Here is a 47,673-nt window from a genome sequence, read left to right as displayed (position 1 = left end):
AAAGAAGAGCTGGAGTATTACCAAAATAAAATCCAAGGATTATATCAAGATATATTTGGATTCATGGGTTGGGAGGTCTTGCCACCTTTTGTAGCTCATGGCGTGCAGCAAAAGACAGATAATGAACGGAGCCTACTACTCAAAAGTTACAAAGAGCACTTGGTCAAAAATGTAGTAGCTGATAGTTTAATGTCATCAAATGCCTAATAAAAAGTTCAACGAACGTGTGCTTCGCACACTCGGACAAAACCCACAGGGCTTCGCCCTAACAGCGCGGCTTTTGCCCGTTAACTAAAGCGTTATGCATAGAAAGGACTCGGCTTGGTAAATATTGAAAGTACAGCAACGATTATCTCAACGCTTATTGTTTTAATTTTGTTTATGTTTTTTGGTATCAATTTGGGTATGGTTGTTTTAGAAAGGAAAATATCTACTGCCAGCGGGCAGACGTTTGTATCAGGTTTGGCCAAAATGTTAAACAAAACAGAGAACCCTCACAGCTACAAGCAAGCCAGGATTTACTTGGTCGGTAGTGTTGTTTCACTGTTAGCATTTATGGCTCTTTTAGAGTTTGGCTATGCATAACAATCAAATGTTGGGGACACAAACACGCGGGCTGCTTCGCAGTATAGCCCACGTGTTTGTGCCACCAAATTAGGGCGTTATGGCCTACAGGAAACATATGAGTGACCCGACGATCAAAACGAAATTGGACCGGCCTGTAATTTTCAGGACCTGTTGCAAAGATGTGTACGAAGCAACTATTTCTTCAGGGTCTGTCTGGTTGCGGTCTAGTCGGTACTACAGACAAATCGAAGATATCGCTAGGCAAGATCGTTCAGAAGGGGTCAATGGAACTTCTGCGCTTTTTCCTCTTCGCTTTGCTCCTGAATCGGCGCAGGCAATTACAATGGAAGGGCCGGGTTCAGTAGGGCAAGAAATTGTCCTCCATTATCTTATGTCAATGCATGGAACAAGCATCACTGAAGCAACACGTAAGGAGTTCGGTGGTTATACGCTTGGTATTCGTTGTATCGCAGACCTCGCGGCAGATATCGTTTATCAAGTTTCTAAGCAAGTTACAGTTAAAGGGTATAGATATGGACAGGTAGCGTATCAACGGACGGCCTTAACAATGTCCTACGATCCTCACGGTTCCGCGATAGAGCTGAGCGGGTCTCCATCGGTCCACGTCAAATCGATTAATACTGACGTCCTGAGAAAGGACCCCGTTGAGCCATTCATAGACCAAGATGAATGGAGAATTGCGATATTTACGAATAAATACCTAAACGATGCCCCGGATGAACCACTAAAGATAAATGTGGACCCTAATCACTTCTACGACTACATCAAGCCATAACAAGTGCAGGCAAGGGACGCTCCTTACGTCGCGCCCCTGCTGCAAGTGTTAGCTTCAAAAGGAACAATCTTTGTACAGTTCAACATTTAGAGCTTTAATTAATGAAGCTCAATTTACCAGCGATATCTTAGGTGCTGGAGCAACTCAAATTAGACAAGGGAATTATGCAAAGAAAGGATTGTATTTCCAAGCATTTACAAGTCTATCTACTGGGTTGGAGCGGATTGGGAAGCTTTGTCTTATGCTCGATTATTATTTGGATAATAATTCAAAATTTCCAGACTTTAAGTTCTTAAAAAATAACATTGGTCATGATTTAGAATTGTTATATCAAAAAAGCCAAGAGGTAATAAAAAAGAGAAACCTGAATTTGAATTGGATGAATAAATTTGATGACCCAATTCGTTTAAATATTATTTCAATATTGTCCACTTTTGCGAAAGGCGATAGATATTCTAATATTAATATTTTAGTCAATGCTAAACAGCAAGGCGACCCTATCGCAGCATGGTTTGAGAAGGTAGATTTACCGCTTTTCGATGAGAGAGTGTCATCTAAAAAGAAAGACCGCATCAGTCACAATGCTCGAGTTTTTGAGGCACTAACCGCTAGATTTACATCCGTCAACCATACATCTGAGACCGGAACGCATATTGATTCTGTTCTGGAAGCTAGTTTTAGAAGTGGGTTAGAAGAAGCGGTATTACCTTACAGGCAACTTTATATATTGCAAATTATTCGTTATTGGGTCGTGATTTTGTGGGAGTTACAAATGCTTGCTATGGTAAACGGTGGGAATGAGGATATTCCTCATTTCTCAGAAATTTTCGCTACTTTTTATAATGAAGATCGCTACTTCAAAAGCAGAAAAACGTGGGATAATTTTTGAAGCTAACAAGAGACTATGGCGTCAATAGTTATTTTATAGCCTTTGGCGCTTCCCACATCACACCCTCTCGCAACATCGAGTTTAAGATAACGACCATCTTTCTGATACAGGCGATTATAGCCACTTTTTTAGGCTTACCCGCCGCAATTAATCGTTGATACGTTTCCTTAAATACGGGGTTACTTTGTATTGCTGACATCATGGCCATGTATAAAACTGTGCGGACCTGATGCCTCCCCCCTTGGATTTTTCGTAGGCCTTTGTAGCGGTCACTTTCTCGATTCATGGGTGCCACACCGACTAACGCTGAAGCTTGTTTGTTGGTCATGTATCCCAATTCAGGCAGGTTACTGATGATGGAAGCTGAGGCTATTTTTCCAATGCCTTTCATACTCTGTAAGATATCGTTTTTCGCTTGATAGTCTGGACACGACTCAATGAGTTTAACGATTTTACTTTCTATTTTGTCAATCTGATTTTTGAAGGCCGTCAATATAGGTTTGATGGTCATAGCGAGTTCTTTCGGCAGAATTTGAAGACGGTTCTTTTCCATCGTTTGCATGACCAGCAATTGATTTCTTCTTGCAACTAAATCACTCATAACCTGCATCGTTTCTGGCTTTAGCTGGGAGAAATTGGGTTGAATGGCTTCACCATAATGCGCAATTAATTGTGCATCAAGCTTATCAGTTTTAGCGCGTTGACCGAGTGCTCCAGCAAAGCGTTTTACGTGGATAGGATTCGCGAGAACAAAAGGTAAATTAGCGTTAGCACATGCCATAATAAAAGGCATTTCAAGGCGACCAGTGGCCTCTATAACGATACGGTCGGGTGAATATTTCTTGATTGTTTTAACGGCTTCTTTAATGCCTTTTTCATCATTATTGACGGTGAAATATATGTCGAGTAGGCGGATATAAATATCCAGCTGAAACTTACCCGTATCGACACCGACGTTAACGTTTTGCTTTGTTTTTGTATTCATAATAAGCTAACTCTTGCTTGCATAATGCGGGTTGAGACCCAGTAGACTATTCGAGTGTTTTGCTTGGAGTCCTTTGTGGTGTTCTTTCTTGTTATCGGTCTCTCAACTGAGGAGCCATCGCTTAATCGAACTACCACAAAAGAAAGCTTTAGTTGCTGCTAAAGCCTGGGTCTCACTTTACCTCACACTGATTAAAATCAGGATGATTTACATGAGTTATTATCCATACAAGTTGCTTAAACGGACAAATAACAGTTGGTTTTTGCTCCTGCGTGGCTTATTTTGACCAGCTATTTTGTTGCCTCTGAATGAGGCGTTAGAATTTCGAGATGGATGAAGATCAATTAAAAGGCTACCTGAATGAGCTAGTCCGCAATCACGACCTGCATAGCGAGGGAGATTTTGCCGACTTTCTAAAACTCAATTTAAGTGTGGTAAAGAAAATTACGTGTTCCTCAAACAACGTTTTTTGGCTTTATTTTGATAGGCATATGTTTGATGGCTGGTACTGTATCAGGCACCCGAGGGCTCCCATTTATTACGTCTACTTCCAAGAGCGTGGCATGATGCCCTTGCGGGATACGGAGTTTAAAACTAAAGACCACGAAGAGGCCGTAGCAAGGGTATTGACATGTTGTAGTGGTCTAATGAACCCGGACACCAATTTAGGTGGTAAAGTTACCACCTTAGAAGAGGTGTTTAATGAAAAAACAACGTCGTTCGTTTTCAACAGAGTTCAAACTGGAAGCTGCAAACCTGGTCATCGAGGAAGGTTACTCAATACCTGAAGCCTCAAGGGCCCTGGATGTTGGTGAAACTGCCATTCGTCGGTGGATAAAGCAATTGCAGGGAGAGCATCAGGGCAATACGCCTAAGTCCAAAGCGTTAACCCCTGAACAGCAAAGGATCCAGGAGCTGGAAGCTCGCATCAAGCGACTTGAAACTGAAAAGCGCATACTAAAAAAGGCTACTGCTCTCTTGATGTCGGACGAACTCGAACGTACGCATTAATAGACCAATTGGGAGAGCAGGAAGCCATTGAGACGGTCTGTGACGTATTTGATGTAGCATCCAGCAGTTATTATGAGCAACGACAACGCCGTAGCACAATTGACGTAGAGCGAACAATATTACGTATTAAGGTGAATGAGCTGTTTAGCGACAGTCGTAGCTCAGCGGGCAGTCGTAGCATCATGACCATGTTGCAGGAAGATGGCTATACTGTTGGTCGTTTCAAAGTACGTCGGTTAATGAAAGAGCTGGGCTTGGTATCTAAACAACCAGGCTCCCATGCCTATAAAACGGCAACGGTTGAACGGCCAGATATTCCCAATGTACTGAAGCGGGAATTTGAAGTGGCGACACCGAACACCGTGTGGTGTGGCGATATCACTTATATCTGGGCCGGGAGCCGCTGGCACTATCTGGCTGTAGTATTAGATCTCCACAAACGACGGGTAGTGGGTTGGGCATTATCTGCAAAGCCTGATGCTGAGTTGACAATAAAGGCATTGGCAATGGCCTATGAACAGCGAGGCAGGCCACAAAATATCATGTTCCATAGTGACCAGGGTAGCCAGTATGGCAGCCGTAACTTTAGACAAAGGTTATGGCGTTATCGTATGGTTCAGAGCATGAGTCGGCGAGGAAATTGCTGGGATAACGCACCGATGGAAAGGCTCTTCCGTAGTCTAAAAACAGAATGGGTTCCTTCTACGGGTTATGTCTCCAAACAAGAAGCGGCAAAGGATATCAGCTACTACCTGATGAAGTATTATAACTGGCAACGGCCGCACAGTTTTAATGATGGGTTGGCCCCTGCCAAAGCAGAAAATCAACCTAAAATACTGTCCGGAATTAGTTGACCACTACATGTCGTGGAGTTCTTAAATTCTAACAATGCCCTTAAGCTTGTTCCGGGCCTTCGGCCCTCGACCGGCCGCCCGTCTCAGGGCGCTCATGGTTGGCGTTGGAATGACCGCTCCTTGTCTCTAGCAGACTAATTCAGTAAGGCTAGCAGATATCCGCCTTTCGGTAATTATTGCCGTTCCATATTACATATCTGAACGGTTGCTTTAAGTACGAAGTGATCGCTCAACCGCGAGTGTCTGGTGATCTGCAATTGACACAAAGAGGATACGAAAAATTAATCTCATATATTCTTAGCGATTAAATTTGCTTTTAATAGGCCACCTTTGGTAAATAATTTCGCAGAAAACTTTGGATTTCGTCGAGCTTTGTAAGCGTCTAAAATATTCTTTAATCCATCTGCTTCAAGTAGCGAAATATTTACTTCTGTATCCATTTCAGCGCTCTCAACAAAATCTTCTGAGAAAGTTGGAGCAACTATCAATACTTGTGCTACGCGCTTCCCGGCTTGCTCACAACGGTTGACGTAAGCTTTCACTTGACGTGATGTAGTGGAGTACTTAGCGAAGTCACCATTTTTGCACGTCTTCGCCTCACCCACAATTACGTCGTCCTCGCTCAGTGATATTAGAACATCAGCTTTGTCTTTAGATGTATTTATGGCTCTTCGTAAATCCTCGTCGACTGACAAGCCTAGCTGTTCGAAAATTGCTTTCGTCACTTCTTCAAACTTGATACCAAGATCGGATTCCGAAATCTCAATGTTGTCAATTTTTAGAGTGGCAAGATCACGTCTAGCTAATGCGCCATAATTATCTATGAGCTTGTCGGTGGCATCAGCAAAGCTCGAAAGAATATTTAAACGAAGATTCCCACGTTTTCTAATACCCATACTTTCAATTACGGCTTTTATTTCATCGTTTGTTAGCATATAGAGAATGTCATAGGGTGTGATACTCAACGCTCTGAGCTTCTCTACATCTAGTTCTTCTTGCTCTTCAAGTTCGAACTCTTTTTTTAGTAACGTATTTAGAGATGGAAAATGACTTTGTAGAGCAGAAAAAAGCTCCTTGAAACCAGTGGCACTGAGAGCATTAAACTCCCGTTCAGTACAAGAATTAAGAGAGTGCAGTATTATTGCAATACGCTCGTCAAGCGTAGTGCCGAGTTTATCAAGATCGAGGTCCAAATCTTGAATCAGGCCTTTCAAGCGCTCTTTTCTCTCATTCACATTGGTATCGACGGCAAATAAATCTGATTGTAAAACGTGTGCTGCTGGAAGACCCAGTTTCATAACGTTCTCAATTCTTTCTTTACGTTCAACCCCTCGTATTTTTTTACGATGAAGTTTGAGAATGTTAGACAACTCGGCATCGCTCAGCGTCCGCAAGATCCTTAATAGATGTTTATCTGCTAAATCCTTGCCTTGTATACGGTTCAGTAGGCTGACAATTTCATCTGGCACATAAATGGTTTGTAACTTTCTACTAATGAAGACTAAGCCAATTTCTCTTAATTCATTCAAAGCGTCCTGAACACCATTTTTAGGAATTTCGTCTATTAGATGCTCTACACCGGCTTGGTCATCTGCGGTGACGTCTAGTTGTTTCGCGAGTACGTTTAAGATCCCGCGTTCATCATCCGTGATCTTAGCTTCTCGATTAATACGCTCATCGTTTGAATAGGCCTCTTTGAGGCAAGCGAAGTAAATTCCAAGCCGCTTTCCGTTGGTGAAGCTATCTCCATCATCAACAACCTCTATTTCTGACTTAAGTTCGTTTGCTCTAGAGTGAATCAAATCCCACTCTTTCGTATACAAACTTTCAATCCAAGTCACACGAGCAATGCAATTACCGTCGCGACTTAGAATATTGGTAAGTAGCGTAGCTTGAGCACCTAGCATTGCGAGTTGCTCTCTAACTGATTTTTCAAAGTAAGGAAGGATGATTTTAAAAAGTTGTGTGATGTCGGTGCTAGAAGCGTTTTTGATTTGTCCGTCCAGCTTGTCTAATTGAGCAGCAATCTTCTTATCGTGCTTAACCGCATCATTGCAAATGCGGTCGATGGCATTAATAAACTTGGATTTCTCTACCTGGTTAACGATAGAAAGTACGCTTGCCAATTTCATATAGCATCCTTGTCTTTTAGAATTTCCTTGTACTTTAGTAGAAACAATACACTGATGAAGTCGTAAAAGAAACTGAAAGGTAACTAATTTAGAAGGGACCTTTCAGCAAGATAATTTTACTATCACTAAAGCGACATTTACGATTGGTAACGAGTTAACGCAGGCAGATTTGCCCACTTCCCCAAAAGCCTCAACGCGCTTTGATGAATGACTTCGTAAAATTTCAGCTGGTTAGTGTATTAAGTTTACTCTCAGTAAGAAAACCTTATAAACCTACGTTATAAATAATCTCCTACCCTGGGACTCAAAAGTCTCTCTATTAAGAATATCGAAATTTTTCTCAACTTAAGTGAAAAAAGCGCCTAAAAATCTCAATTTAAATGACAAAGGGTAATTTTTCCCATTCGATAATGTATTGATTATAATAGCGACGGGTTGCCTGAGATTCTCAACTTAAGTGGCAATTTCCTGAAGGGGCATGAAGGCTGCGTTCAGGTTTTGTGCTTAAGCTTTGCGTCTACTCCTGCACTTATCGACTAAGACCGTGTCTTTTGGATTTGCATGGCTCTCATCATACGGTCGCAACGTGTGCCCTTTAAATAAAAACAGAGCATCAGGCTGCTCTGTTTTCATTCAACTAAAAGACTTTGTCAGCCACCACGACGACGATATCTTTTTTATCTAAATCGACAGTTCTATTATTTGAGCATCACTGGCTGCAACATTAATTTGCAACTCTATTTGCCCGTTTGCACCAGATACTTCTATTTGTTTTCCGGTTAATAAAGAATGAGCCTGTAGCGGCGAGGCTGACGCAAGTCCGGCAATATGTGCTGGAAAATTCAGCGTTACCTGTTGCGCCGATTGGGAAAAATTACTGACCACTAACAAAGCCGTATTTGCGTGAGTACGAACAAAGCTATAAATCTGGCGTGAGCTCGATGTCATCACTTTTTGATAACCAAGCAAGCTAATCATTTCACCCTGTATCGCTGGATGGTGCGCAGCCAAATTTAACACTTTACTGTAAAAGCGGCGTAGCTCCTGTTCTTGCTCACTGAGCTGGCCCCCATCAAACTTACCTTCGTTCATCCAGCGTTGATGTGCTGGTACACCGGCATAGTCGAAAATGCTGGTGCGGGACGGATCGCCAAACCCCATATCTTCGCTACCGTCTTCGCCTACCTCCTGGCCAAAATACAGCATGTAAGGCGCATCACTTTTTAGCGCAGAAACCGCAAGCGCGGGCCTGCCCATCTGCGCGTCCCCGGCAAATGGCTTACTGGCGATGCGCTGTTCATCATGATTTTCTAAAAAATGCAGCATCGATGATTCGATATCGGTAACCTGGGCGGCCACTTCATCCAATGCTGATGTCGGACGCTGCCCTTTCATGACCATTTTTAGCGTATCGTAAAAGCCTACCTTGTCGTACAGATAATCCATCAGGCCGCGCCCTAGATAGTCGCGGTACTGCTGCGGTTGATACACTTCGGCCAATAAGAAAGCGTCGGGGTTATGACGTTTTATCGCCGAATTAAGAAAAGACCAAAATTCCACCGGTACCATTTCTGCCATATCGAAACGGAATCCGTCCACGCCTTTGTCCAGCCAAAACAATGCAATTTCACGCATACGATACCAGGCATCAGGCAAGTCCTTTTCCTGCCAAAACGCATAATGGGCGGTATGGGGCTTATTGGAATAGGTATCGGGTAAAACCGGAAAATCAAAACTGCCGTCGGGTTTGACGCCATAGTTTAGCTTAACCGTTTCATACCAGTCATTGACATCAGGTTTGGCAGAACGAGCCCCATTGCCAGTCCATTTTGCTGGTACTTCATTAAACTTGCCATCGGCTAAAGGATGCGGGGCTTCACCCGTGGGGTGAAAAGTTTCTGGATGGTCGGGTACTAAGAATGCAGCTCCCGGAACATAGTAAAAATGGTTATCGCGTTTATAACTTCGAGTTTTATCGTCATTAACACCGAGTGACGGAACGCCCTGTGGGGGGTTAAGTGATTCATATTGGCGTGCCACATGGTTAGGCACAATATCAATAATCACTTTCATTTTGTGCGCATGGGTGCGCTTAATCAAGGCTTCAAATTCAGCCATACGATTGGCCGGATTTTGAGCCAGGTCAGGGTCAACATTGTAGTAATCTTTTACCGCATAGGGCGAGCCAGCCCGACCCTTTATCACGTCGGGATCGTCCAGACTTATGCCAAAGGCGGTATAATCAGATGCGGTAGCATGATGGGGAATACCCGTATACCAGATATGCGAAACACCCAGCTGCTGTATTTCTTCTAAAGCGGTATCAGAAAAGTCCGAAAACTTGCCTACGCCGTTTTGTTCTTTCGAGCCCCACGGCGCATTGGTCGTATTAGTATTGCCGAACAAACGAGTAAAAACCTGATAAACCACTGGCTTTTGCTGAGTTTGTTCTTGGGAATAAGCTTCAGGAGTGGGCATATCAGATGGCATGGTCTCACGCTTGTCGGCAGTATTACAGGCACTCAGTATAAGAGTACAGACTGCGGTGAGCGAGAAACGAATGCCTGAATAAGAATGGGGACGCATACGTTAACTTTCCTGACAGAGTAATTTTCAGTGACTACCCAAAAGCATACCTGTTAAAAGAAAGTTAACCTAGCTGTTGCATACGTATTCAGCGTGCCTAGGCAGCACACTGCTCTTCGTTTATTTTTGTTAAAATAGACGGTTGATGACGGAATATCGCACCAAAATTCGGCACTTCCTGCAGCTCTGCCATAATCTTGCGTTGAAACCGTTGTAAAGCCGGAGAAACCTGCTGCATAAATTCAACCGGTGACAACTGATACGCGGCGCGTTGGCCGTGGTAGTCAATTTCATTACCCAGTTGCTCAAAATTAATGCCTAACATGCGCAAGCTACGCGCCAAACGAGGCTCCATCATCACGTACACATTTTCAATGTCGCGCAATACACAAATGCTTGCCGCGAAAAAATATAAAGCCAGTGATAAGTATGGAAAGTTACGACCGGGTTTATCTTTTTTAAAGCCATTGTTTAATGATTTACCAGTGACTGGCGACACATTACTGTCTGATTGACGACGGCGGAAGCGCTTTGGTATAGCAAGACGTGAGATTTCACAAATTGAATGCCGGGCGTATCGTTGCGGGCTGTTCTCATCCATACGAATAGCACTGGGGCAGTTTTGTTCTACGGGCAGTAATTGCCCAGGGTGCTGCGGCATAACCAACCGAATGGTACCTGCACAGTCACCGGTTGCTTTGTGTTTGATATAACAACTTAGTGCAAATTCATCAAACTCATCACATTCCATTTTATTGGGACGCGTATCTTCAAATCCCATTTCTTCACAATATACCTGATGACGTGTTTTGAAACAGGTACGTTGTTCGTACTCTTCGTTTGCTACAACCAGCGTGAAGTGTTCGAAGAAATGATCCGCAGCTGCGTCAATGATTTTATTCATTTTACGACGTATTACAGGCCGAATCATCTGCTTGATTCCGGGTACTTTGTGTACTCTATTAAATGCATTTAGCAAGCGACGTTTCACTATAACTCCCGTTGATGAACTTGTAGTATTGATTGCATCCTCTGCGTGGTTATTTCCTAAATCTCGGCCTGCCGGGAAAAGCGCAGGTCAAAGCAAGCTTCGTTGAGAAAAATGTCAGCTTTGTAGCCGGTGTCATTTTTGCTCAACAATTTCGGATACTGCATTTGGAAATAAAACGAAAAAATGAGGATTAATTATTCTTTGGTGAAAGAGTATCAACTATTGTGCCAGCGTGGCTTTTGATACCTTTCTCTCATTTTGATATGCAATTTAATAACTACGCGTCGAAATCGATTAGCCAAACTGTCCCTGTTCATATTTTATACCACACTTTATGCCATTTGTTGTAGTAAAAACAACAACATCCCAACTTAATTAGTTTTACCTTAAATAAATTTCATAAATGATCTTTTGAAGGCGGCGTAGCGCCATTTGAATGTGTTGCCCTTCTAAAAAATAGACTAAAGATGCACAAAATAATTAATTGAATAGCGGCATCAAGCGAATCAAATTTTGTTGGTGACGTGAATATGAACAGCCGGGGACAATCAGTGTCTCTATTTCGCTTCACTGAAAATTTCAACGTCGGATAATTTATCGTCAATAGGCGCTAATTAGAAAATAACCTTCTGTATTTTTTATATTTTTTAAATGTGTAGCAGATCGGGAACAGTGTCTAAAGTTTGCACGCTTTTTTTCAGTTTATTTTATGCGGGTACGATTGTTGCGGTCTCGCGATGCGATAATGAGATCATCGCCCGCATCGTATGCAGATTTTGCCAGACGGTCGTAGAGCACTACATTGACCGTCGCGGCCAGATTCATACAGCCTTTGGTAGGAATGTATACCACCTCATCGCACCATTGAAGATCGTGTTGAGACAACGAACCATCTTCAGGTCCAAACACATAAAACGCATTGGCAGGATGCTGATAGGCCGGTAAAGGCTGTGCCCCTTCGACCAGCTCCACAGCAACCGTTGTGGCGCCAGCAGGAATGACCTGAGCCAGTGAATCTACCCCAATTGTAGGAATAAGTTTATGCATGGCTTTGGTATCAGCGTTGAATTCTTTGGCGCGTCGGTAACGCTCGCCCGTGTAAAATACACTACTCGCTCCATAGCAGCCTGCTGCCCTTAATACAGAGGCTACATTCACCGCCGATTTAGGGTTACTTAATCCAATACTGTAGACAGTATTCACTGTAGAATCGGGCAAAGAAGACATGAACATTTATGGGTAGATTAAGGCGCGCCAGAGTATGCCAGACTCGCCTGTTTATGTCATGTTTATATCACTTAAAATGGTGATTCGGCCAGTCCGACAATTAAGTCGGCTAATTGGTGCGTACAAATAAGTGACGAGGCCTTTTCTATATCTGGCGCAAAATAACGGTCTTTATCGTAAAACCTGACATTGCTACGCAGCAGGCCTTGCACTTTTTGAAGCGGCTCACTGGTTTTAAGTGGGCGTCGAAAATCAATACCCTGACTTGCTGCCAGCCATTCGATAGCCAGAATGCCAGCGACATTTTCAAAAATGTCAGACAGCCGCCGTCCGGCAAAGGTTGCCATCGATACATGATCTTCCTGGTTGGCCGAGGTGGGTAAGGAGTCTATAGACGCCGGATGCGCTAACGTTTTATTTTCACTGGCCAGAGCTGCCGCGGTGACCTGAGCAATCATAAAGCCGCTATTCACCCCGCCATTGTCAACGAGAAAAGACGGAAGTCCACTTAAACCGCTATCGATGAGTAATGCCATACGCCGCTCTGACAGCGCGCCAATTTCGCACAATGCAATGGCCAGGTTGTCGGCGGTCATGGCCACGGTTTCTGCATGAAAATTACCCCCGGACAAAATAACTTCGTCGTCAGCAAATACCAGGGGGTTATCTGAGACCCCATTGGCTTCGGTTTGCAGTGTTTGCGCGGCAAACCGGAGTTGCTGTAATACCGCCCCCATAACTTGTGGCTGGCAGCGTAATGAATACGGATCCTGTACCTTTTGACAACCCTGATGAGAGTTACCTATTTCCGAAACTTCTAATAACCTGGTAAATAAAGACGCCGCATCGCATTGCGCCTGGTGTCCTCGCACAGCATGAATACGAGGATCAAAAGGTACCCGCGACCCTTTTGCCGCATCCACACTTAGCGCGCCTATCGCTACCGCGCTTAAATAAGCGTTCTCGGTTAAAAACAGTCCCTGTAAGGCAAACGCTGTAGATGCCTGGGTACCATTTAGCAATGCCAGCCCTTCTTTGGGTGCCAGCGTCATCGGGGTCAGCCCTGCAACCTGCAAGCCCTCGTTAGCAGGCCTGCGACGCCCGTTAAGCAGCACCTCACCTTCGCCCAGCAATACTACGCTCATGTGCGCCAAAGGCGCCAGGTCACCCGATGCACCTACTGAGCCTTTTTCGGGAATGGCCGGCCACACCTGCGCATTATACAAGGTGATCAGGGCTTCGATTACACACAGTCGTATACCTGAGTAGCCACGAGCAAGCGAGTTGATTTTTAATAACATAAGCAGGCGCACACATGGCTCGCTCATCAGCTTGCCAATACCTGCAGCGTGCGACAACACAATGCTTTTTTGCAACAACGCGAGTTCGTTTTTTTCTATCCGGGTATTGGCCAGCAACCCAAACCCGGTGTTAATGCCGTAGACCGTTTTTCCTTCTTCAACAACTTTTTGTACCAACGCACACGACCGTTCAATCTCTTTATGGGCTGACTTTGCAAGTGTTATAGGCCGGTGAAAACGCAAACACTGTCTACAGTCATCGAGGGTCAGTTGACCAGGGTGTAAAACAAATGGTGAGGTCATTGTTCAGTCTCCTGCATCGGCAAATCCAGGCCGTGCTCAGCAGCACATTGTTGGGCAATCTGGTAACCCGCATCGGCATGACGCATAACCCCGGTTGCCGGGTCATTATGCAATACCCGGGTAATCCGCTCATCGGCTTCATCACTGCCGTCGCAGACAATCACCATACCGGCATGCTGACTAAACCCCATGCCCACCCCGCCACCATGGTGCAGGCTTACCCACGTAGCCCCACCCGCGGTGTTCAACATGGCGTTGAGCAGTGGCCAGTCTGACACGGCGTCAGACCCATCCAACATGGCTTCAGTTTCACGGTTAGGCGACGCTACCGAGCCCGAGTCCAGATGGTCACGGCCAATAACCACCGGTGCACTGAGCACTTTTTCGCGTACCATCTGATTAAACGCCAGCCCCAGTTTTTGTCGTTGTCCCAACCCTACCCAGCAAATACGAGCCGGTAATCCCTGAAACTGAATACGTTCGCGAGCCATGTCTAACCATTGATGCAGGTGTTCATCATTGGGTATCAGTTCCTTTACCCTAGCATCGGTCCGGTAAATATCTTGCGGATCGCCCGATAACGCAACCCACCTGAAGGGGCCAATTCCCCGGCAAAATAACGGACGTATATAAGCAGGGACAAAGCCGGGAAAGTCGAAGGCGTTATCGACGCCAGTCTCCATGGCCATCTGCCGAATATTATTGCCATAGTCCAGAGTTGCTGCGCCGTTGCTTTGCATTTTCAGCATGGCCCTTACCTGATGCGCCATAGACTTCTTGGCGGCCTGTACCACTTTTTCAGGTTCAGATTTACGCAATGCCTTTGTATGCTCTAGGCTCCAACCTTGCGGAACATATCCGTTAAGCGGATCATGGGCGCTGGTCTGGTCCGTCACCACATCCGGGGTAACCTTCGCATCAAGAATCTGCTGATAGACATCAGCAGCATTGCCTAACAGTCCAATCGAGACCGGCTGATTAGTGCTCAACGCTTCGTTCAGCATCTCTTGCGCCTGTGCCCAGCTATAGGCTTTTTTATCCAGATACCCACTGGCCAAACGAAAATCAATACGGGTTTCGTCTACCTCAACGGCAACCATTGAAAACCCCGCCATGGTGGCTGCGAGAGGCTGCGCGCCGCCCATCCCGCCAAGTCCGCCGGTTAAAATCCAGCGCCCCTGACTGTTGCCGTTAAAATGTGTGCGAGCCACACTGACAAAGGTTTCATAAGTTCCCTGCACGATGCCCTGCGAACCAATATAACTCCATGAACCCGCGGTCATTTGTCCATACATCATCAGCCCTTTACGATCTAACTCGTTAAAATGCTCCCAGGTGGCCCACCGCGGTACCAGATTAGAGTTGGCGATTAATACTCTTGGAGCATGGGCGTGAGTAGGAAAAACGCCCACCGGCTTGCCCGACTGAATCAACAAGGTTTGTGTGTCTTCAAGACGTTGTAATACTTCAACAATTTTATCAAAAGACGCCCAGTCACGTGCAGCTCGACCAATACCACCATAAACCACCAGCTCGTCGGGGTGTTCGGCTACCTCCGGGTCCAGATTATTCATAAGCATGCGCAGTATTGCTTCGCATTGCCAGCTTTTGGCCGTGAGCGTGGTGCCTGTAGCGGCTTTGATAGACCGCTTTGGTTGATAACGGCTCATATGGCCTCCTGTGCGTCGTTAAAGTTAAGATGACTGCCCAGCCGATACCGGGTGCCTGGGTGGGTTAAGGTGGCAATACTGACAATGCCCTGGCGGCAAAAGGTGCGCCGGTGAATGGTTAAACAAGCCTCATTAGGCTGAATATCAAGTAACTTAGCGGCATCACTGTCGGCTAAATGCGCTTCGACACTGTGGTCCGCTTCGGTAAGCGGCGCCACCTTTGACAAGTACGCATTCACCGAATGCAATTGTAAATCTTGCTGTAAAAAATCCGGAGCCAGAAGCGGGTTAACCCATCGAGATTCCAGTTGTACCGGCTGATGATTTTGCCAATGGATTAACTGGCAATAATACAATGATTGCGGCTCGTTCATGCCCAGAAAACCGGCAATGGCACTGGAGCCGCGGCGTTCTTCATGCGCCAGAACCTGAAGATCATATTGCTGATGGCGAGCTTCAATTTCTTCTTTTATACCGGTGATCGTAAGCAGTGAGCTCATGGGTCGCTGGTCGCTGACAAACGTTCCTGCGCCTTGGGCGCGCGCCAGAATCCCGGCATCCACCAGATCGGTGATAGCCCGGCGCGCCGTCATGCGGCTAACCTGATGAACCGCGGCCAACTGGTTTTCAGAGGCAATCTTATCGCCTGGCCGCAGCTGCTCTGTTTCTATCTGGTGCAGCAAAGCCTGCTTTATCTCTACAAACCGTGGTTGCATCCGTAGCTCATATGTTAATTTTATGTTACTTTAACGAATGAAACTTGTATATACAAGTAGCATCTATGCACCCAGAGTATACTTCACAGGAGCGAACGGTATGGTGGTCACCCTTATCGACAATGTTAACATTATGAGCATGGATCCCTCACAGACCGACAATGGGGTCCTACGTCAGACCCAGCTATGGATTCAGGATGACAAAATTCTTGCTGTAGGCTCTGCGGGCGCTTACTCACCGGTCCCAGATCATCGCATTGACGCCGGTGGCAAATGGGCTTTGCCGGGTTTTATCGATTGCCATACGCATCTGGTGTACGGCGGCAGCCGCGCCGATGAGTTTCGTCAGCGTTTGTCAGGAACCCGTTATCAGGACATCGCCCGGGCCGGCGGTGGTATTCAAAAGACCGTCCGCGATACCCGCACTGCCGCCCCACAAAACCTGTTGCAACATAGCCTGCGCCGCACGCGCCGGCTGGTAGAAGAAGGTGTGACTACCATAGAAGTAAAATCGGGCTATGGGCTTGATGAGCAAACCGAGCTGACCATGCTTAACGTGGCCGAACAGCTGGGGGTGTATTTGCCTGTTACTGTAATGCGTACCTATTTAGGCGCTCATACCCTGCCGCACCAATACAAAGATAACGCTGACGGCTATATTGATTTTGTATGCAATACCATGATTCCAAAAATTGCTACCGGTGAGCATGCTTCGGCGGTAGATGTATTTTGTGAAACCATGGGCTTTACTGCAGCTCAGACCGAGCGTGTATTTCAGGCGGCACGCAGTGCCGGACTTGCGATTAAACTGCATGCCGAGCAATTGTCTGACAGCAAGGGAGCGGTACTGGCGGCGCGTTATCAAGCCTGCAGCGTAGATCATATTGAGTACCTTGACCCTAACGACGTTCCGGCTTTAGCCGAGGCGGGCTGTGTGGCGGTATTATTACCCGGTGCGTTTTATTATCTCAAAGAAACCCAATGCCCCCCTGTTTCAGCATTACGCCAACACAATGTGCCCATGGCCGTCGCCAGTGACCATAATCCGGGCACCTCGCCCATATGTTCGTTACTCACCTGCGCCACTATGGCGTGTATTGAATTTGGCTTAACTTGTGAAGAGGCATTACTCGGTATTACTGCTTACGCGGCTCAGGCCCTTAAGCTGCCTGACAAAGGCCGGCTACTGGCAGGGCTGGATGCGGATATTTGTTTGTGGGATATAGAGGAACCCGCCGATCTTATTTATGAAATGAATGGTTTCAGACCTTATTGCCGGTGGGTAGGAGGACGCTATGTCGATTGACAGTGCGTGGCATGGCCGCATTGATGCCGATAATGTCGGCCGGTCATTGCGTTGGCACCAGGTTGTGAATAATGCCCAAATGCTCACTCATCTGCGTTCTGCCCCTGATACTCTACCGGCCCTTGCCCTACTTGGGTATCCCTGCGATCTGGGTGTGGCGCTAAATCAGGGACGTATCGGCGCGGCGGCGGGCCCTGATGCACTGCGCAGTATGCTGGCCAACCTTCCCTGGCATATCCAAGGGCAACTTATTGATGCTGGTAATACGCCGGTCGATTCATCGCTGGCCCTGACCCAAAAGCACTACCGACAAACTCTTGCCGATTTGCTTAGCAAATATACCGCAGCACTGACTTTTGGAGGGGGCCACGATATTGCCTTAGGCAGTTATCTGGCCCTTAACGACACTCTATCTTCAGATAACGTCATTGGCATCATTAATATTGATGCTCATTTGGATTTACGCAGCCCGGATAACGGCGGCTCGTCAGGTACCCCCTTTCGCCAGATAGCGCAGTGGTGTGATACACAAAGCCGCGATTTTCATTATGTATGTATCGGCGCTTCACGGGCATCTAATACAGCGGCTTTGTATGATTATGCTGCGCAAAAAAATGTCCATATTCTGCATGATACCGATTTTACCTTACACAGTGCACAAGCTTTGCTCAGCCCCTTTTTGCAATACATTGATACGCTCTATGTCACCATTTGTATGGATGCTTTTCCGGCGGCTGTCGCGCCGGGTGTGAGCGCGCCAGCAGCCCTGGGGGTCGACCCGCTGCCGGTAATTAAACTGATTAACTGGCTGGGGCATGCCGCCGAGCAGGCCTCGGTAACATGGAAGCTGGCGGATATCGCCGAGCTCAATCCCGCTTATGATGAGCAGTCAAAAACAGCTCGTTTGGCTAGTCGTATCGGCTTTGAACTTGCCAGTGCCTTGTTTATTAATCCACCTGCAAAACGTTAATATATTGTTGATTTAATGTAGCGCTTTTGGTTAAATTGTAAGCGCTATCATTTAAGCAGTGGGTAGACAGCACGTTTAAAACGCTTATCAAAAGCGACAACCGTTATTTGTAGCGACTTATGAAAGTGAATGTTCATGCCAATGTAAGCGCTATCATAAAAAGGAATACACATGTACAAAATTAAATATCTGCTGGCCTCAAGCCTGCTTCTGGCTGGAACACATTCTATGGCCGCTCCCATTGTAAACGGCGACTTTTCCCAGTGTGACTTTGAGGGCTGGTCTACCGAAACAATAGGTGGTGGTACCATAGACGAACAGTTTTCTATCCTCGAAACCTCACAGGGCTGCAGTGCCATCCTTGCTATCGATAACTCACCGAGCTTTATTAACGTGTTGTACCAGCAGGTCGACTTTTCTGCCTCCACTCGTACGCCGTTTGTGTTCTCTTACGACTTTACTGTCGACAGTGCCCTTACCGGTCAGCCCCCCGGCAGCGCCGATTATTTTGCCATAGGTCTGGGTGACGGAAGCGGAAATTTGTTTAACACCCAGGGCGATGTCGGTAGCTTTTTTGGTACGCCGGATATTAATGGAATGCAGCGCTACCAGGGCAGTATTGAACTGGCCGACATCTTTACTAATGAAAGTGGTCTGAGCCTTGAACTTCAGCTATTCAGTAATTTTGATGCTGCACCAGCCTTTATAACCGTGAATACGTTATCTATTGCGCAAGCGAGTGTTCCGGCCCCTGCGACAGCTGCGTTGCTATCGTTGGGTTTACTGGTCGGTGGTTTTTCTCGGCGTCGTCATACCGGAGGTAACGCATGAAATCCTCTACTGGCATACTTTTAGTCTTAAGCAGTCTTGCGTGTACCGTTCCTGCGGCGGCCACTCCCGAAAGCTGGAATTCAGTGGCGGATAAGATCACCACGTCTAAAAGCCGGGCTGTATACGACCGTAAAAATAAACAGCTGGTCGTACGGGTAACCATTAAAAACACCGGTAACACCGCTATAGAGGGTCCTTTGATGTTGGGCGTCAGCCGTACATCTCATACTGTTGTAAATGGGAATAGCGACAGTACTGATGCGATGACTTATATTGATATCAGCAATAGCCAGATAGCCCCTCAGTCCAGTATTTCTGTGCCGGTTCGTTTTGCCTTGCAACGGCAGCGACTGCAGTTTGAAGCGACCTTGCTACAAGCGTCAGGTAGCGACTGGCAGCTTGTGTGGCAGGATGAGTTTGACCAGGACAATATTGATTCGAGCAAATGGAGTTTTGAACAAAATTGCTGGGGCGGCGGCAATAACGAACAGCAGTGCTACACGAATCGCCCGCAAAATGCACATATTGACGATGGCATTCTAGTCATCACCGCGCGGCGCGAGGATTTTACTGGGGCGGACAATCCTAATTCTGATACCTCCAGCACAACCACTCTGCCCTACACCTCGGCGCGACTGCGCACACTCAATAAAGGGGACTGGACCTACGGCCGCTTTGAAATAAGAGCAAAAATGCCTGAAGGTCAGGGGACCTGGCCCGCAATCTGGATGTTGCCAACCGATAATAAATACGGTACGTGGGCGGCGTCAGGCGAAATTGACATCATGGAAGCGGTGAATCTAAACGCACCTTCTGATGATCCCCAGGCTAATGGTACGCCTGAAAACCGGGTTTATGGTACTTTGCATTACGGACGCACCTGGCCTGGCAATGTACACTCTGGTGCAGATTACCGGCTACCTGACGGGCACAATCCGGCGGAAGGCTTTCACGAATACGCCATTGAGTGGGAAGAAGGCGAAATTCGCTGGTATGTGGACGATGTGCACTTTGCCACCCAGACCAGTGAGGGCTGGTACAGTCAGTATCAGGATGAAAGTGGTCAGTGGCAGAACGCGCCCGGCGCCGCCCCTTTTGATGAACGTTTTCATATGATTCTGAACTTAGCGGTAGGCGGCTCCTGGGCTGCCAATACCAATGCGAAGGGCATTGATGAACAGGCATTCCCTCAAACTATGGAAGTGGACTATGTACGGGTTTACGAATGCAGTATTAACCCGACTACCGGCCAGGGGTGCGCTACCATTAATGCCGATGCCGAACAGGTTCCTGGCCACAGTGCGCCTGATATTACTCCCCAGTCGCAGATTCCGGGTCCGGCATTTTCACTATATTCTGACGGACCTGACAATGAGCTGACCATTGAAAGCTATAATCCAGAAGGTACCCTGAGCATCAACCAACCCGAGTACGAATCAAACACCCGGTTACGTATTTCGCAAAGTGGCTCTGTTGGTAATTTGTTTCTGGCCGCGCCCCAACCCCTGGACTTTTTAGCGTACAGTCGACTTGGCTCGCTGGTATTTGATATCAGGGTCATCGATAATCCGACAGACGCCACTTTGCTGGTAAAGCTTGATAGTGGCTGGCCGGCCGTCAGCGATACCGAAGTCACTTTACCCGCTCAGGGTGAATGGCAAACGGTGCAGCTGGATATCAACACCCTGTTGGCGGGCGGCAACCGCTACGCCCCAGGTAATTTCGCCAATATTGAAGAGATTAAAAACCCGGCAGTCATAGAACCCACGGGCCCAATGACTATAGAGCTTGACAATATTCGCTATGAATTTACCCCTTCTGAGCGCGATACCGTTCATGTCTTTGATAACGCCGATGCCGCTCCCTTTACAACCGGGAAGTATACCGCCAGTGGTGATGTGGTAATTGAAGATGTGCTAAGTGTCGATAGCGCCCACGATGTAGTAAAACAGTTTACCTTTAATACCAATGAGGCGGTGGCGTACTTTCAAACCCAACCAGACAACACCCAAAGCCCGGTGCAGCTGGATCTCAGCACCTATGATTTTCTGGAGTTTGATTTGCATATGGTGGCCGATCCCCGAGCCACCGGCAACATGGTTATAAAGATGGACTGCGGGCACCCATGTGGCTCCGGCGACTATCCTATCGAAACCCCGGATACCGGAGTATGGCAGACTTATAAGATTGCTTTGAACGAGCTTATCAGCCAGCCCGGCTCCACCCTGGACCTGACCCGGGTAGATACCCCACTGGTTATTTTTCCTGACTGGGGCAACCAGCAGGATGTGGTCTTTCAGGTAGACAATGTCAGACTTACAAGCGACGGCGATAGTAGCAACGATCCTGTATCAAATATAGCGGTTCAAGGTGAACTGGCTCTTTTTGAAAACACGCTCGCTGAGCACTGGAGTCTGTATGACTGTTGCAGTAATGCCCGCGCCGAAGTGATATCAAAAGACCAGAATCAACTCGTCCAGCTTGATTACTTCGGACCTGCGCCTACGGTGGCAGGATTACATGCATCTATTCCACACAACCTGGAAAATCTGCATGCTGGCATCATTGAGTTTGAGATGAATATTGCCCAGCTTCCCGATGATTCTGCGGCGCCTCTGTTTATTAAGATTGAAGCGGCCGATGGCAGTTTTGCTCAACTACGGGCCGATGCGACCGTAGAGCAAAATCCAGATATCGCTGGCCAATGGCGTTCGTACAGCCTTAACACGTCTCAATTACAGGCCGCCGGATTGAATTTAAAGAAGGTGAATAAGATACTGGTTTTCCCTGCATGGGGTCAGGCCACCGGCGCTGTATTGCAGCTTGATAATATAATGGTGTACTAATAAAAAAGGCAGAGTGTTGCACCCTGCCTTTTTGTTTGTTTTTTACCGCAGCCTGACGGTTAAACCCACAGGCTGTCTTCAGGCATTTGCATAGCGCTTAGTAACGCGCCTCGAAAGACAAGCGTACCGAACGCGGTGCTTGCCACGAGTAAGCAGCGCCGTAATATTGGTTTACGCTGCCTTCTTCTATCTCGTAATGCTCGTTTGTAGCGGTTTCTTCTTGCGTATTCAATACATTAAATACATTTACCGCCATACGCATGTCTACATCCTGATAGCTGAAATTGTAGGCAGCTGAAACATCCAGATTGAATGTCCAGGGGGTACGCCCGGCAGTACCACGAGGGCTGTAACGAAATTCCTTATCAGACTGCGCACAAACATCGTCTGCTGTCAGCTCTACTGAACAGCCGGTACGAATGTAGTAAGTATCACCGTAACTACCATATACATTAGGATCGGTACTAGGATAGCTTTGCCCAAAGGCAGTCAGCGGACGTCCGCTTTGTAACGAGGAGTTGAAGCCCACAACTAAATCTTCAGTTACATCGTATGAGCCATACAGCTTAAAGGTATGACGACGATCATTAGGCTGGTAGCCATCAGCCCCATCCATTAATGCCGGGAAGTCAAAGTCCTGGGTAATACCGGCATCGGCCTGGTCAATATCTGATTTCACCGCACCTTCGAAGTTACCTACGCTGCGCGCCCAGGTGTATTGGAAGTTCAAACGGTAGTTATCTTCAATATAGTTTAGTTTAAACTGTACTGAGGTATATTCATTTTTACCTTCAGGCAATTGCAGTGTTTCAGCTGAGTGCGTAGTTAGAGAGCCTTCATCCGCCTCTCCATCAAACAAATTCAGTTTCGACTCATCCAGCTTCTCTCCGTCCCAGTAGTAACCATCCTTGAACCAGCTCATATCTTCGCCGGGGTTTAACATCACGCAATAAGGATAAGCATAGATTCCGCAATAATCATCCAGCGCACTGGTTACTTCCCGGTACGTACCCGTTATCTCAGCAGTTAACGAGTCATTAACGGTAAACTGATACCCTAAAATAAATTCGTCACGGGCAAAGGGGTCGGCTTCCTGGGCCTGGAAGGTTTTTTTGGTGGGTACTGCAGAAACCGAAGAGGTGGTTTGCGAGTTTTCAACCGAACCATTTACCGGTGCAATACCTACTGGCGCGCCAGACACAGAGTCTATGTCGTCAAAGGTATAATACGTGGTCGTATCGCTCACACCAGAGGCTGCCCGATAAATCGTATTATTAGCAATGGGCAGATAATAACGGCCATAATTACCATATAGCTTAGACTCGCCATTGCCCAGCACATCCCAGGTAAAGCCTAGACGAGGGGCAATATCGGTATCAAAATCGAACAATTGCTTGCCGGTGGTGCCGTCACCTTCAAACAGATCTTTACGAATACCGATACTCAGCATCAGGTTATTCGTCACCTGCCATTTATCTTCCAGATAGTAAGCCGTCAGATTCGACTCAAATGACCCGCCACCGTCAAAGATACGGTCCGAGACTAAATCTTGCGCGCCACTGTCGGTATTAGTGTAAAGCTCGCCGTTATCACCTTGAATAGTTGAACCCGACTCAAGGGTAAAGTAACGATAAGAATGGCCCCCTACAGGCTTGGTGATGCGGGTGGTAGCACGGTCCTGTTTATCGATACCGGCCGAAATCAGGTGATCGCCCCAGTAATATTCGATGTCTAGACGGTACTGAGTATTTTCATCAAAATTATCGCCAAACGAGCCGCCTGGACCACACTGAGGCGCATCACCGCCATCACGTTCGTCGGCAATGGTGGGGCAATCTAAGTTTGTTGGCGCGGTCTCGTACTGGGTTTCAATCTCACCCCACATGGCTGACACCGATAGATTGTCGGTCAGGTAACCGGTGTAGGTCAGACTTTGTGCTTCACCGCCCCGCTTTCTTAAAAACGAACCACTGTAATCGCCGATAGTCTGAGTTTCAGGATCGTACTCAAACACATCTTCGGTGGCATCATTCTGGTCCGAATACGCAAAGTAGCTTAAGCGATGACCTTCGATAATGTCCCAGTCCACTTTCGCGCCCCAGAACAAATTATCCGTACCATCAGATTCCCGGGTCCGAAATTGATCAGTGGCAGTATATTCGTCGGAACCTGAAACATAAGAAAAATCTCTGGATAACGAGCGTGGGTTAACCAAGGCATAGAAAAACAATTTGTCTTCAATGATGGGGCCAGCGGCGGAAATGCTGTAATCCCATTCGTCTTTTTCATCCAGACGGTTGTCGCGGAAAATCTTACCGGTACCACCGCGACCACGGTCAAAGGTACCTTCTTCCTGTAATGCAGAGGGTTCCCAGTTGGCCGTAAAATCAAACTCCCATTCGTTAGTACCGCTCTTGGTTACTGCATTTATAAGTCCGCCTGTGGCACGACCATACTCAGCTGAAAAACCACCGGTTTTAACCTGAAATTCTTTATACATTTCAAAGGGTACCGCGCCACAACCTAGCCCCTGACGCGTATCAGTTACTTCAAGACCATTAATATAACAGGCATTTTCGGCAACAGATGCCCCACCAAAGGAGGCTACGTTTCCAAAGCCAGAGTCGCCCTGCACCACGCCCGGGGCCAACAAAGCAACGGCGGTGATGTTGCGGGCAATGGGCATGCGATCGATTTCATCTTCACCTAAAATAAGGCCAGAGTCGGTAGATGAGAGATCGATAGCAGAGATACGGGCACCGGTCACTTCAATGCGCTCGGCGTTCATCGCAGCCACATTAAAATCTGCTTGTTTATTTGAACCTAAGGTTACCCGCAGCGTATCTTCAGCAACCACTGAGTCACCGCGCTTGATTACAATCTGATAAGTACCGGTATCTAATTTGGCTAAACGATAAGAACCATCGTCGTTTACCGAAACCGTGCGGCTGAAACCGGTTTGTGGATTTTTAGCTGTGACAGTAAGTTCGCCACCGCTTTGTGAGTCTACAACACCGTAGATACTTGACGTGCTTCCACCAGCAGCTATTGCCGGCGCACTGAGACCCAACGATGTACCTATCGCCAGGGCAATAAGACTTTTTCTTAACATGTTATCTCCCCTTGGAAAATCAATTTTCCTAAGTATTTAATTGTTTTTATCTTTATTACAAAGAAGTAATCAAGGAGAGCTGATGTTAAGCAGCGGGGGCGATTTTATTCAATATAAAGTTCAAATTCTTCGCCGAAAAGGCGCTGACAAAAGATGAGTTACATATACGTTATCGGTGTTGTGAACAATTTGTCGAAGTATTAGATTTTCATTAACATTCAACAGGTTATTAAAATACTGTATGGAGAAGTAGCGTTGCTTAAATTAAAACCATTTACTGCTCAATTTAACCTCACCCTATATTACTTTTCTTTCTATCCTTAACAATATTTTGTCATAACCTTTATTATCTTCAATAAACAAAAGGCCTCTTCATCTAACCGCAACTTGCGACTTAATAAAGAGGCCAATAAGTTAATTACAACTTTTTATTATCAGAAAATATAGTCTTGTTGTTTGCTATTACTTTTCTGAAATTAATATAAAGGGCTCGTTGCCATCGGGTCCACTAAGCTTAAATTCATAAAGCCCGGCTGGCAGGTCAATCACCAGATTATTATTACTGGTAGCCAGACGTTTTGCCTGATTGACTAACACTGTGTTACTGGTGGCAGAATCTGGGTTACCCAGGTTCACTGTGTTCCAGTCCTCTGATGCCACTTTAAATTCAGTGGCACCACCATCAAGCGCTATTTCAGCAATATAACTGCCGTCACCCTGCCAGATAAGCTCATTTTCAATTCCCCATCCGTTCATACCACCACGAACATAAACCGGTGTGTCGCCAAAAAAGCGCTCATTGAAGGCTTTAATCACCGGTGCGTCTGGGTTGTTCAGATCCAGTACAAACACGACTACCTGATCTTCTGAGGTCGTAAAGACCAGATTATCTGCAGCTGACTGCATTATTGGTAGCTGTAGACCCAAAGTAAGATCGCGATCACTGCTTTGTCCTGATAGTGCACCATAATTAACAGTGTTCCAGTCTTCAGAGGCTACCTTAAACTCATATGAGCCTGCCGCTATCGTTTTGGTGGTGCTATACAGTTTATTGCCCTGATACTCAAATACATCACTTGTGCCCCAGTCATTAAATGCACCGCGCAAGTAAATAGGAGTATTAACAAAAGGCTGTTCGTAAGTCACCGTCACCTGCGGGTTATTTGTATCGCTGGCATCAAGAACAAACTCGTACAGTGTCGATTCCGGCGCGTCAAACACCAGATTGTCCCCTCCAGAGCTCAAGGCTAAGGGCTCATTTAGCGTCACCTGCGTGTTACTTAAAGCGCCCAGGTTAACGGTATCCCAGTCTTGTGACGCCAGTTTAAACTGATAACTGCTGCCTTGTTCCAGGTTTGCCTTTGCAATGTAAATACCGTTACCCCGATAACTAAAGCCATCGTCGGTGGACCATCCATTCATATCACCACGCAAAAATACCTGCGTATCGCCGTAGGGTACGACATCTGGCGCGCCTGCTGTGGCATTGGCCGATAAGCCGGCGCCCTGGGCACCGCTTTGCGACTGGACAAATACCGCCATGGTAAGTGCCGGAACGGTAAAGGTGCCGTTACCGTCGTCACCTTCTTCAAAATAAGCAGACGCTACGGTGGCATCGACCGAGTTAACCTGAACCGGATGCAGGCTAAAACCGGTTGCCGTATTCACCGTTATCGATTTTTCTACATAACCGGTATTAAGCACCACCATTAGCGCATCGGCCATGGGGTCGATATCCTGGGCTGGGGCCTCCGGGTTGCTGCCAACCCCATCATCAATACTCATCGCGATTAATCCGCTTTGCTGATCGCTACCAATATTGTGAAAGCCCACGCGGTTGCTGATTTGCTCTGCTGTGGTCAGGCGAAATAGCGGCGAACTGCTTCGAATTTGCAGATATTCTGTGAACACGGTACCGGCAAACTGAATATCACTACTGCCCGCTGCACGCTCTGGCAAGTAAATGAATTCAGACATTTCCTGCCAGCGTTCTTGATTGTCTTCGGCCAGCGGCAGACCCACATTCCAGTTATTGCTGGTTAGGGTAAAATCGACATAGTTAAACCAGTCACCAGCATCATATGTATTACGGTCCATTGACTTGGAGCGCAGTAAATCACCGCCCAGTTGCAAAAACGGAATGCCCTGAGACATCAGCGGAATGCTGGTGCCGATATTTTGGATGCGAACGCGTTGCTGTAATGAAATATCAGCAGGTAAAGTGTAGTTAAACTGATCCCACAAGGTTTCATTGTCGTGTTTTGAGACATAATTGATAATATCAGCCGGGTCTTTGGCGTAGCCGCCCAACGAACTGGCATTTACCGCATTACCGGTTGCGGTGGTTAGCAGATAATCAGCCAAAGTACCAGCCAGACCTACTTTCAATTTGTCCTGATCGCCCGCGGCGGTATCACTTTCGGGGTTAAAGATATTACCCTGACGCACGGCTTCACGTAAACGGTCATTGAAGGTACCTATTTCGGTGCCTGCCATATTCAGCTGGTTGGCTTGCTGATAGCCTGGATACTGTTTAAGCCAGCCTTCACCATAAAAATAGTTGTCGCTGTCAATGGCCTGGACCTGATCGCGCAGTCTGACCATGGTATCGACAGTGGCCTGGCTCATAATGTCGAAACGAAATGAATCGAATTTATAATGTTTAGCCCACATTGTGAGCGAGTCAGCCATAAGCTTTTCCATCATCGCGTTTTGCGGTTCTGTATCCTCGCAACAGGTTTCCTGAATGATGGCGCCAGTCATTGCATCGTAGCGATGATAATACCCTGGAACGACCTTATCTAAAACTGATTTGGAAAAAACACCCGACTCATTAGTGTGGTTAAACACGACATCCAATGCCACTCTTAACCCCAGTTCATGCAATGCAACAATCAGCTGGCGTAATTCAATAATACGCGCAACCGAGTCAGCGTTGGTCGCATAGCTGCCTTCAGGAACATTGAAATGATGTGGGTCGTAGCCCCAGTTGAAGGTATCGATACTACGTATTTGCTGGGTTAGAGCCTGCGCTTTAGCCGGTTCAGAAACCGGATCGTAGCTTTGGTAAACATCAATAATACGAGTGTCGGCGCTTTGTTCTTCACACACGGGGGCGTCAGCTTTCAACTGACACAGATCGCCGATGGTATCGTACAGATTAATGGTTTTGGTCGGGTCTTCTTCAATGGAGGCAATATCTGCTAGCGGCAGCAAGTGCACATAATTCAGACCTGCTTGCTGCAGCTTTTGCAAATGCTGAACCGGGGCGCTGTTAGTCTCGGTAAAAGCCAGATACTTACCCCGGTTTTGCTCACTGACGGTTTCGTCACGAGCACTGAAATCGCGAACATGCACCTCATAAATTACCGCATCTTCAGGGTTATTAACCACCGGGATGGTGTGGGTGTCCCAGTTGTCGGGTTTTAAATCCTCATCATTGAGATTAACAAAGCGAGAGAAACGTCCATTAGTCGTTACCGATTCAGAATACGGATCGGTAACCTGTAAAGTTTCAATCTTACCGGTTGCCGGCGAATACACCGTTACTTCAAAACGATACAATGTTCGATCAAACTCTTGCGACCCGGTGAAATACCAGATACCGGTGTCGGTATCGACATTCATCGCTTCACGCTTAAACAGTGTTTTGTCATCGTTATAACGCAGCAACTCTACCGACTGCGCCGTGGGCGCCCACAATGCCAGATTAATCTCACCATCTTGATAACTTGTCCCTAAAGTGGCTTCATCAGCATCCTCTTCACCTTTGGTGTACAACGCATCTAACACCCGGGCATGTTGCACGCCGGTTGCTTCAATCAGTTTGCCCTGGGAATCATAGCCGCCAAGCACTACCTGAGCGCGCAAAATTGCTTTAGCCTGTGCCGCGTCAATATTCGCCATAAATGCCGGCCACTGAGCAATATAAGGATAAATAGTCTGTTGTTCTTCGTTTAGCGCAGTGCTACTAAGCTCAATAACTTCGCCTTCAAGCCCTGTTTCTAAATCAGGCTCTAAATCTGCGGTTTCACTGTAATGCAGTTTAACCTGGCTAACATTTTCACTCACCTGCCAAATAAAGGTTTGCGGATCAATCCAATGCGCCGCACTACCCGCTATTTCGACCGGCTGAGGCCCTAAGCTGGCAATTGGAAATTCAAATAATGTGGGTTCGCCTGACAAGGTGAAATTCATCCGGGTATAGGTTTCATCATCCTGAACCAACGATGCCTGAAAATCGCCACCGCCCAGCTCTTTACCCGCATCGTCTGTCCCTTTGTGAACAATAAAATTATGACAGCTACCGTAATCGTCTTTTAAATCCAATATCCAGTAAGCGCCATAAGTGGGGTCTATGCCACTAATCTGACGACCGTTGGCCCAGTCGGTGTCGGCATCGGCGTAGGCATCACACTCATCGTTGTTCCAGGTGTGCAGACGCCAGCCGTCATAGGCCGGATCATTCGGGCTGTTATCGGCATCTACCTGTTTACGGTTGTAATACAACACCGCCTGGTTTTCATCCGGGAAAAAAACCGGAGCAGGCAGACTAGGATCGGCGCCCACCACACAGGCATCATTGGCTTCGTTGGGCACCGTGGGTGCATCACAGGCAATAGGCGGTGGAGGTACGCATTCGGTACCACTGGCATCAGGCACATTAGGAACCTCACACGTCAACAGGTCATTATCACCTGACTCTACATCCCCGCCGCCACATGCGACCAGTGCAAACAAAACACTGCATAAAAACGCAATGCGTAACAGCGGCCGACCAGTATAATACTGACTTGCCATATTCGCTGGCCCGCCAGCTTTGATTATTAATTTGCTCATCGCTTGTCCCTAGAATGAATAGGTCATACCCAGATAATACTGAGTGCCAAAAAATTGAATGGTGCCGGTTTGCGCCGTGTTGCTAAAATAACTACGGGTAGGCTCATCGGTGACATTATTTACCTGAAACAACACACTGGTTTGTTCGTTGATGTCGTAGGCCGCCTGATAATCCACGACAAGTTCGTCACCAAAGTTAACCGTTTGGTCGTTAACGGCGAGTTGTTGAGACACAAAAGCGTCCCGATAACGTCCGGATAACCGGGTTTCAAAACCCTGGTACTCCCAGAACACCGTCACCGTAGCCACATTTTCAGACAGTCCCGGCAACGCAGTCGCAAATACATCATCACCCAGCGAGCGTTGTATTTCGCTCTCGGTATACGAGTAAGAAGCATTAACCCCCAGGCCCGACCACATACCCGGCAACATGCTGTAAATCTGGGTATAGGCGATTTCAACACCGCGAATGTAACCGCCTTTGGCGTTATTGACGGCGGTTTCGTATTTACCGTTTTCTACCGGCACGGTGACAAACAAAGGCTCACCCTGGGCATCAGTAGCCTGTTCAGGCTCTTGTCCGGAAAATTCGGCTTCTAAAAACACCGGAACATCTATTTCTGTTGGTGTTACAAAACCATTGCCGGCAAAGTCGTAAGGCTCTATAGCAATATTTTCTATAAACGAATCAATGTCTTTGTAAAAGCCAGCAATAACCAGCGCGCCATCGCTTTGCGCAAAATAATACTCGTACGACAGGTCATACTGGGTGGCATAGAACGGGTCCAGATACGGACTGTTGCGCGACGATCCATTCACTTTTGCGGTAGGCTGAGACACATTAATTTCACCAGAATCGCGATTCTGTACTGCGGTGAGGGTTTCGACCTGTGTAGAAGCGTTCGCCGCAAACCGATTAATTGGCGCGCGGCCCATTACTTTAGCCGCCGCCACGCGAACCTGAGATTGATCAGATACTTTAAAATTTAAGTTGATTGAAGGCAGCCAATCGTCAAATTCGTGAGACAACACGGCCGGTCGGTAAAAGTTGTTTACTAATCCAACCTCATCCGTAATATTCTGGGCCCCGGCTGCCGGGTCACTTACCTCAATCTGTCCCTCACCTTCAGGATCGTCAATCAGCTGGGTGGCCCGCTGTAAGGTCGTTGCGCTTTGTTTGGATTTAACATACCGGACGCCGATATTACCGGTGACCGGAATACCCAAAATTTCACTATCAAGATTGGCCATCAGATAAGCGGCATTGACGGTTTCAAACACCTCGCCGCTTTCTTGTACCGTCCATTCGGTGGCAGGTCCACGGCCCGGGCCATTAATGACACCAGCGGCCCCTGGGCCCCAGGTTTGTACCGGTTGTGGAACCCCGTCCGGGAACCAGGCCGCCAACGCGCCGGGCACGTCTACTGACAAATAAGAAGGCACGTAGCCAAATTCGCCGCCAAAACTAACTTCTTCAACCAAACTTTCATCTAGCTGCAACGGCGGCTCAGAAACAGAAAATGCACCATCATTGCCATATTCGAACACCGAGCGCTGATTGGTGTATTCACGATCAGAGAAACGGTAGCCCCACTCCAGTGATGCCAACGGCCCGGCATCTACAAAATACTGAAAGTCTAACTTGTAGGCGTCTAATTCATCTTCGTTATGATAAGGATAAATACCGTATTTACTCACCATGACCCGAGATAAGTCAGAAAATGCATCAGCCTGGTTAAATGCAACATCCGGTAAATTACTGCCATTTAACCCATAGGCAATCTGAATATTTTCATCTAATTGCGGATTCGCGACCGTTGCGTCTTCGGCCACCAGGCCCCAAAGCAATCCATTTCTAAAATCACTTTGTGCTTTAGACAAAGAAATATCAAACTGAGCACTTAACGCGTCGCTGATATCCCAGTCAGCCTTTATGCCGTAGCTTTCAACTTCATCGATATCCTGGTTGTCATCATTAACCAGTTCAACCCGGGTGTAATTGTTTTTATTACGCGAAAACACACCTCCAACTACGTTGTTATCTACAATTACCGGGTTTGTAATTGAGGCATTTTCACCCCCTAATTTAACCCGAAACCCCCGAGCGAAAGCATCAGAGTCAAAACGAGATATAAAGGCATCACCCTTGAGACTAAACGTATCGCTGGGCGCCCACTCAATCGAACCTAGATAGCCGTTACGCGTCTCTTCGCCTCCGCGATGCTGAAACTCAAAACCTTCGCTAACCTGCTCACATTCAAGACAAGATTCAATACCACTGTCGGTATCGTTTTCAAGACCATCAACATCAATAAGCTGGTTATAGGCAAAACCGACAAACTGCGTTGAGACACTGGGCTGAAATAAGCGGGCAAAGCCGGCCGAAACCCCAAGCGTGTTATTTAAAAACTGGCCCTGCCACGAAAAACTCACCCGATGGCCGTATTCTGTGGCATCTGAAATCTCATTAGCACGGTCATTAAACGAACCGCGCACATTGGCATTAAAGGTGTGCTTTTGTTCGTTGGCAAGTGCACTGGCGGTTTTGAGCTCTACGGTACCCGCAACGCCGCCTTCTATCAGTGATGCCTTTGGCGACTTGTATACCGCAGCTGAGTTGATAAGTTCTGAAGGATACTGATCAAATTCAATGGCCCGGCTACCACTGGTAGAAACCTGTTCACGACCATTTAGCGTAGAAAAAACAAAATCACCCGACAAACCTCGGATGTTAATCTCTGCTGCCTGACCGCCCGTTCGAACCGCTGAAATACCTGGCAGCCGGGTCAGGGCATCAGCCATTGATACATCAGGTAAGCCGCCCAGGTCATCTGCTGAAATTTGTTCAGTTACCGTATCTGAAAATCGTTTTTGGTTGAGTGATTGGATAAGACTGGTACTGAATCCGCGAACTTCAATTTTCTCAATCTCTTCATCATCGGGAGTTTGCGAGGTTTGTGCAAACCCAAAGGGAGTCGCCGCCATCCCCGAGGTAACCAGCAGTGCCGTTACCATATTTAGCTTGAATGTTTTCATTGTGCCCCATTCCTTGTTGTTATTACGCCGTCATTGGCTATTCCATGACACGCGTATTATTTGCACAACTAATATACTGGAGCAGGATTCAGGGAAACACAGTATGCATACGTATTCATTACATTTTCACAACATATACATTACATTTCGAAACGGGAATAGGAACTTTGAAACAAAGCGGCACGGGTCCAAATGCCAAGGGATTAAAACCACTCGTCTTTACAAGCAGACATAGAGAAAGGTAAAACAATATATTTAATGAATAAGACCCGCAGCAGGGCGCTACGGGTCAGTTTTACTTAATAAAGTTTAGAATTCGTAGTTGAACCCTAACAGATAGTTAGCGCCATACGCCTGATACAAGGTTACCTGACGAGAGTCTGTACCGGCTGACTGAATATCATCTTCATCAGTGATATTTTGCGCTTGCAAGGTTACACGTAAACCTTCCAGCAACTCAATGCCCGATTCGCTGAAATCATAACCAATTTGGGCGTCAATAAAGGTACCGCCCTGGTTGGTTGAGTCTGACAACGCCAAACTTAGTCCGCGAGTTTCGCTTAAGTAACTTGAGCGCTTAGTACCGGCCACACGTACTTCAAATCCTTGATTTTCATAGAAAACTGTCAGGCTATAGTTTTCGTCAGACAAACCAGGAATACGGGTTTCGGTGGTGCCCGGCGCCGCATCTGCTTTACCATCTAAGAAAGTGGCACTAGCAAACATGCCGAATCCTTCAAGTGAGTCGTGAATCAACTCACCAGGCAGACTTCCCTGCACTTCCCAGCCGCGAACAAATCCTTCATAGCCGTCTTCTGGACGCGTACGCTCCCCGACTAACAGTTGAGGCGCCTCGCCGGTTGAGCTTTTATGCACACTAGGGATATAGAACTCAGTAAAATCAGTTTCCACGGCGTTACTTCTGTGCCAGTTCTTAAGATCCTTAAAGAACCATGAAACCGCGACATAGCCGGTATCAGAGAAGTAGTTTTCATAGGCCAGGTCAATCTGATTGGCTTCATACGGCTTCAGGTCCGGGTTACCTGCACTGCCGCTCCACGGCGTATTATCAATATCGGTGCTATTGATACGAGCATCCTGGAAAGCAAAAGAAACCTGATTATTAGGTCGCATATCATCCATTCGCGGACGCGTCAGTACTTTGCTTAAACCAAGACGTACAAACTGCCCTTCAGCAACTTCGGCGCTCAGATTCAAAGTCGGCAACACATCTGTGTAATTTGTCCCGCCAGACACCGGCATTGACTCTACAAACCCGAGTTCATCTTTAGTGGCTGCAAAGCCGGTAGACTGTTGGTCAGCATGAACAACCTGAAGACCTACGTTACCACGGATATAAATATCATCGAATTGGGTGTCGATATCCAGCTTGGTATAGAATGTAGTGAGCTTTTCTTCAACGGTATACGTGTCGCCCAGACGGCCGGTTTCGATTTGCTGTGCATCCAACTCGTTATAATAACCGCTGTTGTATAAGCCCAGCGCATCGTAGGCCAAAATTCCATCGATACCGACAAAATCAAGAGAAGTTACACCCAATACCTCAGGAATAGCATCACTTTGCGGGTACTCTGGAGACACCAAAAAGGCACCATTATTATCTTTAGACTTAGTACGATCAGAGTAAATGGCACCTACTTCGATACCGGTGAATATACCCCACTCTACAAAGCCTTTTGTGCTCAAACGCACCGTATCCAGTTCTTCTTCAAACACAGGCTGGTTCACAAACCCATCCTGGCCATCTGATGCAAATAATTGCTGACCGCTTTCATCGACCAGTGACTGCCCCCATGGCTGTGGACCGGCCAGGCGAATCAATGACGGATCTGTCAGATCGATGGTAGGCAGCGAGGGATGATCTGAAAACATGACTCCTTCACCGGTCATTTCCCAAGCGCGGGCGGTGAGTGGTCGCCCTTCAGTACCAGCGCGGCCAGTACCTGAATAGCTTTCTACATCAATGATGGTCTTATCCACTTTACCGGTAGAAATATCAGCATTGATGGTCCAGTCGTCATTTAACAAGTATTCGACATTCAGACCAAAAGTTGTTAAGTCAGCATCCTGCTGGCGAACATCGTTACGTATAACACTATGAAAGCCGTCGTGGAAGGCGCGTGTAGCTAAGCCATTTTCCACTTCGGTCACCGTATAGTCTACGCCGCCCCAAACCGGACCGCCTTCTTCAACGCCACGGCGGGCATCATTTTCTAAAAAGTCGATATACAATGCATCCAGCTGCATATTCAGTTTGTCATTTGGCGCCCACTGGATGATAGCGGCATAGGAGTCACGTTCCATCATCGCAGAGCGGGCAAAACTGTCATGCCCACCTAAAATGGCGGTTTCTTCACCTACCGTTACGCCTTCTGCGCCGGTTCCGGCTTCAGCATTCGGGTAGCCCCAGCCACGAAACTGAGTTTCCTGACGCGGCGACTCCATGGTCGCGTAGGTCAACGCTATACCCACGGTGTCGTCTGCAAACTGGTCAATGTAATTAAAAGATACACGGTGACCGTCATTATCATAATCCGGGTTAGCGGCCTCTTCGGCATTCTTTTCGTAGGTACCGTTGATAGTAAAAGTTTGGTCAGCGACTAAAGGCTTCACGGTTTGCAGGTCAACCGAACCACCGATGTTTTGGGTGGTCATGCCCGCTTCCGGGGTTTTGTATACCAGAATATTAGAAATGATTTCGGTAGGATAAAGGTCAAATTCAACACCGCGGTTGTCACCCATACCTAGTAGTTCACGACCGTTAAGAGAAGTACCTACATAGTTTTCATTGAAACCGCGAACCGAAACACCACTGGTACGGCCATTACGACGTTCACCTGATAACCCTGGCAGGCGTGCTAGAGATTCTGCGATACTGGTGTCGGGTAGTTTACCAATATCTTCCGCAGACAGAGCTTCTACAATAGAAGTATTGTCCATTTTAATCGCCTGAGCACGCTGTAAGCTACCGCGTATACCCGAGACTTCAATAACTTCAACTGGATTATCTGCATTAGGGCCACTCGCCTCCTGTTGTTGTGCTAAAACAGGCGTGCTTATTGTGGCAAAACCGCTCGCAAGCAAGGCGGCTTTGATCAGGTTTGGTTTAAACTGGTTCATGTGTAGGTATCCCATTACTATCCTAAGACACCTGCCCGTATTTTTATCGCTGTGGCAGGTTAGATGTAAAACAGGCTAGATGCTATATCCAAGCCTCTGTAGGCTCAATGTTATGCATACGTATTCATCATTTTATTTATACATTCGGTTTACACAAAACCTCCAAGAACGCTAACTTGTTAACCTTAAGATAATGACTAACCTTATGATTTCCATGAAAAATAAGCCATTGATTAACATACGCTACAACAAATGATAAAAAATCGTAATGAAGAGTTGTATAAAAGCAGATACAGAAAAAATGCACACTTGTGCATCGTTCGCGCGCAATTTAACGTCTTTTTTAGTTAACCCGGTTCAATGCTCATGCCGATATCATTAAAATAAAATGCAAATAATGCTGCCGTTTAAAACAAAAAACCCGCCAAACGGCGGGTTTTATTTATTGAAAAATCAGCGCTAGGCTAATTGCTTACCAACCAGTGGCTTCGCGAAGTGCTTTGCCGATATCAGCTAAAGAGCGCACGGTTTTAACGCCGGCGTCTTCCAGAGCTGCAAATTTCTCGTCTGCAGTGCCTTTACCACCCGCAATGATGGCGCCAGCATGGCCCATACGCTTGCCCGGAGGTGCAGTTACACCAGCAATATAAGAAACAACCGGCTTAGTAACATTTTCTTTGATGAAGGCTGCTGCTTCTTCTTCAGCAGTACCACCAATTTCACCTATCATTACAATAGCTTCAGTTTTTGGATCGTCCTGGAACAACTTCAGAATATCGATAAAGTTAGAGCCTGGAATTGGGTCGCCGCCAATACCTACACACGTAGACTGACCAAAACCTTCGTCGGTTGTTTGTTTAACCGCTTCGTAGGTTAGCGTACCAGAGCGAGAAACAATACCAACTTTACCCGGCTTATGAATGTGACCTGGCATAATACCAATCTTACATTCACCAGGGGTAATAACACCCGGGCAGTTTGGACCAATCAGACGCACACCTTTCGCATCTACGTATGCTTTAACGTAAAGCATGTCTATAGTAGGAATACCTTCGGTAATACAAACGATCAGTTCAATACCGGCATCAGCAGCTTCTACAATAGAGTCTTTACAAAATGGCGCTGGTACATAAATAACTGACGCTGTTGCGCCTGTTTTTTCAACGGCTTCGCGCACTGTATTAAATACAGGCAGACCAAGATGCTCACTTCCGCCTTTACCCGGAGTGACACCACCGACCATCTGCGTACCATAGGCAATCGCTTGCTCAGAATGAAAAGTACCCTGACCGCCAGTGAAACCCTGACAAATTACTTTTGTGTCTTTATTAATAAGTACTGACATTATTGGCCCTCCGCCGCTTTTACAACTTGCTGAGCTGCGTCAGTCAGGCTGCTTGCAGCAATGATATCAAGTCCTGAGTCTGCCAGAACTTCACGGCCTTTTTCTGCATTTGTACCTTCAAGACGTACAACTACAGGAACATTTACGCCAACTTCTTTAACTGCGCCAATAATACCTTCGGCAATCATGTCACAACGAACAATACCGCCAAAGATGTTAACCAAAACAGCTTTAACATTGTCGTCTGACAAAATAATTTTAAATGCTTCAGCTACACGCTCTTTTGTTGCGCCGCCACCTACATCTAAGAAGTTTGCAGGTTTGCCGCCATGTAGGTTTACAATATCCATGGTACCCATTGCAAGGCCGGCACCGTTAACCATACAGCCAACGTTTCCGTCAAGAGCAACATAGTTCAGTTCGTACTGAGCAGCATGTGCTTCGCGCGAATCTTCCTGTGAAGGGTCATGCATTTCTTTAACTTTAGGCTGACGGTAAAGCGCGTTACCGTCAATAGCAACCTTGGCATCAAGACAATGTAGATCGCCGTCAGCTTTAATGACCAAAGGATTGATTTCAATCAATGCTACATCAAGGTCTTCAAACATCTTAGCAAGACCTAAGAAAATCTTAACAAATTGCTTAATTTGATTACCTTCAAGGCCAAGCTTGAACGCCATCTCGCGTGCCTGATAAGGCTGAGGACCAACAATAGGGTCTATTTCAGCTTTCAGGATTTTTTCAGGTGTTTCTTCGGCTACGGTTTCAATTTCAACACCGCCTTCCGTCGAAGCCATAAAGACTACACGACGGGTACCACGGTCAACTACCGCGCCCAGGTACAATTCTTCAGCGATATCGGTGCAAGTCTCAACCAAAATTTTTGTTACTGGCTGACCTTTTTCGTCAGTCTGAAACGTCACCAGGTTTTTACCTAGCCAGTTTTCTGCAAACCCACGAATGTCTTCTTTGTTTTTAAACAATTTGACACCGCCAGCTTTACCGCGACCACCTGCGTGGACCTGGCACTTAACAACCCACTCTTCACCGCCAATGCGGTCAGCCGCTTCAATAGCACCTTCAGGTGTATCTGCAGCATGTCCTTCAGAAACAGGCAGGCCGTATTCTTTGAATAGCTGCTTGCCTTGGTATTCATGCAAATTCATGGTGTTTCTATCCGATTTTTAATAAGACAAAAGCCGCTTAAACGACTTGATTAACTTGACCGACAGACAGATCTGCCTGTCGACGCTGTGACAGTAACACCCCAAGCATACCTTCAGGTGTGCTACTGCACACAATTCTTAATTTCGTACGTTACACGTCAAGTAGCAGACGTGTAGGATCTTCCAGCATTTCTTTAACAGTAACTAAGAAGCCCACTGACTCTTTACCGTCGACAATACGATGGTCATAAGATAACGCCAGATACATCATCGGTAAAATTTCTACCTTACCGTTCACTGCCATTGGGCGATCCTGAATTTTATGCATACCCAAAATAGCACTTTGTGGCGGATTAATAATGGGGGTAGACATTAGTGAACCAAATACCCCACCATTGGTAATCGTAAAGTTACCGCCCTGTAAATCAGACATTGCCAATTTACCATCACGGCCTTTTAACGCCAATTCGCGAATGCCTTTCTCTACGCCCGCCATACCCAGTGTATCGGTATCTTTTAATACCGGAGTAACCAAACCACGTGGGGTAGAAACAGCAATCGAAATATCGAAATAGTTATGATAGCAAATATCGTCGCCGTCTAACGAAGCATTAACTTCTGGAAAACGTTTAAGCGCCTCAGTAACGGCTTTAACATAAAACGACATGAAGCCTAAACGAATACCATGGCGCTTTTCAAAGCTCTCCTGATATTGCTTACGTAAGTCCATGATAGGTTTCATGTTAACTTCGTTAAACGTGGTCAGCATTGCCGTAGAGTTTTTCGCTTCTAATAAACGACCAGCGATAGTTTTACGCAAGCGAGTCATGGGAACACGTTTTTCGGTACGACTGCCGCTTGCTACATCAGGCACGTCCTGATCAGCGCTTTTGGCCGATACTTTTTCAGACTTATCACCTGATTTCAGATGTTTTTCAACATCTTCTTTAGTAATACGACCATTTTTGCCGGTACCTTTAACTTTAGCCGCATCTATGCCTTTTTCGGAAAGTAGACGACGTACTGACGGACTAAGTGCATCGTAATCGCTTTCTGCGCCTTCGTCAGTAGAGTCTTCTTTTACCTGGGCTTTATCGCTTGTATCACTACCAGACGAGCTGCCTTCAGTAAATTTCGCGATAACTTCTTCAGCGGTAACGGTCGCGCCTTCTTCTGCAAGAATCTCACTCACAGAACCATCTGCAGGAGCAACGACTTCCAGTACCACTTTATCTGTTTCAATGTCGACCAGGTTCTGGTCGCGGCTTACTTTGTCGCCTACAGAAACATGCCAGGTAGCAATGGTGGCATCGGCGACTGACTCGGGCAGAACCGGTACTTTAACTTCTGATGATTTACCGTTGCTACTGCTCTGCGTTTTCGCTTCTTCGGCTTCAGCAGCTTTGTCTTTTTGCTGCGCAGCAGACTCAGAGCTTTGTTTTTCAGAGTCTTCGCTGGTGTCTTTGTCAGAGTCGTTGTCACCAGAACCGCTCTTGCCGTTTTCGTCTAGTTTGGCAATAACCTGCTCGCCCAATACCGTCTCACCTTCACCATCAATGATGTCGCTAATGACACCATCAGCAGGGGCAACTACTTCCAGTACCACTTTGTCAGTTTCAATATCAACCAGGTTCTGATCGCGTGTTACCTTGTCACCGGCCTTTACGTGCCAGGTTGCAATTGTGGCATCGGCAACTGACTCAGGTAGGACCGGAACTTTAATCTCTATTGTCATCGTTGTTCCTTATTTAATAGTGAGTGCGTCTTCAACCAGTGCTTTTTGTTGCTGGTTGTGGACAGATACATAACCTACAGCGGGTGAAGCCGATGCTTCACGACCTGCATACGATAGTTTGGCGCCTTCTGGAATTGCTGCCCAGAAATGATGCTGACTGGAATACCAGGCACCCTGATTCTGAGGTTCTTCCTGACACCAAACCCAATCTTTCACGTGGCTGTAATCGGCCACTACCTTAGCACATTCTTCAGATGGGAATGGATAAAGCTGCTCTAAACGAACTATCGCAACATCCGTTTGTTCATTTTTTCGGCGCTGATCCAATAAGTCGTAATAGACTTTACCAGAACACATCACCACACGCTTTACGCCTGCAGCTTCAATATCATCAATTTCGCTGATGACATTATGAAATACGCCCTCTGCCAGTTCTTCTAAACTCGACGTAGCTTGCGCATGGCGAAGCAAAGATTTTGGCGACATGACGATCAGCGGCTTACGCATTGGACGAATCATCTGGCGACGCAGCATATTGAACACCTGCGCAGGTGTTGACGGAACACATACCTGCCAGTTGTGATCGGCGCACAATTGTAAAAAGCGCTCTAATCGGGCTGAGCTATGCTCAGGTCCCTGCCCTTCGTACCCGTGTGGTAATAACACGGTCAATCCGCACAGGCGTCCCCACTTAGCTTCGCCCGAGCTTAAAAACTGGTCAAAGACCACCTGAGCGCCATTTGCAAAATCACCAAATTGGGCTTCCCAAATCGTCAGACAAGAAGGCTCTGCGGTAGCAAAACCATACTCAAATGCCATGACCGCTTCTTCAGATAGCACCGAGTCATAAATTTCCATTTCGCCCTGGTCTTCACTAATATGCTGTAGCGGCATATAGGTAGAACCATCGTTTTGATTATGGAGCACTGCATGGCGATGGAAAAACGTTCCGCGGCCTGAATCCTGGCCGGTCAGTCGTATCTCAGTTCCGGTTTCAACCAAGCTGGCGTAGGCCAGATTTTCTGCCATTCCCCAGTCAAGACGCTTCTCGCCGGCAACCATTGCCTTGCGATCCTGATATAGCTTGTTAACCCGCGAGTTTAAAGAGACATCGTCTGGATATGAAGTCAGACGCTCGCCCAAATGCTTTAATTTTTCAATAGAGATTGACCCGTCGTACGACGTGTCCCAGTCATGCCCCAAAAACGGTGACCAGTCGACGGAGTGCTCGGTCATCGGACGCCATTCTTCAACAACACAGGCACCATGATCAAGCGCAGCTCGATAATCTTCGAGCATTTTGTCGGCTTCGCGCTGCTCAATGATGCCTTCGGCGATGAGCTGATCGGCATACAATACACGCGGCACCGCGTGCTTTTTAATTTTTTGGTACATCAATGGCTGGGTTGCATTGGGCTCATCGGCCTCGTTATGGCCATGCCGACGATAGCAAACCAAATCGATGACCACATCGCGTTTAAACTTATTGCGATACTCTAAAGCCAGTTTGGTAACAAACAAGACCGCTTCCGGATCATCGGAATTTACATGGAAGATAGGCGCCTGCACCATTTTTGCGATATCGGTACAATACTGAGTAGAACGGGTATCTTCGAGCTTAGATGTGGTAAAACCAACCTGGTTATTTATCACAATTCGAACGGTGCCGCCTACCGCAAAGCCGCGAGTCTGAGACATATTAAATGTCTCTTGCACAACGCCCTGCCCGGCAATGGCTGAATCACCGTGTAAAGTAATAGGCAATACCGCACTGGTATCATTTTGACGACGCACTAAACGCGCCCGCACCGAACCCATAACTACCGGATTAACAATTTCTAAATGCGAGGGGTTAAAGGCGAGCGCCAAATGAACATTGCCACCGGGAGTGGCAAAATCGGAAGAAAATCCGGCATGGTATTTCACATCGCCCGATCCCAGACCTTCATCTGTTTTACCAGCGAACTCATCAAATAATACCGAGGGGTTTTTACCCAGTACATTAACCAGAACATTTAAGCGTCCGCGGTGAGCCATACCCACCACCACTTCTTTTGCCCCGGCAGAACCGGCTTCGCTAATCAGCCCTTTTAGCATAGGAATCAGAGCATCGCCGCCTTCAAGTGAAAAGCGTTTGGCACCCGGGAATTTTGAACCCAGGTATTTTTCCATACCATCAGAGGCAACCAAACCTTTAAGAAGCTGAAGCTTTTGCTCTTTGCTAATTTCTGGCTTGGCTTGTACCGATTCAATTTTTTGCTGTAACCAACGCTTTTGCTCGGTATCAGTAATGTGCATATATTCTGCACCAATTGAACCGCAGTAGGTTCTGTCCAGCGATTTTACTAACTCGCCTAATGTCATAGACTCGCCGCCAAAGGCGTAAGAGCCGACGTTAAACTTGGTATCAAAATCTTTTTCAGAAAGACTATGATGAGAAAGCTCAAGGTCGCGAACACGAGGCTGCTGCCATAGACCCAATGGGTCTAAATTAGCATGCTGATGTCCCCGAAAGCGATACGCATTGATGAGCTGTAACACTTTAACCTGGCGATCATCAGATGGGCTTGGTGCATCGCTTCCAGATGATGAAGCGATTCGTGCACTTGGACCAAGTGCTGCCATCTTACGAAATTGCTCGCGAATAGAGGAATGATTGTTCTCTAACTCGGCCCCTTCAACTTTTGGAAGACTGTCGAAGACTTGACGCCAGGAATCAGAAACACTCTGCGGATCTTCAAGATATGCTTCGTACAATTCCTCAACATAGGCAGCGTTATTGCCCGCCATATGCGACGAATCCCACCATGCTTTCATCACGCTTTCTTGCATTATTGTGCCTTGCTACGTTTTGTAAAAACTAAATAATACGTGGCGCTATTATGACTGTTATTTACAACAGAACCAACCATTTACACCGCGTATATAAAAAAATAGCCATCCTTGAAGGGATGGCCATTTAGAGCATGTATTTTATATAGCACGCGCTATACAAAATAGGTTAACTAAACAGCCCGTTGTAGCAACATCGACTTAATCTGTCCGATGGCTTTTGTCGGGTTTAATCCTTTAGGACATACGCTTACACAATTCATAATACTATGACAACGAAATACGCTGAATGCATCATCAAGGTCGCTCAAGCGTTCTTCGGTTGCGGTATCCCGAGTGTCAATTAAGAACCTGTAAGCGTGCAACAATCCTGCCGGACCAATGAACTTTTCAGGGTTCCACCAAAACGACGGACACGACGAAGAACAACAGGCGCACAAAATACATTCGTACAGGCCGTCAAGATTAGCACGCTCTTCAGGACTTTGCAGAAATTCACGAGCCGGTGGCTGTTTACTGTCGTTAATAAGAAACGGTTTTACTTTTTCATACTGAATATAAAACTGCGTCATATCAACAACCAGGTCACGCACTACTGGCAATCCTGGTAAAGGTCTGACCACAACTTTACCTTTGCCCAATGAGGACAATGGAGTGATACACGCCAGACCATTTTTTCCGTTCATATTCACACCGTCAGAGCCACACACCCCTTCACGGCATGAACGTCTGAATGATAAAGACGGATCTTGCTCTTTGAGCTGAATCAATACGTCTAATACCATCAGGTCCAAATTTTCATCAATTTCCAGCTTGTAGTCTTGCATGCGTGGTGCATTGTCAACTTCTGGATTATAACGATAAATCGATACTGTTAATTGCATTTGGTCTACCTCTATTAATACGAGCGTATTTTCGGCGGAAAGGCTTCACGCAGATTTGGCTTCATATTGACTTCTCGACGGGTCATAGACTCATCTTCAGGACGATAGATAGAATGGCATAACCAGTTTTCATCGTCTCTGTCCGGATAATCAAATCGGCTGTGAGCGCCACGACTTTCTGTACGATAGTTCGCTGCTACCGCTGTGCAGTAAGCTGTTTCCATCAGATTGTCTAACTCTAAACACTCGATACGCTGGGTATTGAAGTCTTTGCTCTTATCATCAAGACGCGCGTTTTTAAGACGTTCGCGAATTTCACGAAGCTCTTTAAGACCATCAGCCATAGCATCACCTTCACGAAATACCGAGAAGTTGAGCTGCATGCATTCTTGCATATCTTTTCTGATTTGAACCGGGTCTTCACCTTTATCCGAGTTTTCCCAGCGGTTAAAGCGTGACATTGCGGCTTCAAGATCAGACTCACTGGCCTCACGGGTTGTAGCGACTTCGTCAAGTGACTTACCTAAATGCATACCCGTTGCACGACCAAATACCACCAGGTCAAGCAATGAGTTTCCACCCAATCGGTTGGCACCGTGTACCGATACACATGCAATTTCACCACAGGCGAAAAGACCATTAACAATGTGATCTTTGCCATTTTCGTCAACGCGGATACATTGCCCATGGACGTTAGTTGGAATTCCACCCATCATATAGTGACAGGTAGGAATAACCGGAATCGGTTCTTTCACCGGATCGACATGAGCGAAGGTACGCGATAACTCAAGGATACCCGGCAAGCGTGTTTCCAGAACGTCTTTACCCAGATGATCAAGTTTCAGTTTTAAGTGTTTACCCTGAGGACCATCACAGCCGCGGCCTTCACGAATCTCTGTCATCATTGAACGGGCAACAACATCACGACCAGCCAGGTCTTTGGCGTTAGGTGCGTAACGTTCCATAAAGCGTTCGCCGTCTTTGTTCAGCAGATAACCACCTTCACCACGACAACCTTCCGTCACCAGGGTGCCGGCGCCGGCGATTCCTGTAGGGTGGAACTGCCACATTTCCATGTCTTGCATAGAAACACCGGCGCGCATTGCCATACCAACACCATCGCCGGTATTGATGTGCGCATTAGTGGTTGAAGCAAAAATACGTCCGGCTCCCCCCGTAGCTAACACTACAGCGCGCGCCTTGAAGTACACCACCTCACCGGTTTCGATATCAATGGCTGTACAACCTACTACATCGCCGTCTTGGTTTTTTACCAGATCAAGGGCATACCATTCACTGAATACTTTTGTTCTGTTTTTAACATTTTGCTGATACAACAAGTGCAGTAAAGCGTGACCTGTGCGGTCAGCTGCTGCTGCAGTTCGTGCAGCCTGTTCGCCACCAAAGTTTTTTGACTGACCACCAAAAGGCCGCTGATAAACTTTACCGTTTTCAAAACGTGAGAACGGCAGACCCATATTTTCCATTTCGATAATGGCTTTAGGACCGGTATTACACATATACTCAATGGCATCCTGATCGCCAATGTAGTCAGACCCCTTAACGGTGTCGTACATGTGCCATTCCCAGTTGTCCTCGTGAGAATTACCCAAGGCTACAGTGATGCCGCCTTGTGCAGACACGGTATGCGAACGTGTAGGAAATACTTTAGATAATAACGCACAAGACTTTCCAGATTGCGATATTTGTAACGCTGCACGCATACCGGCACCGCCAGCGCCAATCACAATGGCGTCAAATTCATGTACTGGTAAACTCATTTCATACACCCCACAGAACAAACAGACCAACAAGCACGTAAGCGAAGGCGATAAGGTTTAATACCCACTGCACCACAACCCGTATTTTGGTTGATTTAACGTAGTCAGTTAATACCTGCCACAAACCAATACGTACGTGAATCATAATAGAGACCAGCGTGGCCAGGGTGAATACCTTCATAAGTATCCCAGAAAACAAACCATGCCACTCGATAAACGTGATGTTATCAGTTGAAATAAAGAACCACGCCATAAACACAGAAAATGCAAAGATAATTGCCGCTGTGGTGCGCAGAGAAACGTAATCCTGAACGCCATTTCGTTTGACGTCTGCCTGACTCGTTACCATAGTACTACTCCTAATACGATGGTCAGGATTACCCACAATGCGATAATTACTTTTGCACTTAGGTTGCCTGATTCCAATTCTTCCCAATGACCCATATCCATAACCACGTGGCGAATACCACCAAGAGTGTGGTAAATCAGTGCGGATAGAGTGCCGATCGCAATTACTTTTCCGATGATGCCGTCCATTATAGACTGCACCTGTTCAAATCCTTCAGGCGATGCGACTGAGACAGCCCACGCCCAGATCACAAACAGCATGGCGAAGAACATGGCGACGCCTGTGATACGGTGAAGAATTGACGAAATAGCAGCAGGAGGAAATTTAATTGTGTTGAGATCTAAATTTACTGGTCTTTGCTTTTTCACAATGTATGCCTGTTTTATCCGTAGGGACAATGAATTACTCGTTGTTGTGGTGTCCTGACTGAGCAATTCCGTTTATTTACTGTTAGTTGTCTCATCCATTGAGATGTTAACAATTTGTGAATTTATTATTACCTGATTTATCAAAGAGAATCTTTGTTATACAAGCACGGCAGAGTATATCTAGCGCATTGTGTAATTACAATTTTTTGTCGCAACCCTCGTCTATCGTTTCATCGACTAAAATACACGTTAAGATACAGTTGTGAAGCTGATCAAAAATGTTAATCTTTACTGTATCTATCTTAATGGATAGCCAAATTAGTCACGACATGGCCGTAGATCATTGGTTTTCAAACCACATAGATTACGGGTTGTAGCTACAAAGATGAGCTTTTCGTGTTGCGCAAATCTAATCCTATAGTACTTACTGTTGTTTATACTATGATTTGCGATAAATTTTGAATTTATACAGAGAGCCTAAAATCTGTGAAGTTTTTTTAATCGATCCTGTTAATCGTGGAAATGCGTTACAATACGTATTGTTTTAGAATATAAAGTATACAAAATTGCAATTTAATTGACTTGTGATTGCATAATAAAGTACAAATACGCCACTTTTCCTAGCAAGACGACCAAATTCTTACGATTTTTGCTGAAAACAGAACCATTCTGAGGAGAGCACTTTATGGCAGATAAGAAAGCCATTCTTAAAGCCGGCGATAAGGAAATCGAACTTCCTATTTTGTCCGGTACTGAAGGACAAGATGTAATTGATGTACGTGCATTAGGCGCACAAGGCTACTTTACATTTGACCCCGGTTTTATGGCAACAGGCTCTTGTGAGTCAGAAATAACCTATATCGATGGCGCTAATGGTGTATTGCTTCACCGCGGTTACCCTATCGAAGAGCTGGCCCGCGATGCAAACTACCTTGAAGTTTGCTATATGTTGTTAAACGGCGAAGCACCGAACCGCGAGCAGTTTGAAACGTTTCGCGCGACTATCACCCGTCACACTATGGTTCATGAACAGATTAATATGTTCTTCCATGGTTTTCGTAACGACGCCCACCCTATGGCAATGCTATGCGGTACTGTGGGTGC

30 protein-coding genes (1 of these 30 only partly in view) are annotated in these 47,673 nt (G+C 46.6%); 10 read left to right on the top strand and 20 right to left on the bottom strand.

Annotated elements, in window-relative coordinates:
* The 4 genes from JK130_RS04840 to JK130_RS04825 all read left to right on the top strand — a co-directional run.
* The coding region (locus tag JK130_RS04840; RefSeq protein WP_218353086.1) for a hypothetical protein at positions 1-207 on the top strand (207 nt) is incomplete at its 5' end.
* Between the two features lie 114 nt (positions 208-321).
* Positions 322-585 (top strand): hypothetical protein, encoded by a 264-nt coding sequence (locus tag JK130_RS04835; RefSeq protein WP_218353085.1) that lies wholly within the window; start codon positions 322-324, stop codon positions 583-585.
* 97 nt (positions 586-682) lie between these two features.
* Positions 683-1,363 carry a hypothetical protein gene (locus JK130_RS04830; RefSeq protein WP_218353084.1) on the top strand — a complete coding sequence of 227 codons (681 nt, stop codon included), beginning with the start codon at positions 683-685 and terminating at the stop codon, positions 1,361-1,363.
* A gap of 70 nt (positions 1,364-1,433) precedes the next feature.
* Entirely contained in the window at positions 1,434-2,252 is an 819-nt protein-coding gene (locus JK130_RS04825; RefSeq protein ID WP_218353083.1) for a hypothetical protein, read from the top strand.
* A gap of 28 nt (positions 2,253-2,280) precedes the next feature.
* Here the strand turns inward: JK130_RS04825 and JK130_RS04820 are convergent, their stop codons facing one another.
* Positions 2,281-3,237, bottom strand: coding sequence for an IS110 family RNA-guided transposase (locus tag JK130_RS04820; RefSeq protein ID WP_218353082.1), 957 nt, complete (start codon positions 3,235-3,237; stop codon positions 2,281-2,283).
* 702 nt (positions 3,238-3,939) lie between these two features.
* On the opposite strand from JK130_RS04820, the gene JK130_RS04815 reads away from it, so the two are divergent.
* Positions 3,940-5,102 (top strand): IS3 family transposase gene (locus JK130_RS04815; protein ID WP_218353081.1). Its coding sequence is split into 2 segments (ribosomal slippage): positions 3,940-4,195 and positions 4,195-5,102, totalling 1,164 coding nucleotides; the frame shifts between segments, so codons are not numbered across the junction.
* Between the two features lie 287 nt (positions 5,103-5,389).
* Here the strand turns inward: JK130_RS04815 and JK130_RS04810 are convergent.
* The 7 genes from JK130_RS04810 to JK130_RS04780 all read right to left on the bottom strand — a co-directional run bounded on the left by JK130_RS04810 (position 5,390) and on the right by JK130_RS04780 (position 16,028).
* Positions 5,390-7,234, bottom strand: a complete 1,845-nt coding sequence (locus JK130_RS04810; protein ID WP_218353080.1) for a hypothetical protein — start codon at positions 7,232-7,234, stop codon at positions 5,390-5,392.
* 681 nt (positions 7,235-7,915) lie between these two features.
* On the bottom strand, positions 7,916-9,820 hold the full coding sequence (locus JK130_RS04805) for an alpha-amylase family glycosyl hydrolase (protein ID WP_218353079.1): 1,905 nt from the start codon (positions 9,818-9,820) through the stop codon (positions 7,916-7,918).
* A gap of 97 nt (positions 9,821-9,917) precedes the next feature.
* Positions 9,918-10,811 carry a PEP-CTERM/exosortase system-associated acyltransferase gene (locus tag JK130_RS04800; RefSeq protein ID WP_218353078.1) on the bottom strand — a complete coding sequence of 298 codons (894 nt, stop codon included), beginning with the start codon at positions 10,809-10,811 and terminating at the stop codon, positions 9,918-9,920.
* A 702-nt stretch (positions 10,812-11,513) separates the two neighbouring features.
* Positions 11,514-12,038 carry an RNA methyltransferase gene (locus JK130_RS04795; RefSeq protein ID WP_218353077.1) on the bottom strand — a complete coding sequence of 175 codons (525 nt, stop codon included), beginning with the start codon at positions 12,036-12,038 and terminating at the stop codon, positions 11,514-11,516.
* A 71-nt stretch (positions 12,039-12,109) separates the two neighbouring features.
* A complete protein-coding gene (gene hutH, locus JK130_RS04790; protein ID WP_218353076.1) occupies positions 12,110-13,642 on the bottom strand; it encodes a histidine ammonia-lyase in 1,533 nt (510 codons plus the stop codon).
* Complete coding sequence (gene hutU, locus JK130_RS04785; protein WP_218353075.1) at positions 13,639-15,312, bottom strand: urocanate hydratase; 1,674 nt, start codon at positions 15,310-15,312, stop codon at positions 13,639-13,641. Before hutU ends, hutH begins: the two co-directional genes overlap by 4 nt.
* Positions 15,309-16,028 (bottom strand): histidine utilization transcriptional repressor HutC, encoded by a 720-nt coding sequence (locus JK130_RS04780; RefSeq protein ID WP_218353074.1) that lies wholly within the window; start codon positions 16,026-16,028, stop codon positions 15,309-15,311. Before JK130_RS04780 ends, hutU begins: the two co-directional genes overlap by 4 nt.
* A 100-nt stretch (positions 16,029-16,128) precedes the next feature.
* Between JK130_RS04780 and hutI the strand changes: the two genes are divergently transcribed.
* The 4 genes from hutI to JK130_RS04760 all read left to right on the top strand — a co-directional run bounded on the left by hutI (position 16,129) and on the right by JK130_RS04760 (position 21,981).
* Positions 16,129-17,334, top strand: a complete 1,206-nt coding sequence (gene hutI / locus JK130_RS04775; protein ID WP_218353073.1) for an imidazolonepropionase — start codon at positions 16,129-16,131, stop codon at positions 17,332-17,334.
* Entirely contained in the window at positions 17,324-18,304 is a 981-nt protein-coding gene (hutG, locus tag JK130_RS04770; protein ID WP_218353072.1) for a formimidoylglutamase, read from the top strand. Before hutI ends, hutG begins: the two co-directional genes overlap by 11 nt.
* Before the next feature lie 171 nt (positions 18,305-18,475).
* Complete coding sequence (locus JK130_RS04765; RefSeq protein WP_218353071.1) at positions 18,476-19,135, top strand: PEP-CTERM sorting domain-containing protein; 660 nt, start codon at positions 18,476-18,478, stop codon at positions 19,133-19,135.
* Entirely contained in the window at positions 19,132-21,981 is a 2,850-nt protein-coding gene (locus JK130_RS04760) for a glycoside hydrolase family 16 protein (protein WP_218353070.1), read from the top strand. The genes JK130_RS04765 and JK130_RS04760 overlap by 4 nt, the downstream gene beginning before the upstream one ends.
* Positions 21,982-22,078: 97 nt before the next feature.
* On the opposite strand, the gene JK130_RS04755 is transcribed toward JK130_RS04760, so the two are convergent.
* The 12 genes from JK130_RS04755 to sdhC all read right to left on the bottom strand — a co-directional run bounded on the left by JK130_RS04755 (position 22,079) and on the right by sdhC (position 46,569).
* Positions 22,079-25,093, bottom strand: coding sequence for a TonB-dependent receptor (locus tag JK130_RS04755; RefSeq protein WP_218353069.1), 3,015 nt, complete (start codon positions 25,091-25,093; stop codon positions 22,079-22,081).
* 462 nt (positions 25,094-25,555) lie between these two features.
* Positions 25,556-29,932, bottom strand: a complete 4,377-nt coding sequence (locus tag JK130_RS04750) for an alpha-1,6-glucosidase domain-containing protein (RefSeq protein ID WP_425514587.1) — start codon at positions 29,930-29,932, stop codon at positions 25,556-25,558.
* Between the two features lie 9 nt (positions 29,933-29,941).
* Positions 29,942-32,968 carry a TonB-dependent receptor gene (locus JK130_RS04745; protein ID WP_218353068.1) on the bottom strand — a complete coding sequence of 1,009 codons (3,027 nt, stop codon included), beginning with the start codon at positions 32,966-32,968 and terminating at the stop codon, positions 29,942-29,944.
* Positions 32,969-33,277: 309 nt separating this feature from the next.
* The gene (locus tag JK130_RS04740) at positions 33,278-36,109 is read right to left on the bottom strand and encodes a TonB-dependent receptor (protein WP_218353067.1); all 2,832 of its coding nucleotides are present in this window, start codon (positions 36,107-36,109) and stop codon (positions 33,278-33,280) included.
* Between the two features lie 472 nt (positions 36,110-36,581).
* A complete protein-coding gene (gene sucD / locus JK130_RS04735; protein ID WP_218353066.1) occupies positions 36,582-37,454 on the bottom strand; it encodes a succinate--CoA ligase subunit alpha in 873 nt (290 codons plus the stop codon).
* Positions 37,454-38,620, bottom strand: coding sequence for an ADP-forming succinate--CoA ligase subunit beta (sucC, locus tag JK130_RS04730; RefSeq protein ID WP_218353065.1), 1,167 nt, complete (start codon positions 38,618-38,620; stop codon positions 37,454-37,456). The genes sucD and sucC overlap by 1 nt, the downstream gene beginning before the upstream one ends.
* Before the next feature lie 151 nt (positions 38,621-38,771).
* Positions 38,772-40,355 carry a 2-oxoglutarate dehydrogenase complex dihydrolipoyllysine-residue succinyltransferase gene (odhB, locus tag JK130_RS04725; protein WP_218353064.1) on the bottom strand — a complete coding sequence of 528 codons (1,584 nt, stop codon included), beginning with the start codon at positions 40,353-40,355 and terminating at the stop codon, positions 38,772-38,774.
* A 9-nt stretch (positions 40,356-40,364) separates the two neighbouring features.
* The gene (locus tag JK130_RS04720) at positions 40,365-43,187 is read right to left on the bottom strand and encodes a 2-oxoglutarate dehydrogenase E1 component (protein ID WP_218353063.1); all 2,823 of its coding nucleotides are present in this window, start codon (positions 43,185-43,187) and stop codon (positions 40,365-40,367) included.
* A gap of 173 nt (positions 43,188-43,360) precedes the next feature.
* Positions 43,361-44,071: a succinate dehydrogenase iron-sulfur subunit gene (locus JK130_RS04715; protein WP_218353062.1), complete on the bottom strand. Its 711-nt coding sequence runs from the start codon at positions 44,069-44,071 to the stop codon at positions 43,361-43,363.
* A 14-nt stretch (positions 44,072-44,085) separates the two neighbouring features.
* Positions 44,086-45,852: a succinate dehydrogenase flavoprotein subunit gene (sdhA, locus tag JK130_RS04710; RefSeq protein ID WP_218353061.1), complete on the bottom strand. Its 1,767-nt coding sequence runs from the start codon at positions 45,850-45,852 to the stop codon at positions 44,086-44,088.
* A gap of 1 nt (position 45,853) precedes the next feature.
* Positions 45,854-46,201 carry a succinate dehydrogenase, hydrophobic membrane anchor protein gene (sdhD, locus tag JK130_RS04705; RefSeq protein WP_218353060.1) on the bottom strand — a complete coding sequence of 116 codons (348 nt, stop codon included), beginning with the start codon at positions 46,199-46,201 and terminating at the stop codon, positions 45,854-45,856.
* On the bottom strand, positions 46,195-46,569 hold the full coding sequence (sdhC, locus tag JK130_RS04700) for a succinate dehydrogenase, cytochrome b556 subunit (protein WP_218353059.1): 375 nt from the start codon (positions 46,567-46,569) through the stop codon (positions 46,195-46,197). The genes sdhD and sdhC overlap by 7 nt, the downstream gene beginning before the upstream one ends.
* A gap of 685 nt (positions 46,570-47,254) precedes the next feature.
* Between sdhC and JK130_RS04695 the strand changes: the two genes are divergently transcribed.
* A protein-coding gene (locus JK130_RS04695; RefSeq protein WP_218353058.1) for a citrate synthase crosses the window boundary here: on the top strand, positions 47,255-47,673 show its beginning. Its footprint extends 859 nt past the window's final position; 419 of the gene's 1,278 nt are visible here — the first part of the coding sequence; it begins with the start codon at positions 47,255-47,257; its stop codon lies off the right edge, out of view.

This window comes from Alteromonas lipotrueiana (genome assembly GCF_019249245.1).
GTDB classification, from domain to species: domain Bacteria; phylum Pseudomonadota; class Gammaproteobacteria; order Enterobacterales; family Alteromonadaceae; genus Alteromonas; species Alteromonas lipotrueiana.
Note: the sequence above shows the minus strand (reverse complement) of the source record. Positions and strands in the feature narration are given on the sequence as shown.

What these genes read in the sequence shown, in the direction of transcription:
- hutH (WP_218353076.1), bottom strand. Translation starts at nt 13,642, where the DNA reads ATGACCTCACCATTTGTTTTACACCCTGGTCAACTGACCCTCGATGAC.
- hutU (WP_218353075.1), bottom strand. Translation starts at nt 15,312, where the DNA reads ATGAGCCGTTATCAACCAAAGCGGTCTATCAAAGCCGCTACAGGCACC.
- sdhA (WP_218353061.1), bottom strand. Translation starts at nt 45,852, where the DNA reads ATGAGTTTACCAGTACATGAATTTGACGCCATTGTGATTGGCGCTGGC.
- JK130_RS04760 (WP_218353070.1), top strand. Translation starts at nt 19,132, where the DNA reads ATGAAATCCTCTACTGGCATACTTTTAGTCTTAAGCAGTCTTGCGTGT.
- JK130_RS04740 (WP_218353067.1), bottom strand. Translation starts at nt 36,109, where the DNA reads ATGAACCAGTTTAAACCAAACCTGATCAAAGCCGCCTTGCTTGCGAGC.
- hutI (WP_218353073.1), top strand. Translation starts at nt 16,129, where the DNA reads ATGGTGGTCACCCTTATCGACAATGTTAACATTATGAGCATGGATCCC.
- JK130_RS04750 (WP_425514587.1), bottom strand. Translation starts at nt 29,932, where the DNA reads ATGAGCAAATTAATAATCAAAGCTGGCGGGCCAGCGAATATGGCAAGT.
- sucD (WP_218353066.1), bottom strand. Translation starts at nt 37,454, where the DNA reads ATGTCAGTACTTATTAATAAAGACACAAAAGTAATTTGTCAGGGTTTC.
- JK130_RS04755 (WP_218353069.1), bottom strand. Translation starts at nt 25,093, where the DNA reads ATGTTAAGAAAAAGTCTTATTGCCCTGGCGATAGGTACATCGTTGGGT.
- JK130_RS04765 (WP_218353071.1), top strand. Translation starts at nt 18,476, where the DNA reads ATGTACAAAATTAAATATCTGCTGGCCTCAAGCCTGCTTCTGGCTGGA.
- odhB (WP_218353064.1), bottom strand. Translation starts at nt 40,355, where the DNA reads ATGACAATAGAGATTAAAGTTCCGGTCCTACCTGAGTCAGTTGCCGAT.
- JK130_RS04820 (WP_218353082.1), bottom strand. Translation starts at nt 3,237, where the DNA reads ATGAATACAAAAACAAAGCAAAACGTTAACGTCGGTGTCGATACGGGT.
- sdhD (WP_218353060.1), bottom strand. Translation starts at nt 46,201, where the DNA reads ATGGTAACGAGTCAGGCAGACGTCAAACGAAATGGCGTTCAGGATTAC.
- JK130_RS04805 (WP_218353079.1), bottom strand. Translation starts at nt 9,820, where the DNA reads ATGCGTCCCCATTCTTATTCAGGCATTCGTTTCTCGCTCACCGCAGTC.
- sucC (WP_218353065.1), bottom strand. Translation starts at nt 38,620, where the DNA reads ATGAATTTGCATGAATACCAAGGCAAGCAGCTATTCAAAGAATACGGC.
- JK130_RS04810 (WP_218353080.1), bottom strand. Translation starts at nt 7,234, where the DNA reads ATGAAATTGGCAAGCGTACTTTCTATCGTTAACCAGGTAGAGAAATCC.
- JK130_RS04830 (WP_218353084.1), top strand. Translation starts at nt 683, where the DNA reads ATGAGTGACCCGACGATCAAAACGAAATTGGACCGGCCTGTAATTTTC.
- JK130_RS04795 (WP_218353077.1), bottom strand. Translation starts at nt 12,038, where the DNA reads ATGTCTTCTTTGCCCGATTCTACAGTGAATACTGTCTACAGTATTGGA.
- JK130_RS04780 (WP_218353074.1), bottom strand. Translation starts at nt 16,028, where the DNA reads ATGCAACCACGGTTTGTAGAGATAAAGCAGGCTTTGCTGCACCAGATA.
- hutG (WP_218353072.1), top strand. Translation starts at nt 17,324, where the DNA reads ATGTCGATTGACAGTGCGTGGCATGGCCGCATTGATGCCGATAATGTC.
- JK130_RS04745 (WP_218353068.1), bottom strand. Translation starts at nt 32,968, where the DNA reads ATGAAAACATTCAAGCTAAATATGGTAACGGCACTGCTGGTTACCTCG.
- JK130_RS04715 (WP_218353062.1), bottom strand. Translation starts at nt 44,071, where the DNA reads ATGCAATTAACAGTATCGATTTATCGTTATAATCCAGAAGTTGACAAT.
- JK130_RS04720 (WP_218353063.1), bottom strand. Translation starts at nt 43,187, where the DNA reads ATGCAAGAAAGCGTGATGAAAGCATGGTGGGATTCGTCGCATATGGCG.